Here is a 56,673-nt window from a genome sequence, read left to right as displayed (position 1 = left end):
GATCGGCCGGCGGGGCGACGACGACGTGCGTGCCCGCCTCGGGCTCCGGCGCGGACCGCACCAGCGAGCGCAGCCAGCCGCGCAGCTCCTCGAAGTCGGGGCGGTCGGTGGGGTCCTGGCGCAGCAGCGACTCGACGACCGGTCGCAGCGGTCCGCACTCCTCGGCGAAGGCGGGCGGCTCGGCGCACACCATCTGCACCAGCTCGGCCGTCGACTCCTCCGGGTAGGGCGCGTGGCCCTGGACGGCCCTGAACAGCAGCGCACCGAGCGCCCACAGATCGGTCGCGGGGCCGATCGGCGCGGCCAGCTGCCAGTTCTCGTGCACCGGTCCGGCCTGTTCGGGCGCCCACCGCTCGGTGACCGGCCCGACGACGGCCATGCGCGCCTGCCGGGCCCGCTCGGCCGCCAGCGCGGTGGCGGGGCCGCGCCCGACGCCCGCGCCGGACGCCGCGGCCGGCTGCCCGTCCCAGCGGGCTCCGGTCCGTGTCTCGCCTGCCGGGCCCCCCTGCGTGGTCTGCGGACCCTGTCCGGCGGGAGGCGCGAGCGAAGCGTGCGCCGACGGAGGAGCGCCGTACCGCGCGGGACCGGTTACGGGCGCGCCCTGGACGCCGTAGGGGTCGGCGATCTGTCCGGGAGGGTTGGCGCCCAGGGCTTCGGGATCGCCGTCGGCCGGGGTGCGGGCGCCGGGCAGCGCCGCGCGGCCGTTCTGCTGCGCCTCCTGGGCCTCCTGCACGCGGGCCGCGGCCCGTGCTCCGGCGCGGTACGCGGCGATCGCCCCGGCCCGCGCGGCACGGACGTCCGCGCCGGTCTCCACGGGGGCCCTGCGCGCCACCGCGCCGGAGGTCCCGCCCGCGCCGGACGGCTCCCCGGCCGGCACCGGCCGTGCACCGGACGCCCGCGCCTCTATGGCGGCCCGCCGGGCGGCCTCGGCGTCCACCGCCCCGGCCCGCGGCGCACCGGCGCCCCTGCCTATGCCCGCGCCGCCGCCTGGTCCGGCGCCCACACCGTGCGGCGGGCGGCCGCCGGACCCCGGACGGCCGCCCGTCCCCGCGGGCCCGACCGCCGCCGCACCGCCGGGGGCCTGATCGCTCGCCCGGTCGGCCCGGTCCGTCCCGCTCGCCGTCGTGTTCTCGGCCGGCACCGGGTCGTATCCGCAGAGCGCCTCCTCCGCCGCGCCGACCGCGAGCCCGGTCAGCATGACCCGTCCGTCGTCGCAGACGAGCACCGTGCGGGAGGTGATGTTCCGGTGCACCCACCCGTGTGCGTGCAGCACCCGCAGCGCCATGAGCACGTCGGAGGCGACCTCGGCCGCCCGGTACGGCGTCAGCGCCTGCTCGGCGAGCAGCGCCGACAGCGGCCGCGCCGCGACGAGTTCGCTCACTATCCACAGCGAGCCGCCCTGGGCGAACACGTCGAAGACCTGGTCGAGCCGCGGATGGTCGGGGATGCCCGCCGCGGCCTGCGCCGCCTCCATCGCGCGCCGTACGACGGGATCGGCGGGCCGGCGTGTCCCGGAGGCCTCGCCGGCGGCACGCGTCCCCGGCCGCCGTGCCCCGCGCTCACGGGCGGTGAAGCCCTCGGGCAGTCCCTCAGCGTCGAGCACCTCCGCCTCGACGACCTCGGGCAGCGGCACCTGGCGGACCAGGACTTCCTGGCCGCTGTAAGTGTCGAAGGCCCGGCTCTCGTGCTCGTACTCGTCCGAAAGCGGCAGCGGCAGGCGGTAGCGGTCGGCGAGTACCCGACCCGCGTAATCGTCCACGTTGCCTCCCCCGGCCGCCCGGTCGGTCAATTCCGTTCGCCTTGCGTGCCGTTGCAGCCGAATCCAGCCGCATTGCTGGATGCGTACGGTCCGCAACCACTCACGATACGTGCCGGAGGCAACCCGCAAAGAGAGGATGCCGGATCTCGCGTTCCGAACCCGGCCGCCCGGCGGCCGCTACTTCTTCGGCATGAAGGTGTCCGTCAGCGTCGCCCAGGTGGTGGCGCGCAGGTCGGTGCCCCAGGCGGCGGCCTTCGCCGTGTACATCAACGCGTACCCGAGACCGTCGTCGACGACGAACCCGCGGTCGACGGTGCGGTAGGCCGTCCCGCCCTCCTTGTAGGTGAACTCCCAGTCGGCCGTGTTCCAGCCGCGGTAGTTCACCTGCGCTATACGGACCTTCTTGTACTGGGAGCGCACCATGTAGCGCTCCTGGTTCTTCCAGTCCGCCACGGGGCTGCCCTTGGGCGTGTTCGTCCAGGCGACGAGCAGCTTCTGCCCGCCCGGCCCGGTGAAACGGTCTCCCGCGGCCACCGTGGTCCGGTACTTCCACCCCGCGGGCAGCCCGATCGTGTACCCCTGCGCGCCCTTGTACGTCGTCACCGCCCCGCCGTCCTCGGTGGCGCCGGCCCCGGCGCCGCCGGCCGCGGTGGTGTTGCTCGGCGTGGAGCCCGACGTCCCGGACTGCGACTGGTCCTTCGAACCCGGCCCGTCCTTACGCGTCGCGTCGCCGGTGTCCTCCTTGGTGTCGGAGCCGGCGCTCGCGCTCCCGGCCGCCGCCGTGGAGGCGCCGCCCTTCGCGCCGGCCGCCGAGTCGCCGCCACCGCCGCCGAGCGTGAGGGCGAGTACCGTGCCGAGCACCGCGAGCGCCACGACCACGGCGATGATCACCAGCGTCCGCTTCGGCACCACGTCGGTCAGCGGAGCCCTCGGCACGGACCGCGGGGGCAGGTCCGGAGGCGTCATGACGGGCCATCCCGACCTCCGCCCGCCGCTCTCGCCGTTCCCCCCGGCAGCACTGCCCGAAGCGGACGCGGCGCCCACGGCGGAACCCGAACCGGAACGCGCCGCCGGCACGGACGCGGACGCCGCTGCCGCCCCGGACCCTGCCCGGCTCGCCGATCCCGCACCTGCCGCCGCACCCGAACCCGCGGCCTGGGCCGAGCGCGTCGCGGAGTTGCCGGACGCCTGGACAGCGGGCGCGGCGGCCGACGGCGGAGGCGGCACCGTGGGCGTCGCGGCGGGGGAAGCGCCACCGGACTGGTACGACGCCCCGCCCCCCTTCGGCGCCTCGCCCGCGCCCACGGATCCGGAACCACTCGTCCCGTTGGACGACTTGGCGCGGGCCGCGACCGCCGAGGTCGCCGCTCCCGCCGCCACCGCGACCTTCCGCACGGACCGCAGCGCGCCGCGCAGCTTCTCGCCGGGTTCGGCGCCCGCCGAACTCCCCCTGCCGATGGGGCCGTCCGGCGGCACCGGCAGCGGCACGACCTTCGTCGCGTCCGCCGGCTCGGCGTACCGCGGCTCGGGCGCGTGCAGCACCGCGTCGAGCATCGCCCGCGCACCGGCGTCGTCGAGCCGCCGCGCGGGATCCTTGGTGAGCAGGCCGTAGATGACGTCCCGCAGCGGACCCGCGTTCTTCGGCTCCTCCAGCTGTTCCGTCATCACCGCCGTGAGCGTCGCGATGGCGGAGCCCTTGTCGTAGGGGGGCGATCCCTCGACCGACGCGTACAGCAGACCGCCCAGCGACCACAGGTCGGCCGCCGGCCCCGGCTTGTGCCCGCGGGCCCGCTCCGGGGAGATGTAGGAGGGCGCGCCGACGAGCATGCCGGTGGAGGTGATGGACGGATCGCCCTCGACCTGCGCGATGCCGAAGTCCGTGAGCACGACCCGGCCGTCCTCGGCGATCAGCACGTTGGACGGTTTCACGTCCCGGTGCAGGATGCCCTCGCGGTGCGCGGAGCGCAGCACGTCGAGGATGGCCAGCCCGACCTCCGCAGCGCGCTTCGGGTCCAGCACGCCGTCCTCACGGATGACCTCGGCGAGCGACTTGCCCTCGACGAGCTCCATGACGATCCACGGCCGGTCGTCCTCCTCGACCACGTCGAAGACCGTCACCGCGCTGTTGTTGCGGATCCGCGCGATGGCCTTGGCCTCGCGCAACGTCCGCGTGATCAGGCGGCGTTTCTCGTCCTCGTCGATGTTTCCCGGGAACCGCAGCTCCTTGACGGCGACCGTGCGTCCGAGGGTCTCGTCCTCGGCGCGCCACACCGTCCCCATGCCGCCGCGGCCGAGTACGTCTCCCAGCCGGTACCGCCCGGCGAGGAGACGTGCGCTCTTGTCCTGACGGGATGCTCCCACCCGCTCCGCCTCCGACATGCGTCCCCTCATGCAACCCGCCCTGACAGAGCCTCCATTGTCCCTCACCCGACAAGTGCCCGACGCCCAGGGTGCCCCTCACCGCATCCCGACCGCACCCCAGGAGGGGAGTATTCCGGCCAGAAGGTGCAGCACGCTCCGGCCAATGCGCCGCTCGAGCGCCGGTCAGGGGTCGCGGACCAGGTGGGAAGCGTGCGCCCCCACCCTGGATGATGGGTGCGACGAGCAGGTGGAAAAAGAGTCGGGGCCGAGGAGGGAGGGGGACCCATGATGCCGTCGCGTCGGAGCCTTGCCGCCCTCCCGGTGGCCCTGGCGCTCCTCTGCCTGTGCACGACGAGTTCGCAGGCCACCTCCACTGCGCCCACGGATCTGCTGCTCCCGCTGCTGCTCACCCGGGGCGGCGCGCCCGCCGCGGCCCTGCTGACCCGGGAGGAGAGCGGTGCCCGCTACGCCGAGGCGGGCCCGGGCATCTCCCGGTCCGACCGCTTCCGGGCCGGCAGCGTCACGAAGAGCTTCCTCGCGACCGTGGTGCTCCAACTGGCCGAGGAGCACCGGCTCGCACTGTCCGACACCGTGGAATCGCATCTGCCGGGACTGGTGCGCGGGGCCGGCAACGACGGGCGCGCGCTGACCCTTCGTTCCCTGCTCACCCACACCAGTGGCCTGTACGACTACACCCGGGACACCGCAGGCGCCGTACCTCTCGCTCCGCTTCAAGCCGTCCGTACCGCTGTCACCCACTCTCCGGCCGACCTCGGCCGCTTCGCCTACTCCAACACGAACTACGTTCTGCTCGGCCTGGTCGTCGAGCAGGTCACCGGCCGCTCGTACGCCTCGGAGGCCGAGCAGCGGATCATCGCTCCCCTGCGTCTGACGGGCACCTCCTTCCCGGGATCCCGCGTCTCCCTGCCCTCCCCGCACGGCCGCGCCTACGGCCCGGACGGAACCGACGTCACCGAACTCGACCCGCGGGTGGCCGGGGCCGCGGGCGAGCTGGTGTCGACGCTCGCCGATCTGGACCGCTTCTACGCGGCACTGCTCGGCGGCGAACTTCTGCCCCCGCGCCGGCTGCGCGAGATGCTCGACACCCGTACCGCACACGGCTCGTACGGCATGGGCCTGTTCCCCGCGAAGCTCCCGTGCGGCGTCACGGTGTGGGGGCACAACGGCCGGATCCCGGGCAGTTACGTGCGCACCGCAGCCACCGTCGACGGCCGGCGTGTCCTCACCTTCCGGGTGAACACGACGGCGATCGCAGATCCCGACCTCGAACCGGCCCTGCTCGCCGCCGAGTTCTGTCCTCGCAATCCGTAGAACGAGCCGGACCCGAACGGAGATCCCGCATCGCAGCACCCGTTCGAGTGAAACGCGGTCAGGGCCCAGAACACAGGGGCCGACCGCCCCTGTGCCGGTGCGATAGACCGAGAGCCCGGCCCCGCAGCAGGCCCGAGGCCGGCCGGAGCCACCGGGTCCCGCAGCAGGCACGGGCCCGCACCGAACCGCCGGGTCCCGCCACAGGCCCGAGCCCCGCACCGAACCGCCGGGTCCCGAAGGGCACCGGCCCGTTCCCGGCAGGGACCGGAGCCGCCGGGTCCCGGAAGGGCCCGGCCCGCCGTCTCCCGAGACGGCCCGGGCCGCCGTCCTTCCGATCCGGGCGGGCCCGAGAAGTCGTCGATCCGGGCGTCGCCCGAGGAGCCGCCGATCCGGGCGGGCCCGAGAAGTCGTCGATCCGGGCGTCGCCCGAGGAGCCGCCGATCCGGGCGTCGCCCGAGGAGCCGTCAGAGGGGAACGATGTCCGGCGCACCCAGTCGTGCAGCGTCCGCCGTCAGGTCGTCGGGCTGGCGCTGCGACTCCCGCTCGGCCTCCACCCGCTTCTGGTAGTGCTCGACCTCTCGCTCGATGTGGTCCTTGTCCCAGCCGAGGACCGGGGCCATGAGCTCGGCGGCCTCCAGGGCACTGCGGGTACCGCGGTCGAAGGTCTCGATGGAGATGCGCGTGCGGCGCGTCAGCGCATCGTCCAGATGCCGTGCTCCCTCGTGGGAGGCGGCGTACACGATCTCCGCGCGCAGGTAGTCATCGGCGAACTGGAGCGGCTCGCCCAGCGACGGATCGGCGACGACGAGGTCCAGGATCTCTTCCGCCATCGCCCCGAAGCGGTTGAGCAGATGCTCCACCCGCACCACGTGCAGGCCGGTCCGCGCCGCGATCCGCGCCCGCGCGTTCCACAGCGCCCGGTAGCCCTCCGCGCCCAACAGCGACACGTCCTCCGTGACGCACTCGGCGACCCGCTGGTCGAGGCCGCGCACCGCCTCGTCGACCGCGTCCTTGGCCATCACCCGGTACGTCGTGTACTTGCCGCCCGCGACGACCACGAGCCCCGGCACCGGATGGGCGACGGTGTGCTCCCGGGACAGCTTGCTGGTGGCGTCGGACTCGCCCGCCAGCAACGGCCGCAGCCCCGCGTACACGCCCTCCACGTCGTCCCTGGTCAGCGGCACCGCGAGAACCGAGTTCACATGCTCGAGGAGGTAGTCGATGTCGGCGCTCGAGGCGGCCGGGTGGGTCTTGTCGAGGTCCCAGTCGGTGTCGGTGGTGCCGATGATCCAGTGCCGGCCCCAGGGGATGACGAACAGCACCGACTTCTCGGTGCGCAGGATCAGCCCGGAGGAGGAGCTGATGCGGTCCCTCGGCACGACGAGGTGGATGCCCTTGGACGCGCGGACATGGAACTGTCCCCGCTCGCCCACCATCGCCTGGGTGTCGTCGGTCCACACACCCGTGGCATTGACGATCTGCCGGGCGCGGATCTCGTACTCCCCACCCGCCTCGACGTCCTCCACCCGCGCGCCCACGACCCGTTCGCCCTCACGCAGGAATCCGGTGACGCGCGCGCAGTTGGCCGCCTTCGCCCCGTAGGACGCCGCGGTGCGCACCAGCGTCGCGACGAATCGGGCGTCGTCCATCTGGGCGTCGTAGTACTGCAACGCGCCGACCAGGGCGTCCTTCTTCAAGGCGGGTGCCACGCGCAGCGCACGGCGTCGGCTCAGATGACGGTGGGTCGGCAGCCCGCGTCCGTGCCCGCGGGCCATGGACATCGCGTCATAGAGGGCGACGCCCGAGCCCGCGTACAGCCGCTCCCAGCCCTTGTGCTGGAGCGGATACAGGAAGGGCACCGGCTTCACGAGGTGCGGGGCGAGCCGTTCGAGCAGCAGTCCGCGCTCCTTGAGCGCCTCACGCACCAGCGCGAAGTCGAGCATCTCGAGATAGCGCAGTCCGCCGTGGATCAGCTTGCTGGACCTGCTCGACGTGCCCGAGGCCCAGTCGCGCGCTTCGACCAGGCCGGTGGACAGGCCACGTGTCACGGCGTCCAGCGCGACGCCGGCACCGACCACACCGGCTCCCACCACCAGCACGTCCAGTTCACGCTCGGCCATCGCCGCCAGTGACTCGGCTCGTTGCGCCGGCCCCAGTGTCGCTGTCCTCACCGCTGCCTCCCGCTGTCGGTCGTGCCGGCCGCGCTCGTCGGAGCGAGACCCCGTCCGTATCCCCCATGCCCAGATTCTGACCGCGCTGCGCCACTTCAGCCACCACGAGCCCCAGCCTGTGGACAACTCTCACGGAACCTGACCGCCGCCGTCGGGGACACCGGGACGCCGGGGGACATCGGGCAGCGCCGGGGAACACGGCCGGTCAACACAGTCGATCAATCCCGCATAACGGTCATATTTACTCCTAGTCTGACATTGCGCTCGCCCATCCTGTCCACCGGGCTTGCGCACCTGTCCCACCTCGGTTACTGGGAAGGACGGCATACGCCATGCCCGCAGATCTCGCCGTCATCGGACTCGGCCCGCTCGGTCTCCCCCTGGCCCAGGCCGCCGTGGCCGCCGGCATCCCCACCGTCGGCTACCGCACCGGCCCCGAGGCCGGCTCGCTGAGTCCCGCCGAACTGCGCCGGATGCTCTCGGGGGGCTTCCGGACCGCCACCAACCCCGCCGACCTGGGCCGGGTGCGCACCGCCGTCATCTGCGCCCCGACCCCGCGCGACGCCGACGGCCGTCTCGACCTGAGCCAGGTGGAGGCGGCCGCCCGCACCCTCGCCGGGCACCTGCGCCCGCACACCACCGTGATCCTGGAGTCAGCCGTGTACCCCGGGGCCACGGAGGAATTCCTGCTGCCGCTGCTGGAGGAGACATCCGGCCTCCGCGCGGGCCGCGACTTCCACCTCGCCCACTCCCCCAGCCGGGTCGACCCCGGCAGCCGCGCCTTCACCCCGGCCAACACCCCGAAGGTCATCGGGGGCCTCACCCCCGCCTGCACCGAGTCCGCCGCCGCCTTCTACGGCCGGCTCACCGACAAGGTGGTACGCGCGCGTGGCCTGCGGGAAGCCGAGACCGTGCAACTCCTGGAAACCAACTTCCGGCACGTCAACATCGCCCTCGTCAACGAGATGGCCGTCCTCTGCCACGACCTGGGCGTCGACCTGTGGGACGTCGTGCGCTGCGCGGAGACCAAGCCCTTCGGCTTCGAGGCCTTCCGCCCCGGACCCGGCGTCGGCGGCCACTCCGTCCCCCTGGACCACGCCGGCCGGCCGGGCAGCACGCTGCGCATGGTGGAACTCGCCCAACAGGTCAACAACCGCATGCCCCGCTACGTCGTCCAGCGCGCCGCCGCCCTCCTCAACGAGCACGGCAAGTCGGCGCGGGGCGCGCGCGTGCTGCTGCTCGGCGTCACCTACAAGGCCGACCTCGCCGACGAGCAGGGCGCCCCCGCCCGTGAGATCGCGATCCGCCTGATGGAGCTCGGCGCCGCCGTCAGCTACCACGACCCGCACGTCCCGTCCTGGAGCGTCCTGGACCGCCCGGTGCCGCGCGCCGACTCCCTCTACGAGGCCGCCGCCGACGCCGACCTGACGATCCTCCTCCAGCAGCACCGGACGTACGACCTCCAGGGCCTGTCGGTGAAGGCGCAGCTGCTGCTGGACACGCGGGGCGCCACGCCCACGGGGGCGGCGCACCGGTTGTGAGGCCGGCGCGCACACGGCCGCCGCGGGCTCCGCAAAAGGTCCGCCGTGACGGCCGACGGGTGCGCCCCCGTCCCGCGACATCCGCCCCTGCCCGCGCGGGCATGCGAAAGGGGCCGGTCATCTCACCCGGGTGAGATGACCGGCCCCTTTCCGCCGTCCGTGTCCGTGTGGGTGTCCGTGTGGGACTACCGCCGGTGCACCGAGTCCGCCACCGTGACCTCGACGCGCTGGAACTCCTTCAATTCGCTGTAGCCGGTCGTGGCCATGGCGCGGCGCAGGGCGCCGAAGAAGTTCATCGAGCCGTCGGGAGTGTGCGAGGGGCCCGTCAGGACCTCCTCGATCGTGCCGACCGTGCCGAGGTCGACCTTCTTGCCGCGCGGCAGCTCCTCGTTGACGGCCTCCATGCCCCAGTGGTTGCCGCGGCCCGGCGCGTCGGTCGCGCGCGCGAGCGGCGAGCCCATCATCACCGAGTCGGCGCCGCAGGCGATCGCCTTGGGGAGGTCGCCGGACCAGCCGACGCCGCCGTCCGCGATGACGTGCACGTACCGGCCGCCGGACTCGTCCATGTAGTCGCGGCGGGCGGCGGCCACGTCGGCGACCGCGGTCGCCATCGGGACCTGGATGCCCAGCACGTTGCGGGTGGTGTGCGCCGCGCCGCCGCCGAAGCCGACCAGGACGCCCGCCGCGCCCGTGCGCATCAGGTGCAGCGCCGCCGTGTAGGTGGCGCAGCCGCCGACGATCACGGGGACGTCGAGCTCGTAGATGAACTGCTTCAGGTTCAGCGGCTCGTGCGAACCGGAGACGTGCTCCGCCGACACCGTCGTGCCGCGGATGACGAAGATGTCCACGCCCGCGTCGACGACGGCCTTGGAGAACTGGGCCGTGCGCTGCGGGGAGAGCGCGGCGGCGGTGACCACGCCCGAGTCGCGCACCTCCTTGATGCGCTGCCCGATCAGCTCCTCCTTGATGGGAGCCGCGTAGATCTCCTGGAGGCGGCGGGTGGCGGTGTCCGCGTCCAGCTCGACGATCTCGTCGAGCAGCGGCTGCGGGTCCTCGTGCCGGGTCCACAGGCCCTCGAGGTTGAGGACGCCGAGACCGCCCAGCTCACCGATGCGGATGGCCGTGGCCGGGGAGACGACCGAGTCCATGGGGGCGGCCAGGAAGGGCAGTTCGAAGCGGTAGGCGTCGATCTGCCAGGCGATCGAGACCTCCTTCGGGTCCCGCGTACGGCGGCTGGGGACGACGGCGATGTCGTCGAAGGCGTACGCCCGGCGGCCGCGCTTGCCGCGCCCGATCTCGATCTCAGTCACGTGTGTGGCCTTTCCCTGATGCGTTGCAGCGTCTTCCAGTATCGCCGACGGCTACGGCAAGGGCGGCCCCGGATGTCCCGGGACCGCCCTTGTCGCGTCTCACGCGCGCGTGAGCGCCTGCTCGTCGCTCGCGCGCGTCTACTTGTTGCTGTAGTTCGGCGCTTCGACCGTCATCTGGATGTCGTGCGGGTGGCTCTCCTTGAGACCCGCGGAGGTGATCCGGACGAAGCGGCCCTTGGTCTCCATCTCCTCGATGGTGGCGGCGCCCACATAGCCCATGGTCTGGCGCAGACCGCCGACGAGCTGGTGCAGCACGTTGCCGAGCGGTCCGCGGTAGGGCACCTGGCCCTCGATGCCCTCGGGCACGAGCTTGTCGTCGGCCGCGACCTCCGCCTGGAAGTAGCGGTCCTTGGAGTACGACTTGGCCTGGCCGCGGGACTGCATGGCGCCCAGCGAGCCCATGCCGCGGTACGACTTGAACTGCTTGCCGTTGATGAACTGCAGCTCGCCGGGCGACTCCTCGCAGCCGGCGAGGAGGCTGCCCAGCATCACCGTGTCGGCGCCGGCGGCCAGCGCCTTGCCGATGTCGCCGGAGTACTGCAGGCCGCCGTCGCCGATCAGCGGGATGCCCGCCGGACGGGCCGCGAGGGACGCCTCGTAGATGGCCGTGACCTGCGGGACGCCGATGCCGGCGACCACCCGGGTGGTACAGATCGAGCCGGGTCCGACACCGACCTTGATGCCGTCCACGCCCGCGTCGATCAGGGCCTGGGCGCCGTCACGGGTGGCGACGTTGCCGCCGATCACGTCCACACGGACGCTCGACTTGATCTTCGACATCCAGCTGAGGGCGTTGCTGTTGTGCCCGTGGGACGTGTCGACGACCAGGAAGTCCACACCGGCCTCGGCGAGTGCCTGGGCGCGCTCCAGTGCCTCGGGGCTGGCGCCGACGGCCGCGCCGACGAGCAGCCGGCCCTCGCCGTCCTTGGCGGCCCGGGGGTACTTCTCGGCCTTGACGAAGTCCTTGACCGTGATGAGGCCCTTGAGGAGACCCGCCTCGTCGACCAGCGGAAGCTTCTCGATCTTGTGCTTGCGCAGCAGCTCCATCGCCTCGACGCCGGAGATGCCCACCTTGCCGGTGACCAGCGGCATCGGGGTCATGACCTCGCGCACCTGACGCGAGCGGTCGGACTCGAAGGCCATGTCGCGGTTGGTGACGATGCCGAGCAGCTTGCCGCCGCCGTCGGTGACCGGCACACCGCTGATGCGGAACTTGGCGCACAGCGCGTCGGCCTCGGCGAGCGTCGCGTCCGGGTGCACCGTGATCGGGTCGGTGACCATGCCGGACTCGGAACGCTTCACCAGGTCGACCTGGTTGACCTGGTCCTCGATGGACAGGTTGCGGTGCAGCACGCCGACGCCGCCCTGACGGGCCATCGCGATCGCCATGCGCGACTCGGTCACCTTGTCCATCGCCGCCGACAGCAGCGGGATGTTGACACGAACATTGCGAGAGATGCGGGACGAGGTGTCGACCGCGTTGGGGAGCACCTCGGATGCGCCCGGCAGCAGCAGCACGTCGTCGTAGGTGAGCCCGAGGGTCGCGAATTTGGCGGGCACTCCGTCGACGTTTGCAGTCATGACACCTTCCCCAAATGGCCTTGATCGGTGCGGATGTCCATGCTAACGGGAAGCGCACCGCCCGAATTCCACGGATGCGCGTGACTCCGGGCTTCGTATGTTCGTACGGAGAACGCGGCCCGCCCGTTCAGTGGAGGTCCGCCCGTCGGCGAAAGCGCTCTCTCCGGGGCGGCTTCGGCGTGCCCGGCGGAGCGGTCTACTGCTCCGCCAGCGCGCGCAACCGGCTCAGCGCCCGGTGCTGGGCCACCCGGACCGCCCCGGGTGACATTCCCAACATCTGGCCGGTCTCCTCCGCGGTGAGTCCCACCGCGATGCGCAGCAGAAGCAGTTCCCGCTGGTTCTCGGGCAGGTTGGCCATGAGCTTCTTCGCCCATTCGGCGTCGCTGCTGAGCAGGGCGCGCTCCTCGGGACCGAGGGAGTCGTCGGGACGTTCGGGCATCTCGTCGGAGGGGACCGCCGTCGAGCCCGGGTGGCGCATCGCCGCCCGCTGCAGGTCGGCGACCTTGTGCGCGGCGATGGCGAAGACGAAGGCCTCGAAGGGCCGACCGGTGTCCCGGTAGCGGGGCAGGGCGAGGAGGACCGCGACGCAGACCTCCTGGGCGAGGTCCTCCACGAAGTGGCGCGCGTCGCCGGGCAGCCGGGACAGCCGGGTGCGGCAGTAGCGCAGTGCCAGAGGGTGGACGTGGGCCAGCAGGTCGTGCGTGGCCTGCTCGTCGCCGTCGACGGCGCGATGGACGAGTCCCCCGATCGTCCCCACGGCAGCGACCGCCTCGTCATCGCGCATCGGTCCATGGTGCACTGCGGCCGGACCGGCCGCGGCACCGTGCCCGTCGTTGTGCACCGAAGCGTTATGAGCAGGTGCACCGGAAGTCATCCCCTGCGCCCTCCCCTTCCGCTCGACCGACTCGTCCCCGAGGAACTCCACACCTCAAGGATGCGGCATCCGCGGCGAAACGAGCAGCGGGCGTCCGCCGGGACCCCTCGCCGCGCCCGCCTGCGGCACGGCGGGAGGACGTCTCATCCGGCCTCCGGGCCACCCCTGACCAGGGAGGTTCGCTCATGAGCCACTCCCCTCAGTGAAATGACCGATGTCACCCGCGACCGGTCCGGACCGCCGACCGACGGCTGTGAAGCCGAGCGGTGAGCCGTCGGGCCGAAGGCCCTGAAGCCAAGCCGTGCAGCCGGACGACTCGAAGGCCGTGGAGCCGCCGGTCGAAACTGCGAGGCCGGTCCGGTCGAAGGTGCGAGCCGACCGATCCGGGGCCGGGAACCCGCCGACCCGACCACGGCCGTGGAGCCGCCGGTCCGGAGTCGCGAGACCGGCCGCGACCAGGGCCCGGGTCGCGACGGCCGGGGCCTGTCCTAGCGGACCAGGCCCCACCGGAAGCCGAGGGCCACCGCGTGTGCGCGGTCCGACGCGCCGAGCTTCTTGAACAGCCGTCGGGCGTGCGTCTTGACGGTGTCCTCGGAGAGGAACAGCTCACGGCCGATCTCCGCGTTGGAGCGGCCGTGGCTCATGCCTTCGAGGACCTGGATCTCACGCGCGGTGAGCGTGGGCGCCGCACCCATCTCGGCCGAGCGCAGCCGCCGCGGGGCGAGCCGCCAGGTGGGGTCGGCGAGGGCCTGGGTGACGGTCGCCCGCAGTTCCGCGCGCGAGGCGTCCTTGTGCAGATAGCCGCGGGCCCCGGCCGCGACCGCGAGGGCCACGCCGTCGAGGTCCTCCGCGACGGTCAGCATGATGATGCGGGCGCCCGGGTCGGCGGACAGCAGCCGCCGTACGGTCTCGACGCCGCCCAGTCCGGGCATGCGCACGTCCATCAGAATCAGGTCCGAGCGGTCGGCCCCCCAGCGGCGGAGGACTTCCTCGCCGTTGGCCGCCGTCGTCACGCGCTCGACGCCGGGCACGGTCGCGACCGCGCGGCGGAGCGCCTCTCGGGCAAGCGGGGAGTCGTCGCAGACGAGGACGGAAGTCATGGCCGCCCTCCGCAGCTGATGCGCGTCACCTTGTGCCTCCAGGCTGGTACGAAATCGTCACCTGTGCGGTCGACCGTCTCGGACGCCTGCCCGAGCGTTTGTCTTCTCCAACCGCCACCGCACACTCAACGATGGTCACTCGAAAGAGTTACGGGGCTGCGTGCATTCTTCGGCACTCTACGTGAGGGCGCGGACACAGAGCAGTCAGCCGCACGGACCCTCAAGCTTTCATCACAAGCGACGCCCGTTTGGCCCTATTTCTTCCCTTTTACTGGTGTCTGAGGCTAGATTCGCAATGAGTCATATTTTCATCTCCTTAGATCGTAGTTGTACGGTCGTGGGCACGGTATCCGCTCTGAACGGCTACAAGGGGTCACGCAATGGCAGATTTCTCCCGCCTTCCCGGACCGAACGCGGATCTGTGGGACTGGCAGCTCCTCGCTGCCTGCCGCGGAGTGGACAGCTCGCTCTTCTTCCATCCGGAGGGCGAGCGCGGGGCGGCTCGGAGCGCTCGAGAGAACTCGGCCAAGGAGGTCTGCATGAGGTGCCCGGTCCGCGCGCAGTGCGCGGCGCACGCGCTGGCGGTACGCGAGCCGTACGGCGTGTGGGGCGGGTTGACCGAGGACGAGCGCGAGGAGCTCATGGGGCGGGCGCGCAACCGCCTGGTCTCGGCGTCGTCGGGCGCGAGAGACACCGCTTCGAACACATGAAGGAACGTTTCTTCAGAAACGGCGGGCCCATGCGCGTGCCCGCCGTTTCCTTCATCGCCTTCTTTGACCGGCTTCCTTGGGATCGACTTCCTTGGGACCGGCTTCCTTGGGACCGGCTTCCTTAGGACCGGCTTCCTTAGGACCGGCTTCCTTGGATCGACGACGTCATGAGGGGGCCGCGGCGCGCCCCAGCTGCTCCAGGGTGGCCGTCACCGCCGGTACGTGGGCCAGGTCGGGCAGGGTGAGAGCGACGATCTCCCGCCGCACCGCCGGTTCCAGCGTCAGCGCCCGGACGCCGCGGGGGCGCACGGAGTCGATCGCGAGCTGGGGCAGGACGGCGACGCCCAGACCGGCTCCGACCAGGCCGACCACCGCCGGATAGTCGTCGGTCGCGAAGTCGATGCGGGGCGTGAAGCCCGCGCTCTCGCACACCTGCACCAGCTGTCCGCGGCAGCGGGGGCAGCCGGCGATCCACGGCTCGGCGGCGAGGTCGCCGATGGCCACGGTGTCCGAGGATCCGGTGCGAGCGAGACGGTGCCGCTCGGGAACGAGGGCCACCAGACGGTCCTTCAGCAGCGGCCGTACGACCAGGTCGGCCCATTCGTCGTCGCCGGAGTCCCCGGGACCGAGGCCGCCCGGACGGACCTGGCCGGAGCCGACCCTGTCGAAGCCGAGCGGGCCGGAGCCTCGCCTGTGCGCGCCGCCGGGGGCGGCGCGTTCGTAGCGGAAGGCGAGGGCGATGTCGCAGTCGCCCTCGCGCAGCAGTCGCACCGACTGCGGCGGCTCCGCCTCCTCGAGGGAGACGCGGGTGCCGGGGTGGGCGGCGCGCAGGGCGGCGAGGGCGGTCGGAACGAGGGTGGAGCTGCCGCTGGGGAAGGACACCAGGCGGACCCGGCCGGCGCGCAGGCCGGCGATGGCCGCGACCTCCTCCTCCGCCGCGGTGAGGCCCGACAGGATCCCGGCCGCATGCCGGACGAGGGCCTCGCCCGCCTGGGTCAGCCGCATCTCACGGCCGCTGCGGATCAGCAGCGGGGTGCCGACGGACGCCTCCAGGGCCTTCATCTGCTGACTGACGGCCGGCTGGGTGCAGCCCAGTTCCCGCCCGGCCGCAGAGAAGGAGCCGGTGGCGGCGACGGCGCGCAGGACGCGGAGATGACGTGCCTCGATCATAAGCTGAGCATAAGGGAGCCTTGGGTTTCCGGACGAATAATGCGTCGACACTTTGATGTCTGCTCGCCTATCGTGCAGCCATGAGGCTTCTGTCCGTCAATCTGGGCCGCCCGACGGCCGTGCCCTACACCGACCAGCCCGAGGGCCTGACCGGCATCGACAAGCGGCCGGTCGACGGTCCCGTGCGGGTGTCCGCGCCCGGGCCGAAGGGCGTCGGCGCGAGCGGCCTGGCCGGGGACACGGTGTGCGACCTGCGTCATCACGGCGGCGACGACCAGGCGGTGTACGCCTTCGCGCGCGAGGACCTCGACGCATGGGAGCGTGAACTGGGGCGCACGCTGGCCGCCGGCGCGTTCGGCGAGAACCTCACCACGACGGGGCTCGACGTGTCCGGCGCGCGGATCGGCGAGCGCTGGCTGATCGGCTCCGAGGTGGTGCTGGAGGTGAGCGCAGGGCGCATACCGTGCCTCACCTTCCAGGGGCACCTGGGTGAGCGGCGCTGGGTCCGGCGATTCACGGAGAGGGCGGCCACGGGCGCGTACCTGCGGGTGATCGTGCCGGGTGAGATCCGCGCGGGGGACGCGGTGGAGATCGTCCACCTGCCGGATCACGAGGTGACGGCCCGCATGCAGTTCCAGGCCGTCACCACCCACCGGGAGCTGCTGCCCAGGATGCTCGCGGCGGGCGAGGCCCTGCATCCGGAGACGCTGGCCGCGGCCCGGAAGTATTTGGCGCGGCACGGAGAGTGAGACCTTCCGGGTGGGCGGCGCTCACGCGGCCTTCACCTTCGGGAGGCGGCGTGCAGAGAGCGGACGGACCCGCTCCGGGTCACTAACCTTCTGTCATGACAACGGCTCTCATCACGGGTTCGACCGCGGGCATCGGTGCCGCGTTCGCCCGCAGACTGGCGGCGGACGGGCATGATCTCGTCCTCGTCGCACGGGACACCAAGCGGCTGCGCGAGCAGGCGACCGAGTTGCACGACCGGCACGGCATCGAGGCGGAGGTGCTGACGGCCGACCTGTCGACGGACGAGGGCATCGAAGCGGTGGCCGTCCGGCTCGGCGACCGCAAGAAGCCCGTCGACCTGCTGGTCAACAACGCCGGCTTCGGCAACAAGGGCCGTTATCTCGACGTCTCCATGGCGGACGAGCTGACCATGCTCAAGGTGCACTGCGAGGCGGTGCTGCGGCTGACGTCCGCGGCGGCGGCCACGATGCGGGAGCGTGGGCGCGGCGGCGTCGTCAACGTGGCCTCGGTGGCGGCGTTCGTACCGCGCGGGACGTACGGGGCGTCCAAGGCGTGGGTCGTGCAGTTCACGCAGGGCGCGGCGAAGGACCTGGCCGGGACCGGCGTGCGGCTGATGGCCCTGTGCCCGGGCTTCGTGCGCACGGAGTTCCACGAGCGGGCCGGGATGGGCACGGACAACATCCCCGGCTGGATGTGGCTGGACGCGGACAAACTGGTCGCGGCGGCGCTGCAGGACCTGGCGCGCGGGAAGTCGGTGTCGATCCCCGACCCGCGCTACAAGGCGCTGATGGGGCTGGTGAAGGTGACCCCGCGGTCGCTGCTGGGCGGCGTCAGCTCGCGGACGGGGCGCAAGTACGGGCCGCAGTAACGGGCCCGCGGGCGGGTGGCGTCGGCGCTCCGGTGGGAAGATGGGCGTGTCCGAACACCGGATCCAGGGGGGCCGGAGGCGACGTCATGACGTTCGTACAGCTCATCGACTGCAGGACCAGCCGGTTCGACGAGATGGACCGGCTGATGGACACATGGGTCGAGCAGACCAAGGGGAAGCGGACCGCCACGCACGCGGTGGTCGGCAAGGACCGCTCCGACGCCTCGCACTTCATCGAGATCGTGGAGTTCCCCTCGTTCGAGGAGGCCATGCGGAACTCGAACCTTCCGGAGACCGGCAAGGTCTTCCAGGAACTGGTGGCCCTGTGCGACGAGATGCCCACCTTCACCGATCTCGACGTGGTGCGGGACGAGCGGCTGTGCGCGGCGACGGCGCGGCGGCTCTTCGAGACGGTGGCCGCCCCGGGCGAGCTGGCACCGCTCGACGGCCTGCTGGCGCAGGACTACCACGACCATGATCCGGCCAACGTGCAGGACACGATCGGCATGGACGCGATGCGGCGCGAGGTCGAGATGTGGCGCGGCGGCTTCGACGTCACCTTCACCGTCGAGGACCAGATCTCCGAGGACGACCGCGTGTGCACCCGCTGGACGTTCGAGGGGACGCACCACGGTGAGTTCATGGGCCTCGCGCCCACCGGCCGGGAGGTCACCATGACCGGGACGACCGTCTTCCGGTTCGACGACGACGGCCGGATCGCCGAGGGCTGGTGGCAGTACGACCGCCTCGGCCTGATGGCCCAACTGGGAGCGCTGGACGCGCTGGAGAACTGACGGACGGCAGGCCCTGTGCCGCCGGTTCCCCAACTCCCCTGCCTCCGCGCGGATTCCGGCACTTCCCGTCGCCGCCCGCGAGCCACGGCGCGCAGGACCTGCCAAATCCCGGCGGCTGCCGGTGCGGGCAGGGCCCCGGCGGCTGCCGGTGCGGGCAGGGCCGGGATCCGCCGAGGGGTGGGTCGACGGGGGGTGGGTGGACGGAGGTGGGCGGCGCCGACAAGCGAGGGGTGCCCGCATCGCCTATCGTGGAATGCGGTGAGCCGACCGGGACTCACCCACTCGGGGCGATCTCGTTCGCAGTCCCGACAACACATCTCATCCCGTGGGGCCGTGAGTACGCCGGCCGCCATGTCCCACATCCGCAGCGCATCCGCCGCGCATCCGCCGGTCAGCGCTGTTCCGACCGACTCCGACCACCACCACGGCCGCCGTACCCGATCGTGCCGTCCGACGGATCACCCCGATCCGCTCGCGGCACCGGCGGCTTCCGCGGACTGGTGGGCCCGGGAACGGCCCACGGATCCCGGTTCGCAGGCGAATCGAGGAACGGAGACACCATGGCAATGCTCCGCCTGACCATGAAAGCCGCGTTGTGCGCGTTCGTCGCGTTGATGATGGCCGCGGTCTGGGCCCAACCGGCACACGCCTGGACCTGGGCCACCAGGGTGACCGTGTACAACAACGCCGGCCTGTGCGTCCAGGGAACCGCGGGCATCGATCACAGACGACCCGGCACGTTGTCCGGCAATCTCGCTTACGCGGACACCTACGCACTGAACCAAGGAGGGTGCTGGACCGGCCAGGCCAAGCCCGACGGCTGGGCCGCCGCGCGGGCAACCGTCTACCGGTGGAACGGCTCCGCCTGGGCGGTGTGCCGCAGCAGCCCCTGGAAGTACGGCGCCACGGGACAGGCGGGCGGCGAGTTCCCCGGACCGTACGGCCCTGAGCAGGTGTACGACTGGGGCGGTTGGCAGTCCTGCGGGACGGGCTACTACGGGACGATCGCCTCGGCCTACGTCTGGGACGGCTTCGCCTGGCGCGGCGGTGACGTCTGGTCCGGCTACGAGTTCGCCTCACCGACCTCGCTCCGGGACAACCGGCCGTCCGCGCCCGACACCGCTCCCAACCCGCCCTCCTCCCACCCGCCGGTGGAGGCGGGAGCCCGGTAGAAGCGGGAGCACATCGCACACTCCGGCCGTGTCCGGCGGATCCACGAGACCCGCCGGACACGGCCCTGCGCCACGGCGAGGGGGTGCGCGCGCCGGACCGCCTCGCTCACGAGCTCCGGGTGACGCGCGCCTCGCCGGAAACGGTCACACTGCTCCGGGGCAGTGCCGCGATGACCCCTTCGTTCGCCTCCGACTCCTTCTTGAGCCGGGCGTATTCGTCATCGCGGAGAAGTTGGACGAAGCCGTAGCGGATGGATCCAGTTTCCGCGTGGCGCAGATCCACGTCGATCTGCTCCGGCACGTTCTTCGCGAACAGCTCTCCCTTGAGGTAGAAACCGGTTTTCGCCTGCATCCCGGGGTTCATGATGTTGTCGATGCGCACCATGTAGTACAGGTGCTCCCCCGCCTTCGTCTCACAGTTCACGCGCGCCGACAGCTCTCCCGTGTCCCGCACCTGTAGTTCCGAGGGCGTCAGTGCCACTCCGCCCTCGCCGACCGCACGGCAGTCGGGCAGCGGAGCCGATTCGTCCTCACCCGACAGGGCAGCCGGGGCGGGTGTCGGGGAGGGGGGAGCCGAGGTCCGCGACGGCCTGACCGGTGCGAGGCTGGGCGGACCGGTGGACGGACCCGCGCTCGGGGTCCGGCGGGGTTCGGCTCTCGCGGTCGTCGGGGAGACCGGGGCCGCGTCGTCCCGGTGATCCGCATCGCTGTTTCCCGACAGCCAGAGCATGGTGAGGCCGCCTGCGATCACGACCAGCAGCGTCACGCCGAAGAGGATGTCCCGAGCAGGGGACGCGAAGTTGAAGTGCGCGTTGTCGCCCCTGTTGTAAACGGCGTCGCGTCCGCCCGCCGTCCCCTTTCCCGCGCGCACCCGGGGGCCGCGGTTCTTCCCCCCGAAGCCGCCGTTCTTTCCGCTCACGTCACCTCGATCTCGTCGCCCTTGACGACGATGACGCGCCCACCGGCCGCCACTCCCCTGCCGCGGGCGTGGATCGGTCCACCCGCGGACGTACCACCGCGCCCGATCCTGACCTTGTTCCTCGCGCCGGAGACGGTGGTAGCGCTCCGTCCGGCCGCCACGCCGTCGTCGCTGGCCACGACACTCTGAGCCTGCGTCGGCAGGAACTGCCACACCGACACCACAAGGGCGGCGACGGAGGCCACCGCTCCCACGACGCTCGCCATCTGGTCCGCCTCGTCCAGGTTCCCGCCGACGGCACGAGCCGTCAGAAACACGACAGCCACCAGGGCGGCCACCGCGACAACGAGAAGGAAAACCTTCTTGTAGACCGTCATATCGTATTTATACATCACGTGAACTCCGCCCTGTAGATGGCGATTTGAACTCCAGCAGGAGGAGGCGCGGCATCCGGTCGACGGGCGGCCAAGGAGCGATTCATCTCCTGTCCCAGGGCTCACTGGAGTCCGACAGCTCACTGCCCGTAGGACCCCCGGCTCGTACCGCTCCTCGCCTGGGCTTCCGCTTCCTCGTTCGGCACGGTGGCTGACGGAGGGCCACGACACAGGGCCGTGCACGCGCCGAGGCCCGGCGCCCCGGTGGAACGGGGGCCGGGCCTCGGTGTGTTGCGGGGGCTGACCTGGGTCAGTGGGAGTGGCCGTGGCCGTGACCGCCGGCGGCCGGCTCCTCCTCTTCCTTCTTCTCGACGACGAGGGTCTCGGTCGTCAGGAGGAGGGAGGCGATGGAGGCGGCGTTCTCCAGGGCGGAGCGGGTGACCTTGACCGGGTCGATGACGCCGGCCTTGACCAGGTCGCCGTACTCGCCGGTCGCGGCGTTGAAGCCCTGGCCCTTGTCGAGCTCGGCGACCTTGGAGGTGATGACGTAGCCCTCGAGGCCCGCGTTCTCGGCGATCCAGCGCAGCGGCTCGACGGCGGCCTTGCGGACGACCGCGACACCGGTGGCCTCGTCGCCGGTCTTGTCGAGGTTGCCCTCGAGGACCTTGACGGCGTGGACCAGCGCGGAGCCACCACCGGAGACGATGCCCTCCTCGACCGCGGCGCGGGTCGCGGAGATGGCGTCCTCCAGACGGTGCTTCTTCTCCTTCAGCTCCACCTCGGTGGCGGCGCCGACCTTGATCACGCACACGCCGCCGGCCAGCTTCGCGAGGCGCTCCTGGAGCTTCTCGCGGTCCCAGTCGGAGTCCGTGTTCTCGATCTCGGCCTTGATCTGGCCGATGCGGCCCACGACGTCCTCGGAGCTGCCGCCGCCGTCGACGATGGTGGTGTCGTCCTTGGTGACGGTGACGCGGCGGGCCGAGCCCAGCACGTCGATGCCGACCTGGTCGAGCTTGAGGCCGACCTCCTCGGAGATGACGGTGGCGCCGGTGAGGACGGCCATGTCCTGCAGCATCGCCTTGCGGCGGTCACCGAAGCCCGGGGCCTTGACGGCGACCGCGTTGAAGGTGCCGCGGATCTTGTTGACGACGAGGGTGGAGAGCGCCTCGCCCTCGAGGTCCTCGGCGATGATCAGCAGCGGCTTGGAGGAGTTGGTCTGGATGACCTTCTCGAGCAGCGGCAGCAGGTCGGCGATCGAGGAGATCTTGCCCTGGTTGATGAGGATGTAGGGGTCCTCGAGGACGGCCTCCATGCGCTCCTGGTCCGTCACGAAGTACGGCGACAGGTAGCCCTTGTCGAAGGCCATGCCCTCGGTGAAGTCCAGCTCCAGACCGAAGGTGTTGGACTCCTCGACGGTGATGACGCCGTCCTTGCCGACCTTGTCCATCGCCTCGGCGATGAGCTCGCCGACCTGCGTGTCCTGCGCGGACAGCGCGGCGACGGCGGCGATGTCCGCCTTGTCGTCGATCGGGCGGGCGGTCGCGAGGAGCTCCTCGGACACGGCCTTGACGGCGGCGTCGATGCCCTTCTTCAGGGCGGCCGGGGACGCGCCCGCGGCGACGTTCTTCAGGCCCTCGCGCACCAGCGCCTGGGCGAGCACGGTGGCGGTGGTCGTACCGTCGCCCGCGATGTCGTTGGTCTTGGTCGCCACCTCCTTCACCAGCTGCGCGCCGAGGTTCTCGTACGGGTCCTCGAGCTCGACCTCGCGGGCGATCGTGACACCGTCGTTGGTGATGGTGGGGGCGCCGAACTTCTTGTCGATGACGACGTTGCGGCCCTTGGGGCCGATCGTCACCTTGACCGTGTCGGCAAGCTTGTTGACGCCGCGCTCGAGGGCGCGACGGGCGTCCTCGTCGAACTTCAGGATCTTCGCCATGGGAGCGGTTCAGCCCTCTCGGAAAAAGTGGGAGAAACGAACTGCGCCCCCGGCACCCGGCTTCACAAACACGCGGGGCCAGGAGCGCAGTTCACTGCAAAACTGGGTGAATTACTTCTCGATGATCGCGAGCACGTCGCGAGCCGAGAGGACGAGGAACTCCTCGCCGTTGTACTTCACCTCGGTGCCGCCGTACTTGCTGTACAGGACGACGTCGCCGACCTTGACGTCGAGCGGCAGGCGCTCGCCGTTCTCGAAGCGACCCGGGCCCACCGCGAGGACAGCGCCCTCCTGGGGCTTCTCCTTCGCGGTGTCCGGGATGACCAGGCCAGAGGCGGTGGTCTGCTCGGCGTCGAGCGGCTGGACCACAATGCGGTCCTCGAGCGGCTTGATGGCAACCTTGGAGCTGGTGGTCGTCACGATCCGACCTCCCCCTTCGGAGATCTCACGGGGCTAACTGTCTGAGGTGGCGACCAGGTGGATCCGTCGTCGCGGGTGCCGGACCTGCCCGTCGCGTTTGGCACTCTCCGGTGGGGAGTGCCAGACCCGAGACTATGACCGCGATTAGCACTCGGTCAAGCGGAGTGCCAATGCCCGCGGCGCGTCGGCCCACTTTTCGCTCACGTGAGCGTCCTCGTTGCCCGGTGTTCGTGTGGGCCCGCACCGGGGGCCGCTGCCCCCGGGCCCCCGCTTCGGCCCTGGACAGGCCTCGTCCTCAATCGCCGGACGGGCTGATTTTCCCGACCCCTCGTACTCGCCGACGCATGCCTGCCCGACTCGGGTCGCCCCCGGCGCTGTGCAGGAGGCCTAGACGTAGTCCTCCAGGCGGGCCACCGTCAGGTGCTCCTGCTGGATCTGGCGCAGGAGCCGCGTCGTCCGGTCCCGCAGGTCCGGGGCCGTCGTCTCGTCCGGGGCCACGGCGATGACGTCGCCGGGGTGGAGGCGGTGGGGGCCGTGGGCGTAGGTGAGGGCGGTGGGGCCCATCGAGGCGCGCCAGAGGACGACGGCCGCGATACCGCAGTCGGCGGCGGCGCGCCGGGTGGTGGCGTCGTAGGCGCCGTAGGGCGGGCGGAGGAGGCGGGGGCGCAGGCCGAAACGGGCGCGCAGCTTGTCCTGCTGGCCGCAGATCTCGGCGCGCTGGCCGGCATAGGGCAGGCCGCGCAGGGCCGGGTGGTCCAGGGTGTGGTTCTGGATGCCGGCCCCGACCGACTGCAGCCGGGCCAGCCGGCCGTAGCCGGGACCGATCACGCTGTCGGTGAGGAACATGCTGACCGGCAGACGCAGTTCGCGGACCATGTCGACGAATCGGGGATCGCGTTCGGCGCCGTCGTCGTAGGTGAGGAAGACGACCCTGTCGGCGGTCGGGACATGGTCCACGACCGGCGGGAGGGCCGTTCCGGGGCTGCCGGCCAGGGAGCGGGCCGGGTGGGCCGGGGCGGGGGCCAGGGGGGCCGTCAGACCCCAGCGGCGGTAGGCGGGCTGTCCGGCGGCCGGGCCGGCCGGGTGGACCCGGGCCGCGGCCTTCCTGCCCAGCCGTTCGATCGGGTCGACGGACTGGGCGCAGCCGCTCAGGGTCGTCAGGACGAGCGCGGCCAGCGCGGCGAGGAGGACGGCCGGGACGGCCGCCGGTCCCGCGCCCTTTCGTCGCGCCTTCACAGGTAGTCCTCCAGACGGGCCACCGCGTAGCCCTTCGCGGTGACCTTGTCCAGGAACCGGCGGACCAGGTCGGGCATCGTGCCCTTCCACTCGCCCCGGCCCCGGAAGTGGCTCAGGACGATGTCGCCGGGGTGCAGGTCCCGGTCCCCCTCGCGGTACTCCCAGTGGTCGACGAAGACCTCCTCGTCCCAGAGCGGGGCGTAGCGCACGCCGCAGCTCTTCGCGGCGCGCAGGGTGTCCTGGTCGTAGTTGCCGAAGGGCGGCCGGAAGAGGGCGGGGCGGGTGCCGTATCGCTTGCGGATCACCTCCTGCATCCCGCAGATCTCGTGTTTCTGACGGGCGTAGGAGAGGGCCGGGAGGTAGGGGTGGTGGAGCGTGTGGTTGTTCAGGGCCGCCCCCCGGTCCTGCATCTCCTTGAAGTACCCGTAGTCGTCCTTGATCAGGTAGTCGCTGAGGAAGGCGGTGTACGGGATCTTCAGCTCGCTCATCATGCGCAGGAACGCCGGGTCCTTCTCGGCGCCGTCGTCGATCGTGAGGAAGACGACCCTGTCCTCGGTGGGGACCCTGGTGAAGACCGGCGGGAGACCGAGCTCCTCGTGGTCGTCGACCTCGAAGCCCTTGCGGGTGGTGATCTCCGGTTTGCGCGCGGGCGGCGCCGGGGGCGTCAGCGGGACCTTCCTCAGACCCCAGTGTCCGGCCGCGGCGACCCGGGCCTGGTGGGCGGCGCGGAGCCGGGCGGCGTAGCCGTACAGGGCGCGGGCGGGCGCGGCCACCGGCGGCGGCACCTTCTTCGGCTGCTGCCCGGGCGCGGGACGGGTCGTACGGCCGTCGCCCCCTCCCGCGCAGCCCGACGCGACGGCGGCCAGGGCGAGCACGGCGACGAGGCCTCTGAATCTCCCGGCGCGGGTCCCGACGCTGCCGATTCCGGCGCTGAGGATCCCGGCACTGCGGGTTCCGGCGCTGCGGGTTCCGGCGCTGCGGGTTCCCTGGCGGCTGCGGATCCCCGCCCGGGGCTGGGCTCCCGTAAGGCGCCGGGACTCCGCACGGGGTCGGGTTCGCATGCCGGGGCGGGCTCCCGTACGGCGGCGAACTTCCGCGCCGGGGTGGGATTCCGCGCCGGGGTGGGATTCCGTGCGGGGGCGGCGGGCCGGCCCGTCGAGGCCGTTCATGTCATTTTGTACGACAGGTCCCATGGCGCCGGATCTTCGCAGTCGCCCTCGGCGAACCCGGTCCGACACCGCCGCCCGAGGCGCGCTGTCCACCGACTGGCCCACAATGACCCGGTGAACGACCTCGCCCCCCTGCGCACTCCCGAGGGCCGCGCCCTCCTCGACGCGGTGCGCGGCACCGCGCCCGCCGACGAACTCGCCGTCGCCACCCGGCTCCGCCGTGAACATCCCGCCGACCTGGTCTCCGCGGCCCTCGGGCAGGCCCGGCTGCGGCAGCGGGCGGCGGTGAAGTTCGGGGCGCGGGACGCGGAGCGGATGTTCTTCACGCCGAACGGGGTGGAGCAGTCGACGCGGGCGAGCGTCGCCGGCCACCGGGCCGAGCGGATGAAGGCGCTCGGCGTGACCTCCGTCGCCGACCTGTGCTGCGGGATCGGCGGAGACGCGATCGCCCTCGCCCGCGCCGGCATCCGGGTGCTGGCGGTGGACCGGGACCCGGCGGCGGCCGAGGCGGCGCGGGCGAACGCCGAGGCGCTCGGGCTGAGCGAGCTGATCGAGGTACGGGAGGCGGACGTCACCGAGGTGGACACCGGCGGCTACGACGCCGTCTTCGTGGATCCGGCGCGCCGGGGCGGACGCGGCCGCATCTTCGATCCCGAGGCGTACTCGCCTCCCCTGTCGTGGGCGGTCGCGGCCGCCCTCGCCGCCCCGCGCGCCGCTCTCAAGATCGCGCCCGGGGTGCCGCACGAGGCGATCCCGGCCGAGGCCGAGGCCGAGTGGATCTCGGACGGCGGGGACGTGAAGGAGGCCGTGCTGTGGTTCGGGACCGCCGAGCCGGGAGCCGTCCGGGCGACTCTGCTGCCGGGGCCGCGCACCCTGCTCGGGGCCGGCCTGCCCGACCCGGACGTGCGGCCGGTCGGGCGGTATCTGTACGAACCCGACGGCGCCGTCATCCGGGCCCATCTGGTCGCCGACGTGGCCCGGGAGCTCGACGGCGGGCTCGTCGACGAGACGATCGCCTACGTCACGGCCGACGAACTGCGCCCCACGCCGTACGCCACCGCCTACGAGATCACCGATCAACTCCCCTTCGGCGTCAAGAAGTTGAAGGCGTTGCTGCGGGAGCGGGAGGTGGGCGTGCTGACCGTGAAGAAGCGGGGGTCTGCGGTGGAGCCGGAGGAGCTGCGCAAGAAGGTGCTTCCCAAGCCGCAGGGCTCCGCGGCGGTGACGGTGTTCCTCACACGGGTGGCGGGCGCTCCGACCATGCTGATCGGGAGGCCCGCCACCGCCTGACAACGGTCGGGCCGCCCGTCGGGACGTCCGCCGAACCGCCCGTCGGGACGTCTGTCGTCGGGGCGGCCCGCGCGGCCGTCAGTCCGGGGCCGCCGCCCTGTGCAGCAGGAGGCGGCGTTCGCGCTCGCTGGCCGTCAGCGCAGCGGCCCGTTCGAACTCGGCGCGGGCCTCCGCGGTGCGGCCGAGGCGGGACAGGAGGTCGGCGCGGACGCTCGGCAGCAAGTGGTACTCCCGCAGGGCGGGTTCGGCCGTCAGGGCGTCGACGATGGCCAGGGCGGCCGCCGGGCCCTCGGTCATCGAGACGGCGACCGCGCGGTTCAACTCGACCACCGGGGAGGGGAACCGGGCCGCCAGCAGCCCGTACAGGGTGGCGATGGCCGCCCAGTCGGTGTCGTCGTACGTGTACGCGTGCGCGTGGCAGGCCGCGATGGCGGCCTGGAGGGCGTACGTGCCCGGGGCCGCCCCCGCCGCCAGGCTCCGGGCCCGGTCGAGGGCGGTGATGCCGCGCGCGATCAGCATGCGGTTCCAGCGCCGGCGGTCCTGGTCCTTCAGCAGGACGGGCGTGCCGTCGGGGGCGGTGCGGGCGGCCGTCCGGGACGCCTGGAACTCCAGCAGCGAGACGAGGCCGTGGACCTCGGGCTCCTTCGGCATCAGCGCCGCCAGCTGCCGGCCCAGCCGCAGGGCGTCCTCGCACAGCGCCGGGCGCAGCCAGTCGTCGCCGGCGGTGGCCGCGTACCCCTCGTTGAAGATCAGGTAGATGACGTCGAGGACGGAACCGAGCCGGGCCTCGCGGTCGGGGCCGTACGGCACCTCGAAGGGGACGTTCCTGGTCGCCAGGGTCTTCTTGGCGCGCACGATCCGCTGGGCGACCGTCGGCTCGGGGAGCAGGAAGGCGCGGGCGATCTCGGATGTGCTCAGGCCGCCCAGCAGACGCAGGGTGAGGGCGACGCGGGCCTCGGCGGAGAGCACCGGATGGCAGGCGGTGAAGACGAGCCGGAGCAGGTCGTCGTCGATGTCGTCGGGGTCGGCGGGCTCGTCGGGCGGGGCGGTCGTGGTCTCCAGGTCGCGGCCGATCTCCTGGAGCTTGCGGGAGTGGGTCTCGCGCCGGCGGATCAGGTCGACGGCACGGCGGCGGGCGGTGGTGGTCAGCCACGCGCCGGGACGGTCCGGCACTCCGTCGCGCGGCCACTGCTCCAGCGCGGCGACCAGGGCGTCCTGCGCCAGTTCCTCGGCGACGCCGACGTCCCGCACGAGTCGGGCGACGGCGGCGATGACCCGGGGCGACTCCAGACGGAAGACGGTCTCGATGGCCGTACGCGCATCCGGAGCGGTACGCGCATCCGGGGCGGTACGGGGATCCGGATGGGCCGTACGGGTGTCCGAGGCGCCGTGCGAAGGCGAGGCGCCGCCGGAATCCGGGGCGTCGCCGGGGGCCGGGGGCGGGCCGGGGCGCGAGGGCGGGCCGGGGTCCGGGGCGGGCTGTCGTTCCACAACTCACCATCGAACACCCGGCGCCCGTTCAGGCCAAAACGCTCAGCCCGAACGCTCAGCCCGCACGCTCAGCCTTCCGCGATCTCCCGCACCTCGCAGGTCACCGTCCAGTGCTCCTCGTGCACCTTCAGGAACCGCTTCGTCCATTCGACGGCCTCGGCCATGTCCTTGCACTGCATGATCGCGTACCCGCCGACGACCTCCTTGGCCTCGGTGAAGGGCCCGTCGGTGAGGGTGATCTTCCCGCCCTCCCAGTGCGCGCGGACGCCCTGCGCGGACGGGGTCAGCCCGGCGGTCTCCAGCATGACGCCGGCCTTGGTGACCTCCTCGATCAGCTCGCCCATCCGCTGCATCAGCTCCGGGCTGGGGCCCTCGGCGGGGGCGGTGGCCTCGTCGATCTTCACGAGCGACAGGTAGCGGGGCATGGTGACTCCTCGGGTGCGGTGAGCCGGGTCCTTCCCGGCCTCTCCCCCCTGCGTCGAACGGCGACGGGCCGGATCGACACCTCACCGGAATTTATTTCAGCGATTTCCACAGCGCGCTCGCCGCCGGCTCCAGCGCGACCACCCGGTTGGGGTCGGAGGGGGCCGGCACGACGGGCATGGTGACCGTCCGGACGTTCCCCGCGGACAGCCCCTTCAGGCTCCGGCCGAGTTCCGTCAGCTCGGCGAGCGAGTCCAGACCGGTGTCGGTGGTGAGGCTGCCGGTGACCGCGTCGGCGACCTCGTACAGCCTGGCGGGGCTGGTGAGGAGGTCGGTGGAGGCGATCTGCTCCAGCAGGGCCTTCACCAGTTTCTGCTGGAGGCCTATGCGGCCGAGGTCGCTGCCGTCGCCGATGCCGTGCCGGGTGCGGGCCAGGGCGAGGGCCCGGGCGCCGTCCAGACGGTGGGTGCCGGCCGCGAGGTGCAGATGGCTGTCGTCGTCGTCGATGTCCTCGTCGGTGGTGACGGTGACCCCGCCGAGCGCGTCCACGAGCTTGGCGAAGCCGGAGAAGTCGACCTCGACGTAGTGGTCCATCCGGACCCCGGTGATCGACTCGACCGTCTTGACGGCGCACACCGGGCCGCCGGCCGCGTAGGCGGTGTTGAACATCGCTCCGTAGGCCGTCGCCGTCGAACCGCCGTCGGGCAGCGGGCAGGAGGGCCGGGTGACGAGGGTGTCGCGCGGGATGCTGACGATCGTGGCCGTCGTGCGGCCGGCGTCGATGTGCACGACCATCGCCGTGTCGGAGCGGGCGCCGGTGCTGTCGCCGCCGCCGAGCGCCTGGTTCGCCGCGCCGCTGCGCGAGTCCGAGCCCAGCACGAGGAGGTTCACGGCCTCGGTGGGCGGCGGGGCGGCGGACGCCGAGGCCGACGGGGTGGTGACCGTCTTCGCCGGGCGGTCGTCGCCCAGCGCGTTGTCGATGTCGACGCTCTTGATGTTGCCGTTGAGGTGCCAGTAGGCCCAGCCCGCCGTCCCGACGCCCACCACCAGGACGGCGGCCAGGGTGAGACCGGCGGCCTTCAGTGCTCTCGACCGCCGGCCCGCTCCGCTGCCGGTTTCGCCGTGCTCCTCGAGTCCCGTCACAGGAGAGAACGTACGTCCGAATTATGAGGATGGTGTGAGGAACGGTTCACGGACGCGCCTTCCGCGGGAGATCTCGCGGTACCGTCCCCGTCACCCCAGCGTCACCGTGGGCGCCGGGTTGCTCCCGCTCCAGTTCGCGTTGAACCCGAAACTCACCGAACCGCCGTCCGGGACTGTCCCGTTGTACGAGGCGTTCGCGCACGACACGGCCGCCCCCGACTGGGTGCACACGGCGTTCCAGGACTGGGTGATCTGCTGGCCCGCGCCGTAGGACCAGGTCACCTTCCAGGACGACAGCGAGGCGCCCGAACAGGAGATCGTCACGTTCCCGGTGAACCCGGTGTTCCACTGGCTGCCCACGCTGTAGGCAGCCGTGCACTTGCCGGTCGGCGTCGGCGTGGTCGTGCCGCCGAGCGCCTCGGAGATGCCGTAGTACGCCGGTTTGGGCGCGTAGTTCGCGTCGTACGGGGTCGCCGCGCCCTGCCCCGGGAAGGTGCTCTCCACCCAGGAGTCGGAGTCGGTGAAGCCCCAGACGGTGAGGTTGACACAGCGCGTGACGGCGGCACAGGCGGCGGTGACGGCCTTGTAGTCGGCCTTCTGCTGCGCGAGCTTGGCGCTGTCGGAGGGCAGGTTCATCCGGATGTCCAGCTCGGTGATCGCCACGTCCACGCCGAGGTCGGCGAATCGCTGGATGTTCTGCTGGAACGTGGACGGCACCTGACCGACGATCAGGTGCGCCTGCAGCCCGACGCCGTCGATCGGGACGCCCCGCTCCTTCAGCGACTTGACCAGGTTGTACAGGGCGGTCGACTTCGCGTTGACGCCCTCGACGTTGTAGTCGTTGACGTAGAGCTTGGCGGCCGGGTCGGCGGCCCGCGCCCGGGTCAGGGCGGTGGCGATGTAGTCGGCGCCGAGGCCGTTGTACCAGAGGGTCGGGCGGTAGGTGCCGTCCTCGTCGAAGGGCTCGTTGACGACGTCCCAGGCGGCGATCCTCCCCTTGTAGCGGCCTACCTCGGTGTCTATGTGGTTCTGCAGCAGGGCGCCGAGCTGCGCGGACGTCCAGCTCCCGTTGGTCAGCCAGTTCGGGTTCTGGCTGTGCCAGACGAGGGTGTGGCCGCGCACCTGCTGGTCGTGGGCCTGGGCGAACGCCACGATCTGGTCCGCCTCGGCCCAGTTGAACACGCCCTGCGTCGGCTCCACCGAACCCCACTTCATGGCGTTGCCCGGGGTCAGCGAGGAGAACTGCGCCCCGGCGATGTCGCCGTAGACACCGGTGAGCTTGGAGCCGGTGACGGCGGTGCCGACGACCTTGCCCTTGGCGGCACCGAGGTCGCGCAGCGGGGTGTCGGCCGCGTGGGAGAGGGGAGCGGCGACGAGCAGGGCCGCCGCGGCGGCGGCGCCGGTGACCAGGGTGGCAAGCCGGGTCCGCAGCGGAAACGGCCCGGGGGAAATTCGGGGAGAAGTCCCGGGAGAAGTCCGGGGGGAAGCCGGGGGAGACGTTCTGGAGGAGCTCATTGCGGGTGCCTCCGAAAGTTTCGGCTGTTCAACCGATTGACTTCGGTGGAGTGTGGAGGCGTCCGGTACACCCGTCAATAGGTCAACTTCCGGCCACGGGCGGCGCACCCGTGCTCGTGCGCACCACGAGGCTGGTGGCGAGCTCCACCCGCGTCGACGTCGGCGCCTCGCGCGAGGGCGACCGGCCCAGTTCGAGGACCAGCCGGGCCGCCGCCTCGGCCATCTCGGTCAGCGGCTGGCGCACCGTCGTCAGCGGCGGGCCGACCCAGCGGGCGACCGGCAGGTCGTCGAAACCGACCACGCTCACGTCCTCGGGGATGCGCAGGCCCAGTTCGCGGGCGGCCTCGTAGAAGCCGAGCGCCTGGAGGTCGTTGCCGGCGAACACGGCGGTGGGCCGGTCCGGGCGGTCGAGCAGCTCACGGCCCAGCCGGTAACCGGTCTCGTGGTGGAAGTCGCCGGTCTTGATCAGCCCCGGCTCGACCGGCAGCCCGGCGGTCTCCAGCGCGGCCCGGTAGCCGTCGATCCGGGCCCGGCTGCACATCATCTGCGGCGGCCCGCTGATCGCCCCGATGCGGCGGTGCCCCAGCTCCACCAGGTGCCGGGTGGCGGCGAGGCCGCCCTGCCAGTTGGTCGCCCCGATGGAGGGCACATCGGCGCCCGGGTCGCCGGCCGGGTCCATCACCACGAACGGGATGGAGCGGCTGGTCAGCAACGCCCGCTGGGACTCGTCGAGCCCGGACAGCACCAGCACCACGCCGTGCGGGCGACGGGCGGCGACCTGGTCGGCCCAGGTCCGCCCGGGGGTGAGCCGTCCGGCGCTCTCGCTGAGGACCACGCTCAGCCCCGCGTCGCGGGCCACGTTCTCCACGCCCCGGATGACCTCCATCGCCCAGGCGCTCTCCAGCTCGTGGAAGACCAGGTCGATGAGGGGGGAACGGGTCGCCTCCGCGCGGCGGCGCCGGTAGCCGTGGGTGCGCAGCAGCTCCTCGACGCGGGTGCGGGTGGCGGGGGCGACGTCGGCACGGCCGTTGAGGACCTTCGAAACAGTCGGTGCCGACACGCCGGCCTCGCGGGCGATCTCCGCGAGCGTCGCGGTCTGCGTCGGCCGCGCTTCTGTCCGCGTTTCTGTGGGCTCCGAGGGTGTCATGGCGGCGATCGTATCGTCACGCGACCTCTTGACGAACCCATGCCGACGCCATAGGTTCCCGGAACATTCGGAATACAGCTCGAAACATTCGACAGGACGCCCGCCCTGCCGGACGCTCCACAGGATTCCAGGATGCACCGCCCCCTGGTGGCTCACCGACCTCTGACAGGAGTTTCATGACCACCGCCCCCTGGCGTGACCCCGCCCTGCCCGCCGCCGCCCGCGTCGACGACCTCCTCGGCCGGATGACGCTCGAGGAGAAGATCGCCCAGTTGTACGGCGTGTGGGTCGGCGCCGCGACGGACGGCGGGGGCGTCGCCCCGCACCAGCACGACATGACCGCCGACTACGACTACGACGAGCTGATCACCCGGGGGCTCGGCCAGCTGACCCGCTCCTTCGGCACCGCACCCGTGGACCCGGCGCTCGGCGCCCGTGCCCTGGCCGGCGCCCAGCGGCAGATCGTCGCCGCCGGCCGCTTCGGCATCCCGGCGGTCGCCCACGAGGAGTGCCTGGCCGGATTCACCGCCTGGCGGGCCACCGCCTACCCGGTCCCCCTGGCCTGGGGCGCGGCCTTCGACCCGCCGCTGGTCGAGGAGGTGGGCCGGGCGATCGGCCGGGACCTGCGCGCGATGGGCGTGCACCAGGGCCTCGCCCCGGTCCTGGACGTCGTCCGCGATCCGCGCTGGGGGCGCGTCGAGGAGACGATCGGCGAGGACCCGTATCTGGTCGGCACGGTCGGCACGGCCTACGTGCGCGGACTGGAGTCCGCCGGGGTCGTCGCCACCCTCAAGCACTTCGCCGGCTACGCCTCCTCGGCGGGCGCGCGCAACCTGGCCCCGGTGCGGGCGGGCACCCGCGAGTTCGCGGACGTCACGCTGCCCCCGTTCGAGATGGCGTTGCGTGAGGGCGGCGCCCGCTCGGTGATGGCGGCCTACACCGAACGCGACGGCGTCCCGGCCTCCGCCGACCCCGAGCTGCTGACCGGCCTGCTCCGGGAGGAGTGGGGCTTCACCGGCACGGTCGTCGCCGACTACTTCGGCATCGGCTTCCTGCAGACCCTGCACCGGGTGGCCGGCACCCCCGCGCAGGCGGCCCGGCTGGCGCTGGACGCCGGCATCGACGTCGAGCTGCCCACCGTGAAGTACTACGGCGAGACGCTGGCCGCCGCCGTGCGGGCGGGCGAGGTGCCGGCGGAGCTGATCGACCGGGCCGCGCGCCGCGTCCTGCTGCAGAAGTGCGATCTGGGCCTGCTCGACGAGGACTGGCAACCGCACGTTCCCGAGTCGGTGGACCTCGACCCGCCCGCGAACCGCGCGCTGGCCCGCCGGCTGGCCGAGGAGTCGGTGGTCCTGCTGGACAACCCCGACGGCCTGCTCCCCCTCTCCCCCGACGCACGGGTGGCCGTGGTCGGGCCGCGGGCGGCGGACGCGCTGGCCATGCTCGGCTGCTACTCCTTCCCGTCCCATGTCCTGCCCCACCACCCCGGGGTGGAGACCGGCATCGACATCCCGACGCTGCTGGAGTCCCTGCGCGCCGAACTCCCCGACGCGAAGGTGACCTTCACGGAGGGCTGCGGGGTCTCGGACCCGGATCCGTCCGGCTTCACGGAGGCCATCACGCGCGCCTCGGAGGCGGACGTCTGCGTGGCCGTCCTCGGCGACCGGGCGGGGCTGTTCGGCCGGGGCACGTCCGGCGAGGGCTGCGACGTCGCCGATCTGAGCCTGCCCGGCGTCCAGGGCGCGCTGCTGGACGCGCTGGTCGCGACGGGCGTCCCGGTCGTCCTCGTGCTGCTCACCGGGCGCCCGTACGCGCTGGGCCGCTGGCACGGGCGGCTGGGAGCCGCCGTCCAGGCGTTCTTCCCCGGCGAGGAGGGCGGTCCGGCGGTGGCCGGAGTGCTGTCGGGCCGGGTGAACCCCTCGGGGCGGCTCCCGGTGAGCGTGCCGCGCGTGCCGGGCGGCCAGCCGTGGACCTACCTCCAGCCGCCGCTCGGCCTGGCGGGCCAGGTCAGCAACCTCGACCCCACCCCGCTGTACCCCTTCGGACACGGACGCTCGTACACGGCGTTCACCTGGGAGGACTTCTCCGGCCCGGACGCGGAGATCGGCACGGACGGCTCGTACGACGTCTCCGTCACCGTCCGCAACACCGGCGACCGGGCGGGCGCGGAGGTCGTCCAGCTGTATCTGCACGACCCGGTGGCCGGGGTGACCCGCCCCGACGTGCGGCTGATCGGCTACCAGCGGCTGGAGCTGGCCGCCGCCGAAACGGCCCGCGTGACCTTCCGCTTCCACACCGACCTCTCCGCCTTCACCGACCGCTCGGGACGGCGGGTGGTCGAACCCGGCGACCTGGAACTGCGGTTGGGTACCTCCAGCGCCGACGTGCGGGCCACGGCACGGCTGCGGCTGACCGGGCCGGTGCGCGAGACGGGGGCGGGACGGCGACTGCGGTGCGAGGCGGAGGTCTCACGCGGCTGAGATGCGCAGCGGGGACGGCGGCGGGTCGGATTCCGCCGGCCCCGCGGCCGCACCCCCGGTGCGCCACGGCTCATCGCCCCGGCGTCCGTGCGGGCGGTGTCCGCTCCGCCGGCCGTGGAACCCGCGTGCGGGGAGATGCTGTGCGCAGGATGTGAATAGGATCTGAAGCCCGGCCCGAGAGGTGCTTCAGGTTGAGTGAACCGCAGCGTGGCGTCTGTCCGTTGTGCGGTGCGCCCCGGGCCGCGGACGGCGCCCCCGCGTGCGTGTGCGCCCGGCTCGCGTCCGACGCCCACCGCAGTGCGCGCACTGCGGAGGCGGCCGCCGCCGAGGACTTCGACCCGGTGCGCATCCGGCCGTTCGTCGTGATCGACGCCGGCCGGGACCCGCAGGACGACACCGGCCGGGACCCGCAGGTCGACGCCCGGCCCGAGGGCGCTGCCACCACCGGCCCCGCACCCGCGCGCGAGCACGGCGAGCCGCCCTCCGCGGAGGAGGCCGACGGGGCACAAGAAGCCGACGAGGCGGACGGGTTCGCGTGGGGCGAGCCCGGTTCAGGCGAGCCCGAGTCAGGGGGGCCCAGGTCAGGCGGGCGCGCGTCGGACGCGCGGGCGTCCGGCGAACCCGAGTCGGGCGGACGGGCGTCAGGCGAAGCCGAGTCGAGCGAGTACACGTCGGGCGGGCGGGTGTCGGCCGGGTACGAGGGGGCCGGCGACTTGGCGGCGGGCCCGGGCGGCGGCGCATCGCGCCCGGGCCGTCGCCGGAGCCCTGTGCGCCTGCTGGTGCTCGCCGCCCTCCTCGCGACCGCCGTGACCGCGGCGGTGCTCGCCGGATTCCTCCTGTACGACGGTCCCACGCGCGACGGCGCGCTCCCCGAGGACGTACGGGCGCCGGTGCCCGACGTGACGTCCGGCGGCGTCACCACGGCCGGAAGAGGGAGCCCGCGTGCCTCGCGGACCCCACCGTCGCCGACCGCCTCCGACTCCCCGGGAACGCCCTCCCCCACTCCGGCACGGCCCACCCGGTCCGCCGCGCCACCCCCGGCTCCGGCTCCGGCTCCGTCCAGGGGGGCCACCGGCACCCCGTCCCCCGGGCCGCGCCCGAGCGCCTCGGCGCCGCCCGTGCTGCGGCTCGGGGACACCGGTCCCGAGGTGGCCGAACTCCAGGCGCGGCTGCGTCGGATCGGCTACCAGGCAGGTCGGGCCGAGGGCGTGTACGACATCGAGGTCGAGAACGCGGTCCGCTCCTACCAGCTCACCCGAGCGGTGGTGCAGGACGAGTCCGGGGTGTACGGCGTCGCGACCCGCACCGCGCTGGAAGCGGAGACGGGCGGTCCCTGACCTTCCCTCAGAGCCGGTCCGGCACCGCCTCGAACCGCCAGCGGTGCACCGCCCTGGCCACCAACTCCCCGGCCGGCTCCGGAAGTTCGGGCAGGTCTGGGTCGTCGTACCCGGCGTCCCACCAGGTGATGACGAGCACCCGGTCCTGCGGAGCCCGGAAGGTCTCGCTGCGCAGGGGCCGCCGCGCGAGCCGCCCCGCCTGTTCCTGCGCCCAGCGCAGCAGTTCCTCGCCCCGGCCGGCCGCCGCCCGGGCCTCCCACATCAGCGCGACGGTCATGAGTACAGGTTGTCCTTGGCGACCTCGTGCACATGGTCGTGGCCGTGACCGTGCCGGTGCCCGGGGTGCCGGCCGGGCACGTGCGGGTCGGTCACCGGCAGCGACGAGTCCGCCGACAGGTCCCAGCCGGACGCGGCCCGGCCCCGGGCGACCATCTCCGCGCCCAGCGCCGCCACCATCGCGCCGTTGTCCGTGCACAGCTTGGGACGCGGCACGCGCAGCCGGACGCCGGCCGCCTCGCAGCGCTCCTGGGCCAGGGCCCGCAGCCGGGAGTTGGCGGCCACACCGCCGCCGATCATCAGGTGGTCGACGCCCTCGTCCTTGCACGCCCGGACGGCCTTGCGGGTCAGCACGTCCACGACCGCCTCCTGGAAGGAGGCCGCGACGTCGCGCACCGGGACCTCCTCGCCCGCCGCCCGCCTGGCCTCGATCCAGCGGGCGACCGACGTCTTCAGACCGGAGAACGAGAAGTCGTACGCCGGGTCGCGCGGGCCGGTCAGTCCACGCGGGAACGCGATCGCCGTCGGGTCGCCCTCACGGGCGTAGCGGTCGATGACCGGGCCGCCGGGGAAGCCCAGGTTCAGCACCCGGGCGATCTTGTCGAAGGCCTCGCCCGCCGCGTCGTCGATGGTCGCGCCCAGCGGACGGACGTCGGAGGTGATGTCGGTGGACAGCAGCAGGGAGGAGTGTCCCCCGGACACCAGCAGCGCCATCGTCGGCTCGGGCAGCGCGCCGTGCTCGAGCTGGTCCACGCAGATGTGCGAGGCGAGGTGGTTGACGCCGTAGAGAGGCTTGCCGAGGGCGTAGGCGTAGGCCTTCGCCGCCGAGACGCCGACCAGCAGCGCGCCGGCGAGCCCCGGACCGGCGGTGACCGCGATGCCGTCGAGGTCCTTCGCGCTCACCCCCGCGTCCTTCAGCGCCCGCTCGATGGTCGGGACCATCGCCTCCAGGTGGGCGCGGGACGCCACCTCGGGCACCACCCCGCCGAAGCGGGCGTGCTCGTCGACGCTGGAGGCGATCGCGTCCGCCAGCAGGGTCGTGCCGCGCACGACGCCGACGCCGGTCTCGTCGCAGGAGGTCTCGATCCCCAGAACGAGGGGTTCGTCAGCCATTGGTCTCGTTTCCCTGTGTTCCCGCTACGGATGTCGATGGGTCGGTGAGGCGCATCACCAGGGCGTCCACGTTGCCCGGCTGGTAGTAGCCGCGCCGGAACCCGATGGCCTCGAACCCGAAGCGCTCGTAGAGCTTCTGGGCGCGGACGTTGTCGATGCGGCACTCGAGCAGGACCTCGGCGCACTCGAAGGCGGTCGCCGCGCTCAGCAGCTCCGTCAGCAGCCGGCCGCCGAGGCCGGTGCCCCAGTGGTCGCGGGCGACGGCGATGGTCTGGACGTCGGCGACGTCCCCGGCGGCGGCCAGACCCGCGTACCCGACGATCCGGTCGTCCGCGGCCGGGTCGACGGCGACGAGGTAGCGCCGGGTCGCCTCCGGGCCGCGGGCGTGGGCCAGGTCGGACCAGAACATGCCCCGGGACCAGGCGTCCTCGGGGAAGAGGTCCTTCTCGAGTTCGAGCACGCGCTCGATGTCCCACCAGCGCATCTCGCGCAGCACGAGGTCGACGGATTCGGTCACTTGGGGGTGACCACCTTGTAGTTCTTGGGGACCTGGGCGTCCGGCCGGCGCAGGTACAGGGGCCGTGGCGCGGGCAGTTCCCCGCCCGCCGCCAGCCGCTCCGCCGCGAGACTCGCGAGCGCCGCCGCGGAGACGTGCTCGGGTTCGTGCGCGCGGGGGAAGGCGTCCGGGTAGAGCAGCGCGCCCGCGCCGACGGCGGGCAGCCCGGCCACCTCGTCGGCGATGTCGGCGGGTCGGTCCACGGCGGGGCCGGACACCCGGGTGCGGGAGTCGGCGTAGCGCGCCCAGTAGACCTCCTTGCGGCGGGCGTCGGTCGCCACCACGAAGGGGCCTTCGAGGTCGGAGGCGTAGGCGAGGCCGTCGAGGGTGCACAGGCCGTGCACGGGGACGCCGAGCGCGAGCCCGAAGGTCTCGGCGGTCATCAGACCGACTCTCAGCCCCGTGTAGGGGCCGGGTCCGACGCCGACGACGATGCCGGTGACGGCGTCGAGCCCGAGCCCGGCGTCGGCGAGCAGCCGGTCGACGGCCGGGAGCAGCAGCTCGCCGTGCCGGCGCGCGTCCACCTGACTCGAGGAGGCGACGACGTCGGTGCCGTCGTGCAGGGCGACGGTGACGGCGGGGGTGGCGGTATCCAGAGCGAGCAAGAGCACGCAAACAGCCTACGGCTCCCGTGCCCCCGCCACCGCCGCCCCGGTCGCGGCCGTGACGGCTGCTAACGTCGCCGCGAAACATGACGTACATCACGTACGGGACAGAACGCCGAAGACGCCCGGAACGGGCGCAGGACGGACGAGGTGGTCACCGGTGCCCAGCAGCAGCTCGACTTTCGTGGCCGGGCTCACCGCGGCCGCCCTGGCGACGGTCGGGTTCCTCGCGTTCCAGGCGTCGGCGAACGTGCCCGACGATCTGGCCGAGCCGCGACGCGGCGCGCCCGCGACGCCGGCGGAGGCCCCCGGGAGCGTGGCCTCGACGGCGCTGCCGGAGAGCTCCGGCGCGGGCGAGCGGGTGGTGTACGCGCTGATCGCCGACCGGGTGTGGCTGGTCGGCGCGGACGGTCGCGTCAACCGCACGTTCAAGGTCGCCCCCGGCAGTGTGGACCCGCTGCCGGGCAGCTACTCGGTCGGTTCCCGTTCGGGCGCGATCACCGGCACCGACGGCACCCCGATCGAGCACGTCGTGCGGTTCGCCGAGGTGGACGGCGTGGCGATCGGCTTCAGCGCGGCCCTGGACGGCTCGCTGACGAAGCCCGACCCGAGGGTGCGGACGGGCGGCATCCGGGAGACCGTCGCGGACGGCGACGCGATGTGGGCGTTCGCGACGATCGGCCGACGGGTCGACGTGGTCCGGTAGTCCTCGCGTCCGGATCGGCCCGCGTTGCGCCGTCCGTGACGCGTCAGGCCGCCCGGGGGCGTCGGGCCGGCTTCTTCGCCAGTGCGGCGTCGGGCAGCCGCGGAGGCGTCGAGACGGCTTCGGCGGCCGCGCACGAGGCCAGCAGGTCGCGCATGGACACGGCGGCGGGCGCGAGGGGACGCGGCGGCCGGGGAGGGGGCTCGGTGGCCGGCATGGACGCCTCCTGAGGTTCGGGGGCGGGCGTAGTTAGGTAGACCTAACTACGAACTTGATACCATGTGACCACGCCCCGGACACGGAACGCAACATTTTGCCGACACGTTGTCGGAACCTTCACGGGGTCAGGTGAGCAGGTCGACGGCACCGCGGACCGGCAGCACCCCGCCCCGGACCGGCAGCACCCCAGCCCGGAAGCCCGTCAGGCACGCCAGCCACGCGAGCCGCGCCGGTCACGTCAGTCACGTCCCGTACGTCAGGCCGACAGCACGCCGAGGTCCGCCGAGGCCCAACGCCGACCGAGCGCCGACACGGTCACGTGCCGCACCTCGTCGTCGGTGTCGCCGACCGCCCGGTGAATGCGGATCTGAAGCCGGTCGTCGGTCAGCTCCTCGACCTTGCCCTCGCCCCACTCCACGACGATCACCGACTCGGGCAGCGACACGTCGAGGTCGAGGTCCTCCATCTCGTCGAGCCCGCCGCCCAGGCGGTACGCGTCGACGTGGACCAGCGGCGGACCGTCCCCGAGGGCGGGGTGCACCCGGGCGATCACGAACGTCGGGGAGGTGACCGCGCCCCGGACCCCGAGCCCCTCGCCGAGCCCGCGGGTGAGCGTCGTCTTGCCCGCCCCGAGCTCCCCGCTCAGCATCACGAGATCGCCGGCGCGCAGCACCTTGGCCAGCCGACGGCCGAAGTCCCGCATCTGCTCGGGGGAGTTGACGGTGATCCGAAGGTCAGCCGGGTGGTGCGGCGCTGCTGGTGTCTCCATAACCTCCCACGGTAGCCCCTGCCGGCACGGCGCCCGCGCGCGTGAGCAGGTCGGCGAGGCGGTCGGTGACCGCTTCCGGGTGCTCCAGCATCACGAGGTGCCCGGCGTCGGGGACGAGGACCAGTTCGGCGTCCGGCAGCATGTCGGCGATCGCCTCGCTGTGCTCGCTCGGCGTCACCAGGTCCCCGATGCCGGCCAGCACCAGCACCGGCATGTCCGTGAAGCAGGCGAGCGCCTCGGTCTTGTCGTGGTCGGTGAACGCCGGGTAGAACTCGGCGACCACGTCGATCGGTGTGCTCTCGATCATCCGCTCGGCGAACCGCGCCACCGCCGGGTCCACGTCCCGGGACGCGAACGAGTACCGCTTGATGATCCCGGCGAACAGGTCGGCGGTCGCCCGCCGCCCCTTCTCCACCAGGGCCGCCTGCTGCCCGAGCGCCTTCAGTATTCCCGGCAGCACCCGCCGGACCGCGTTCACACCGGCGACCGGCAGCCCGAAGTTGACCTCGCCGAGCCGCCCGGACGACGTCCCGACGAACGCGGTGGCGACCACCCGCTCGCGGATCAGCTCGGGGTACAGGGCGGCCAGGGCCATCACCGTCATCCCGCCCATGGAGTGCCCGACCAGCACGATCGGCCCCTCCGGCACGGCCGCGTCGACGACGGCCCGCAGGTCGCGTCCGAGCTGGTCGATGGTGACCGGCACGCCGTCCCCGGTCTGGGCGTTGCCGCGTCCGGACCTGCCGTGGCTGCGCTGGTCCCAGTGCACGGTCCGCACGACGCCCCGCAGGGCCGCCCGCTGGAAGTGCCAGGAGTCCTGGTTGAGGCAGTAGCCGTGACTGAACACGACGGTGACCGGCAGCGGCGCCTTGCGCCCGAAGAGCCTGCGCCGCCGGCCGGCCGGTCCGCCCTGCGGTTCGACGTCGTCGACCTCGTAGTACAGCTCGGTGCCGTCGTCGGCGTACGCCTTGCCGGGGGTGCCGCGCAGCCCGCCGTACGGTCCCGCCGAGTCGAGCGCCAGCCGGGCCTTGGCCCGCATGCCCCGCCCCACGGTCATCCGCTCCAGGGCGACGCCGGCCGCGGCGCCCGCGGCGATCACGCCTATCGCGGCGCCCGCGATGCCGGTCGTCCGGCGCCATCCTCCGGCCGCCCCCGTCGCGGACGCGGCGAGGACCGCCGTGGCGGCGCTCGCCACCGCCTCCGCGCTGCTCTCGCTCACGTGCCGCTCCTCCTGGGCCGATGTCCGTGCACTGACTGCGGGTTACCCGGTCTGGTCACTCATTCACATAGACGCGGGGAACGCGCGATCCGATGCGCGTGACGATCTCGTACCCGATGGTTCCGGCCGCCTGCGCCCAGTCCTGCGCCGTGGGCTCGCCGCGGTCGCCCGGCCCGAAGAGGACCGCCTCCGCGCCGGGGCCCGGCTCGTCGCCGCCGAGGTCGACGACGAACTGGTCCATCGCGATGCGCCCGGCGGCCGTCCGCCACTTGCCGCCGACCAGCACCGGGCCGGTCCCGGAAGCGTGCCGCGGCACGCCGTCGGCGTACCCGAGGGGCACCAGCCCGAGCGTCGTCGCACCCGGAGTGACGTAGTGATGGCCGTAGCTCACGCCATGCCCGCCGGGGACGTGCTTCACCAGGGCCAGCGAGGCCGCGAGAGTCATCACCGGCCGCAGTCCGAGGTCGGCGGCGGAACCCAGCTCGGGGCTGGGCGAGAGGCCGTACATCGCGATCCCGGGGCGGACCAGGTCGAAGTGGGTCTCGGGGAGGGTGAGCGCGGCCGGGGAGTTGGCGATGTGCCGCACCTCTGGCCGGACGCCCTGCCGCTCGGCGTATGCCGCCATCTCGCGGAACCGGTCGAGCTGGGCGGCGACGGACGGGTGCCCCGGTTCGTCGGCGCAGGCGAAGTGCGACCACAGGCCGGTGACCCGCACCAGTCCCTCGCGCTCGGCGCGCAGCGCCTCCCCGACTAGCTCGGGCCAGTCGGCGGGCTGGCATCCGTTGCGTCCGAGCCCGGTGTCGGCCTTGAGCTGCACCCGGGCGGCCCGCCCGGCGGTCCGTGCGCCCTCGACGGCCTCCCGCAGCGCCCAGAGCCCGCTCAGCGACACGTCGAGGCCGGCCTCGACGGCCTCCCGCCAGGGCCCGCCCGGTGTCCAAAGCCAGCACATGATCCGGACGTCCGCGGGCAGTCCGGCGTGCGCGCGCAGCGCGAGGGCCTCCTCGGGCGTGGCGGTGCCCACCCACTCCGCGCCGGCCTCGACGGCGGCGCGGGCGCAGGGGGCCGCCCCGTGCCCGTATCCGTCCGCCTTGACCACGGCCATGAACGCCGCGCCCGGCGCCTTGGCGCGCAGGGTACGCACGTTGGCGCGCAGCGCGGCCAGATCGATCTCGGCGCGGGCGCGGGACGGGGCGGCGGGCGGCTTGGCAGTCTCACTCATCGCGCCCAGTGTCGCAGAGCGGCCTGGCGGCGCTCCCGGCACCGGGCCGCCACCTCCGCACGGCGACCCGGGAGGCGGCGCGCGCCGGGGCCGCTCTTACCCGGGGCTGGTACAAGAAGGCATCAGCACCGCCCGCCGGCACACCCGTGCGGCCCGGGTCGAGCACAGGAGGCGACATACGTGACGGACGGGAGCTCGACGAACGAGAACGTAGCCGACGGGTCCATGAAAGGCCGGGACGCGACGGGCGCCGACGCGAAGGGCACCGACGGGAAGGGCCGCGGCGGGAGGGTCGACCTGAGGCGCGCGGGGGTCGACGCCCTGCTGTTCGCGCTCGCCGTCCTCGCCTCCCTCGCTCTGACGCACCTCGTGATGTCCCCGGGCACCGCACGTGACATGTGCTTCGTGCTGCTGGTCCCGGTCATCGCCTTCGGCGTCCGCGCGGCGAAGGAGGCCGTGCCGCAGCGCCGGACCGGCTGAGTCCGGCCCTCCCTTCTCCTGGTCACGCCAGCCACGCCAGCCACGCCAGCACCGTTCAGTCCCCTCAGTCGCACACGTCCCGCCAGGCCCGCGGGATCGCCTCGGCCACGTCGTGCGCCCCGACCGGCGCCCCGTCCGCCGCGTACCGACCCGCCAGGCCGTGCAGGTACGCCCCGACGCTGCCCGCGTCCAGCGCCCCCAGCCCGGCCGCCAGCAACGAGCCCGCGAGTCCCGACAGCACGTCCCCGCTGCCGGCCGTGGCGAGCCACGCCGTCCCGGTGGCGTTGACCCGCACGGGGCCCTCGCCGCCCGCGTCGGCGACCAGCGTCGTCGACCCCTTCAACAGCACCGTCGCCCGGTACCGCGCCGCCAGCTCCCGCACCGAGGCCAGCCGGGCCCCCTCCACCTGCTCGCGCGCCACGCCCAGCAGCGCGGCCGCCTCCCCGGCGTGCGGCGTCATCAGCGTCGGCGCGGCACGCCCCCGCACCGCGTCGGCGTCCGCCAGCCGCAGCCCGTCGGCGTCGATCAGCACGGGCACGTCGGCGGCCAGCACCTCCGCGACCGTCGCCGCGTCGTCCCCGGCGCCCGGACCGACGACCCAGGCCTGCACCCGTCCGGCGTGTGCGGGCCCTCGCTCCGACACGAGCGTCTCGGGGAACCGCGCGAGGACCGCGTCCCCGGCCGGACCGACGTAGCGCACCGCCCCCGCCCCGCCGCGCAGCGCTCCCGCGACGGCGAGGACGGCGGCCCCCGGATACCGGGCCGACCCGGCGGCGATCCCGACGACGCCCCGCCGGTACTTGTCGCTCTCCCCGCCCGGTGCCGGCAGCAGGGCGGCCACGTCCGCGTGCTGCAGCGCCTCCAGCCCGGGTACGGCGGGCAGGTGGCCGCCGAGCCCGATGTCGACGAGCCGCACCGAACCGGCGTACTCGCGCGCGGGATCGACCAGCAACGCCGGCTTGTGCGTGCCGAAGGTGACGGTGAGGTCGGCGCGCAGCGCGCTCCCGTGCACCTCTCCGGTGTCGGCGTCGACGCCGCTGGGCAGGTCGACGGCGACGACGAGGGCCCGGGCCCGCTCGACCAGCGCGGCCACGTCCGCCGCCTCCGGCCGCAGACCGCCCTTGCCGCCGATCCCGACGACGCCGTCGAGCACCAGGTCGGCGCGGCGGACGAGGTCGCCGGCCGCGTCGGGGGCCACGGTCGCGCCGCCGGCCCGGCGCAGCGCCGTCAGCCCTCCGGGGTGGGTCCGCCCGGACGCGAGCAGCACGGCGGTCACCCCGGCCCCGCGCCGGGCGAGCCGCGCCCCGGCGTACAGGGCGTCACCCCCGTTGTCCCCGCTGCCGACCAGCAGCACGATCCGGCGTCCGTACACCCGGCCCAGCAGGTCGGCGCAGGCGGCGGCGAGCCCGGCGGCGGCCCGTTGCATGAGGGCCCCTTCCGGGACCCGGGCCATCAGCTCCCGCTCGGCACGACGGACGGTCTCCACGCAGTAGGCAGTACGCATACGGTCGAGTCTGCCCCGGCCTCCCCCGCCACCGCACCCGCACGCCTCACCCCTCGGCCACCACCACCGCCGAGGCCACGCCCGCGTCGTGACTCAGCGACACATGCCATCCCCGTACGCCCAGTTCGGCCGCCCGGGCGGCGACGCTCCCCCGCACCCGCAACCGGGGCCGCCCGCTCTCCTCGACGTACACCTCGGCGTCGGTCCACAGCAGCCCGGGCGGGGCCCCGAGCGCCTTGGCGAGGGCCTCCTTCGCCGCGAACCGGGCCGCCAGCGACGCCATGCCCCTGCGCTCGCCGCTGGGCAGCAGCAACTCGCTCCGCAGGAACAGCCGCTCGGCGAGCCCGGGAGTGCGTTCCATGGACGCCGCGAAGCGCTCGATCTCGGCCACGTCGATACCGACCCCGATGATGCTCATGCCGAGCACCCTAGGGCCTCGATGTCACCGCCTGGTGCTAGCCTGCGGCGACTTGATCACGTCAAGTCGGAAGCAGACTTGCACAGCGGACTCTCACCGCCGCGCGCCCTGGGGGGCCAGCCCGCGCGCCGCGGACGGCGACGCCAGGGGGCGGGGGAATGACCAGCACGACCAGCGGCATGACCGGCGGCGGACCCATGGGCTCTTCGGGGCCGACGTTCGACCCGTACGACAACACACCCGAGCTGATCCCGCTGCGCACCGCCGCGCAGGCCGGGGACTGGCCGGCCGTCCGGGCCTGCTTCGCGGGTCTCGGCTCCGTCGACAGGATCTCCTCGGCCTCCAGCCTCCTCGCCGACATCGCCGGCGTCGAGGGCTTCCTGGAGCGGGCGGCGGCCGAATCGCCCGCGGACCCGCTGCCCCGCACGCTGCTCGCCGAGCGGTACGTGTACATCGGCTGGGACATCCGCAGCGGCGCCCGCGCCAAGGACGTCTCGCAGGATCAGTTCAGCCAGTTCCACGACTGGCTGCGGCGGGCCGAGCGGCTGCTGATCGAGGTCTGCGCCGAGCAGCCCTCGTACGCCCCCGCCTGGACCACCCGGCTGACGACCGCCCGCGGTCTGCAGCTGGGGCAGGCCGAGGCCCGCCGCCGCTACGACCGGCTGTCCGCGCACCACCCGCACCACTACCGCGCGCAGACGCAGCTGCTGCAGCAGGTGTGCCCGAAGTGGGGCGGCTCCTGGGAGGCGGCGCACGGCTTCGCCCGGGAGTGCGCGACCGGGGCCCCCGACGGGTCGAACTCCGCCGCCGTGGTGGCCCTCGCCCACATCGAGCACTGGCTGGACCTGCCGAGCGGCGAGGACGCCGCGTACCTGCGGGGCGTGCCGGTCCGCGACGACCTGCGCTTCGCCGCGCAGGTCTCCGTGCTGCACCCCGACCACCGGCCCGACTGGAACTCGGTCGGCGCGCACAGCGCGTTCGCGTTCGCCTTCTCGCTGGGCGGCCACCACGCGGACGCGGCCCCGCACTTCGCCTTCCTCGGCGACCGCGCCACGGAATACCCGTGGCAGTACCTGCCCGACCAGAGGTCGGCGTTTCTCGGCTTCCGCAAGGCCGCGCTGGAATCCCGTGGAGGCGGCGCCCGATGACCACGAACCTGAACAAGCACGACGACGTCGACGCCCCGGACGGCCTCGCCGCTCTCGAGGGCCTCGTCTCGCACACCACCACGAACGGCGTGCCCACCCTCTACGCCCCCGCCTCCGGCAAGGAGATCACCGCCGGTCTCTTCTTCCGGGTGGGCCGCGCCGACGAGACGCTGGCCACGGCCGGCGTCACCCACCTCGTCGAGCACCTCGCCCTGCACCGCCTGGGCCTGTCCGACCTGCACTACAACGGCGCGACGGCGAACGCGTACACCCTCTTCCACGTGCAGGGCAGCGAGGAGGGGGTGGTCGAGTACCTGAACAGCGTGTGCGCCGGCCTGCGGGACCTGCCGATGGAGCGGCTGGAGACCGAACGGGAGATCCTCCGCACGGAGGCGGCCGGCCGCGGCGGCGGACCCCAGCACCAGATGCCGCTGTGGCGGTACGGCGCCCAGGGCTACGGACTGTCCAGCTACAACGAACTGGGCACCTGGAGCCTCACCCCCGAGCAGGTCCGCCACTGGGCGGAGACCCGCTTCACCAGGGACAACGCGGTGCTGTGGATCACCAGCGACCACGTCCCCGACGGCCTGGACCTGACCCTCCCCCCGGGGTCCCGCTTCCCCGCCCCGGCCGCGACCAGCGCCCTGCCCGTCACGCCCGCGTACATCAGCGGCGACGACGGCCATGTCGTCCTCACCTCGGTGCTGCGCCGCTCCACCGCGGCGAGCGTCTTCGCGGACGTCCTCGGCCGGGCCCTCTTCCAGGACCTGCGCCAGGAGGGCGGCTACTCCTATTCCGCGGAGGCCGACTACAGCCCGCGCGACGCCGAGTTCGCCACCCTCACCGCCTACGCCGACGCCCTCCCGCAGAAGCAGGACGCGGTCGTCGGCGGCTTCGTCGACACCCTCGCCCGGCTGCGCGCGGGCCGCATCGAGCAGGCCGAGCTGGACTCCGTCCGCGGCAAGCTCCTCAAGGTGTACGACGCCCCCGACCTCGGCGCCGCGGTGCTCCCCTCGTACGCGCTGAGCCTGCTGCTCGGGCACCGCATCCTCACCCCCGACCAGCACCGCGCCGAACTGAACGCGGTGACGACGCAGGACCTGCACGAGGTCGCCCGCCAGGCGTGGGACGCCGCGCTGCTGCAGGTGCCGGGCCGGGGCGTCGACTGGGCGGGCCTCACCCTCGCCCCGCAGTTCTCCACGGCCGCCGTGACCGGCACCCGCCACCAGTCCCTGGAGAACGAGGACGTCACCCTGGTCATCGGCGCGGAGGGGGTCAGCCTGCTCACCCCGAGGGGCCCGGTCACCGTCCGCCACGACGCCTGTGCGGCGATGACCGCGCGCCCCGACGGCGCCCGTACCCTCACCGGCCTCGACGGTTTCTCGGTGACCGTGGAGCCGACCCTGTACAAAGGCGTCATGCCGGACCGCATCGCGGCGCTGGACGCGGCCGTGCCCGGCGAGGCGATCGTACGGATGCCGGCCCGCGAACCCGACCACATCCCGCAGCCGCGCAAGCGGCCCCCGACGGCCCGGGCGGCCGGGTCCGGCGGCTCGGCGCGGGGCTGGACCGCCGCCCTGTGGCTGGTGGGCCTGCTCGCGGCGGCCTGGGGCCTGCTGTGCGGGATCATCACGGCCGACGAGTCCGCGATGGCGGACCCGGAGTGGGACGCGGTCACCGGCGTCTGGATCATGGAACTGCCGCTGCTCTTCGCGGCCTGGAAACTGTTCGCCGCGCGCAGACGCCGCACCCGGAGCTGACCCACCGCGTGGGGGTGGACACACGACACGCCCCCCACCCCCACGCGCGAGCTCCCCACCCCTCCCCGCGCGCGAGAATCCCTGCTCCCGGCGGCCGCTCTCCCCTCCCCGGCGGCCTCTACTCCACGGTGACCGACTTCGCGAGGTTGCGCGGCTGATCCACCTCGTTGCCCCGCGCGGTCGCCAGCTCGCACGCGAACACCTGCAACGGCACCGTCGCCACCAGCGGCTGGAGCAGCACCGGCGTGGCGGGGATCCGCACGAGATGGTCCGCGTACGGCACGACCGCCTCGTCCCCCTCCTCCGCGATCACGATGGTCCGCGCCCCCCGCGCCCGGATCTCCTGGATGTTGGAGACGATCTTGTCGTGCAGGACGGACCGGCCGCGCGGCGAGGGCACGACCACCACCACGGGCAGGTCCTCCTCGATGAGGGCGATCGGCCCGTGCTTCAGCTCCCCCGCCGCGAACCCCTCCGCGTGCATGTAGGCGAGCTCCTTCAGCTTGAGCGCGCCCTCCAGCGCGACGGGATAGCCCACGTGCCGCCCGAGGAACAGCACGGTGTCCTTGTCGGCCAGCGACCGGGCCAGCTCCCGCACCGGCTCCATGGTCTCCAGCACCCGCTCCACCTCGCCGGAGATCCGCGCCAGGTCCCGGACGACGGCCCGGATCTCGTCCCCCCACTTGGTGCCGCGTACCTGCCCGAGATACAGGGCGACCAGATAGCACGCCACCAGCTGGGTCAGGAACGCCTTGGTCGACGCGACGGCCACCTCCGGCCCCGCGTGCGTGTAGAGCACGGCGTCCGACTCACGGGGGATGGTCGACCCGTTGGTGTTGCAGATGGCGAGCACCTTCGACCCCTGGTCCCGCGCGTGCCGCAGCGCCATCAGCGTGTCCATCGTCTCGCCGGACTGGGAGATGGCGATGACCAGGGAGCGCGGGTCCAGGATCGGATCGCGGTAGCGGAACTCGCTGGCCAGCTCGACCTCGCAGGGGATGCGCGTCCAGTGCTCGATGGCGTACTTGGCGATCAGCCCCGCGTGGAAGGCCGTTCCGCAGGCGACGACGACGATCTTGTCGATCTCCCGCAGCTCCCGCGCGGGGATGCGCACCTCGTCGAGGGTCAGCGAGCCGCCGGCGTCGATCCTTCCCAGCAGGGTGTCCGCGACGGCCTTGGGCTGCTCGGCGATCTCCTTGAGCATGAAGTAGTCGTAGCCCCCCTTCTCCGCCGCCGAAGCGTCCCAGTCGACGTGGTAGGACCGCACCTGGGCCGGCCGGCCGTCGAACCCGGTGACCGTCACCCCGTCCCGGCGCAGCTCCACCACCTGGTCCTGGCCCAGCTCGATCGCCGACCGGGTGTGCGCGATGAACGCGGCGACGTCCGAGGCGAGAAAGGCCTCGCCCTCGCCGACGCCCACCACCAGCGGCGAGTTGCGGCGCGCCCCGACCACCACGTCCGGCTCGTCCGCGTGCACCGCGACCAGCGTGAACGCGCCCTCCAGCCGCCGGCACACCAGCCGCATCGCCTCCGCCAGGTCGGAGGTCACGGAGTACTCCTCGGCGAGCAGATGGGCGACGGCCTCGGTGTCGGTCTCGGACAGCAGTTCGTGTCCCCGCTCGGCCAGTTCGGCCCGCAGCGCGGCGAAGTTCTCGATGATCCCGTTGTGCACGACGGCGACACGCCCCGCGTTGTCGAGATGCGGATGGGCGTTGGCGTCGGTGGGCCCGCCGTGCGTGGCCCACCGGGTGTGCCCGATGCCCGTCGTCCCGGCCGGCAACGGCCGCTCCGTCAGCTCCTTCTCCAGATTGACGAGCTTGCCCGCCTTCTTCGCCGCGGCGAGCCCTCCGTCGGCCGGCACGGCGACACCCGCCGAGTCGTACCCCCGGTACTCCAGCCGCTTCAGTCCGGCCATCACGACGTCGAGCGCCGACTGAGACCCCACGTATCCCACGATTCCGCACATGCGCGGCAGCCTACGACCGATCCCCGCCCCGAAAGAGTCCCCACGTGCCCGATTCCGGAAATTCCCGCCGCCGCAGGAGCACCCCGTCCGCGTCCCGATCGCCGACCGGGGCCACTGCCCCCGCCGGCCGGCGTGACGGACCCCACCCGCCATCCCGTTCAAACTCCGTTAACAATGGACTGTGATCTCTCCGGTCCCCCCGATGCCCCGGAGCGCCCACCGGCACAGGCCGGAGGCGACTCCCTACGTCGACCTCACCCGATCCGAGTGGAGCGCGCTGCGGGAGAAGACCCCGCTGCCGCTGACCGCCGAGGAGCTCGAGAAGCTGCGCGGTCTGGGCGACGTCATCGACCTCGACGAGGTGCGGGACATCTACCTCCCGCTCTCCCGCCTCCTCAACCTCTACGTGGGCGCCACCGACGGCCTGCGCGGCGCCCTGAACACCTTCCTGGGCGAGAAGGGCTCGCAGTCCGGCACTCCCTTCGTCATAGGGGTCGCCGGCTCCGTCGCCGTCGGCAAGTCGACGGTCGCCCGTCTGCTGCAGGCGCTGCTCTCCCGCTGGCCGGAGCACCCGCGCGTGGAGCTGGTCACCACGGACGGCTTCCTGCTGCCCACCCACGAACTCGAAGCCCGCGGCCTGATGTCCCGCAAGGGTTTCCCCGAGTCCTACGACCGCCGCGCGCTGACCCGCTTCGTCGCCGACATCAAGGCGGGCAAGGGCGAGGTCACCGCGCCGGTCTACTCCCACCTGATCTACGACATCGTCCCCGACCGGCGGCTCACCGTCCGCCGCCCCGACATCCTCATCGTCGAGGGCCTGAACGTCCTGCAGCCCGCCCTGCCCGGCAGCGACGGCCGCACCCGCGTCGGCCTCGCCGACTACTTCGACTTCAGCGTGTACGTCGACGCGAGCACCGAGGACATCGAGCGCTGGTACCTCAGCCGGTTCCGGAAACTGCGTCAGACCGCCTTCCAGAACCCGGACTCGTACTTCCGCAAGTACACCCAGGTCTCCGAGGAGGAGGCCCTCGACTACGCCCGCACGCTCTGGCGCACCATCAACAAGCCCAACCTGGTGGAGAACATCGCCCCCACCCGCGGCCGGGCCGGCCTCGTGGTCCGCAAGGGACCCGACCACAAGGTCCAGCGGCTGCGCCTGCGCAAACTCTGACGGCTACCCTGCCCCCATGCTGCACCTGCGCCTGATCACCCCGGCGGAGCGGACCGACGACGTGGTCCGCCTGATCGAGCGGACCGTCGGGGCCACCCACCTCGTGGTCCTGCCCCGGGCCGCCCGCAACCCGGCCGGCGACGTCGTCCTGTGCGACGTGGCCCGCGAGGCGGGCGACGAACTCCTTTCCGACCTCCAGGAGTTGGGCCTGGAGGAGACCGGCTCGATCGCCGTGGAGAACATCGACCTGTCGCTCTCCCTGCGTGCGGACAAGGCCGAGGCGGAAGCTCCCGGCGAAGGCGCGGACGCGGTCCTGTGGGAGCACCTGACCGACGCCACCCACGAGGACTCGACGCTCTCCGTCACCTACCTCGCCTTCATCACGCTGGCCACGATGATCGCGGCCTGCGGCGTGGTGCTCGACAACGCGGTCCTCATCGTCGGCGCGATGGCGGTCGGCCCGGAGTTCGGCCCGCTCGCCGGCATCTCCACCTCGATCGTGCAGCGCGCCCCCCGCCTGGCCCTGCGCTCACTGATCGCACTCCTGGTGGGCTTCGCCGTGGCCATGGCGGTGACCGTGGGCTTCAGCCTCTTCATGGACGCGCTGGACCTGTTCAGCAAGGACCGACTGGAGGGGGACCGCCCGCAGACCGGCTTCGTCTACGCCCCGGACGCCTTCTCCTTCGTCGTCGCCGTGCTCGCCGGAGTCGCCGGCACCCTCTCCCTGACCTCGGCGAAATCGGGCGCCCTGGTGGGCGTGGCGATCTCGGTGACGACGGTCCCGGCGGCGGCGAACGCGGCGGTCGCCCTCAGCTATGGCGACATGAACCAGACGTGGGGCTCGGCACAACAGCTCCTGCTGAACCTCCTGGGCATCATCCTGGCCGGCACCCTGACCCTGCTGATCCAGAAATGGGCCTGGTCAAAGCAACGCCCCCCAGCCAAAGCAACCTGACGACCCCGCCCACCCCAACCCCCAGGGGCGCGGGAAACCCCGCGACCCACCCCACCCCACCCGCACCCATCACCACCGGCCAGGCCGGACCCACCCAGGGGCGCGGGGAACCGCGCGACAAGCCACAACGCACCCGCACCCGCACCCCGCGACGCGCAGAACCCCAAACCCGATCCGCCCCGGCCCGGCCCGCCCCCGGCTAACCCAGCGCGGACTTCACGACATCCGCCAGCCGCCCGGCAACAGCACGAGCCTGATCGATGTCCGCCGCCTCGACCATCACCCGAACCAGCGGCTCGGTCCCGGAAGGCCGCAGCAACACCCGCCCGGTGGACCCGAGTTCCCGCTCCGCCTCGCCGACGGCAGTCGCCAGCTCGACCGAGTCCCCCACCCGGGACCTGTCGACGTCGGGCACATTGATCAGCACCTGCGGCAGCCGCTCCATCACGGAGGCCAGCTCACGCAACGACCGCCCGGTCTCCGCGACGCGAGCCGCCAGCATCAGCCCGGTCAGTGTGCCGTCGCCGGTCGTCGCATGGTCGAGGATGATCACGTGCCCGGACTGCTCGCCGCCGAGCGCGTACCCGTGCTCCTTCATCTCCTCGAGCACATAGCGGTCGCCGACCGCGGCCTGCACGAGGTGGATCCCCTCGCGCTCCATGGCCAGCTTGAACCCGAGGTTGGACATGACCGTCGCGACAACGGTGTCCGAGCGCAGCACGCCCCGCTCCCGCATGGACAGCGCCAGCACGGCGAGGATCTGGTCGCCGTCGATCTCCTCACCGGTGTGGTCCACGGCGAGGCAGCGGTCCGCGTCGCCGTCGTGCGCGATGCCGAGGGCGGCGCCGTGCTCGATGACCGCGGCCTTCAGCTTGTCGAGGTGGGTCGACCCGCAGCCGTCGTTGATGTTGAGCCCGTCCGGCTCCGCCCCGATGGTCACGATCTCCGCGCCGGCCCGGGCGAACGCCTCCGGCGACACCCACGCGGCAGCGCCGTGCGCCTCGTCGAGGACGATCCGCAGCCCGTCGAGACGGTTGGGCAGGACGGCGATGAGGTGGGCGACGTACCGGTCGAACCCCTCGTCGTACGAACGCACGCGACCGACGCCGCCGCCGGTCGGCCGGTCCCAGGGAGCGCCGGTGCGGTGCTCCTCGTACACGGTCTCGATGGCGTCCTCGAGCTCGTCGGCGAGCTTGTGACCGCCGCGGGCGAAGAACTTGACCCCGTTGTCGGGCATGGCGTTGTGGCTGGCCGAGAGCATCACGCCGAGGTCCGCGCCGAGCACGCCGGTGAGGTACGCGACCGCCGGCGTCGGCAGCACGCCGACCTTCAGCACGTCCACGCCCGCACTGGCCAGACCCGCCACCACGGCCGCTTCCAGGAACTCCCCGGACGCGCGCGGGTCCCGTCCGACGACGGCCACCGGTCGGTGACCCTCGAAGGTGCCCGCCTCGGCCAGCACGTGCGCCGCCGCGACGGACAGGCCGAGGGCCATCTCCGCCGTCAGATCCGCGTTGGCGACACCGCGCACGCCGTCCGTGCCGAAGAGTCGTCCCACTTGTCCTCCTGAGGAAGCGTCAGTTTCACAGGCCGTGCGGGCCGGGTCGCCGGTCGGTCGGCCTGCGGCCGCTCCCGCATCCCATCCCGCATCCAGGCATTTGATGCCCCGGACATCCCATCGCACAACCCTTTGAGCACCTTGTGCCGTTATACGCCCACGGCTGCGATAAAACGAACGCCCCGACGACACTGTGGCGTGCCGCCGGGGCGTTCGGAGTACGTACGGGCGAGGCGATGAGACCCGCTCCGGGATACGTACGAGCAGGCAGCGAAGCTTAGCGCTTGCTGTACTGCGGGGCCTTGCGGGCCTTCTTCAGACCGGCCTTCTTGCGCTCGACCGCGCGGTCGTCACGCGTGAGGAAGCCGGCCTTCTTGAGGGTGCCGCGGTTGTTGTCGACGTCGGCCTCGTTCAGCGCACGAGCGACACCGAGACGGAGCGCACCGGCCTGACCGGAGACACCGCCACCCGAGATACGGGCGATGACGTCGTAGCGGTTGTCGAGCTCGAGCACCTTGAAGGGCTCGTTGACTTCCTGCTGGTGCACCTTGTTCGGGAAGTAGTCCTCGAGCGTGCGCCCGTTGATCTTCCACTTGCCGGAGCCCGGAACGATCCGGACGCGGGCGATGGCGTTCTTGCGACGGCCCAGGCCGGCCGCCGGCTGGGCCTCGCCGAAGCGGGAGGCCAGGGACTCCGAGGTGTACTCACCCTCGACGGGGACCTCGGACTCGGTGGTGTAGCTCTCGATGTCGACGAGCTCGGTCTCTTCGAGCGGCTGCTCGGCAGTGGTCTCGGCCACGGTTCTCCTCAGTTCTTTTCAGCTAGGGGTGTGGCCGGAATTACTGCGCGACCTGGGTGATCTCGAACGGCACGGGCTGCTGCGCCGCGTGCGGGTGCACGTCACCCTTGTAGACCTTCAGCTTCGACAGCATCTGACGGCCCAGCGTGTTCTTGGGGAGCATGCCCTTGACGGCCTTCTCGACGGCCTTCTCGGGGTTGTTCGCGAGGAGGTCGTCGTAGCGCACGGAGCGCAGACCGCCCGGGTACCCGGAGTGGCGGTACGCCATCTTCTGGGTCCGCTTGTTGCCGGAGAGGTGCACCTTGTCGGCGTTGATGATGATGACGAAGTCACCGGTGTCGACGTGGGGCGCGTAGATCGGCTTGTGCTTGCCCCGGAGGAGGGACGCGGCAGTGGTGGCGAGACGGCCCAGGACGATGTCCTGAGCGTCGATGACATGCCACTGGCGCGTCACATCGCCGGGCTTGGGGCTGTACGTACGCACGGTTCGTAGCCTTCGCTTCTTCAGTGAATTGGTCCTGACAAGGTCACCGAAGACGATCACGACAGCCGAGACCGCACTGCGGTGACGCATACCGCGTGCCGGTCGCTGGTCATCGGCCCGGTGGACCGGTGTAAGGGCCCGTCCCGTGAGAAGAGCGCGCCAATACACAACGAAGATGCAGGATACCCGCGTCTCCATGGCGGGGTCAAAACGAGCCCGATCGGCGCGGGAAACGCCCCTCCGAAGTGGCCCGCGCCACATGTCCGGGGACGGCCTGGGAGAACGCCGTACCAAGCACCCGGAGATGTCGTGTTTGCCCGCCCCCCGCCCCCGAATCCACGGGTCTCCGCTACCCGTCGGCACGGAACAGCACACCCCGCACCCCGTCTAAGATGCGCCCCATGAGCTATGGGCAGGGGGGACCTCAGTCCCAGTGGGATCCGTGGAAACCGAACTCCCAGCAGCCGTGGGGCACCGGCGATGACGGCAGCACCCCGGACTGGGCCGCGCTCGCCGAGGCGTCCGAGACCCGCAACAAACGCCGCCGGCTGCTGTTCATAGGCGGCGGCGCGCTCGCCACACTCGGCATCGGCACCGCCGTGGCCATGGGCGTGGTGTCGGCGAACGGCGACGACAAGGCCAACCGGCCCACGTCCTCGCTGCCCGCGACCGCCGACCTGCCGAGCGCGTCCAGCACCCCGACCTTCGCGCCGACCAGCGCCCCGCCCCCGCTGGACCCGAAGGAGTTCGTCTCCAGCAAGGCCAAGGACACCGCCCCCAACGGGCCGGAGCTGCTCTTCCCCGGCCGGCAGCTGACCATGGGCACGGCCGTGTACAAGAAGGGCGCGAAGGCCGACAGCACCTCGTGCGCCACGGGCGCCGCGGGCACCCTGGGCAAGATCCTCGCCGCCAACGGCTGCACCCGCATCATGCGCGTCACCTACGCCAGGGACGGCATCGCGGTCACGGTCGGCGTGGCCGTCTTCGACACCGAGGCGCAGGCCCTCAAGGTCAAGAGCCAGTCCGACGGCAAGAGCATCGTCAAGGCCCTCGCCGGCGGGAGCGTCAAGGCCTTCTGCAACGGCGCGATCTGCCGCTCCACGACCAACTCCTACGGCCGGTACGCCTACTTCACGATCACCGGCTTCGCGAACGGCAAGGACGTCACCACCAAGGACACCGCCGTCTTCACCACCGGCGACGACCTGGCCGAGTTCGCGTTCCAGCAGCTCCGCCGCCGCGGCGAGGCCCAGGCGTCGGCGGCCGCCAACAGCTGACCGGCCGGCCCGGGCCCACCGGGCACGGGCGCCGGCGTCAG

The 56,673-nt window shown here is 72.6% G+C and carries 51 protein-coding genes (2 of these 51 running past the window's edge); 17 read left to right on the top strand and 34 right to left on the bottom strand.

What is annotated here, in order from left to right; all coding sequences use genetic code 11:
* A protein-coding gene (locus tag QF032_RS24070; RefSeq protein ID WP_307057444.1) for a protein kinase crosses the window boundary here: on the bottom strand, positions 1-1,759 show its 5' portion. Its footprint begins 845 nt before the window's first position; only the first 1,759 of its 2,604 coding nucleotides appear in the window; the start codon lies at positions 1,757-1,759; the stop codon falls past the left edge of the window.
* 177 nt (positions 1,760-1,936) lie between these two features.
* Positions 1,937-4,138: a serine/threonine-protein kinase gene (locus tag QF032_RS24065; RefSeq protein ID WP_307060352.1), complete on the bottom strand. Its 2,202-nt coding sequence runs from the start codon at positions 4,136-4,138 to the stop codon at positions 1,937-1,939.
* A 270-nt stretch (positions 4,139-4,408) separates the two neighbouring features.
* On the opposite strand from QF032_RS24065, the gene QF032_RS24060 reads away from it, so the two are divergent.
* Complete coding sequence (locus QF032_RS24060) at positions 4,409-5,452, top strand: serine hydrolase domain-containing protein (RefSeq protein WP_307060351.1); 1,044 nt, start codon at positions 4,409-4,411, stop codon at positions 5,450-5,452.
* A gap of 464 nt (positions 5,453-5,916) precedes the next feature.
* On the opposite strand, the gene QF032_RS24055 is transcribed toward QF032_RS24060, so the two are convergent.
* Entirely contained in the window at positions 5,917-7,623 is a 1,707-nt protein-coding gene (locus QF032_RS24055; protein ID WP_307057443.1) for a glycerol-3-phosphate dehydrogenase/oxidase, read from the bottom strand.
* Positions 7,624-7,955: 332 nt separating this feature from the next.
* On the opposite strand from QF032_RS24055, the gene QF032_RS24050 reads away from it, so the two are divergent.
* Positions 7,956-9,164 (top strand): nucleotide sugar dehydrogenase, encoded by a 1,209-nt coding sequence (locus tag QF032_RS24050; protein ID WP_307057441.1) that lies wholly within the window; start codon positions 7,956-7,958, stop codon positions 9,162-9,164.
* 185 nt (positions 9,165-9,349) lie between these two features.
* On the opposite strand, the gene QF032_RS24045 is transcribed toward QF032_RS24050, so the two are convergent.
* From QF032_RS24045 to QF032_RS24030, 4 genes are all read right to left on the bottom strand, one after another.
* Positions 9,350-10,474 (bottom strand): GuaB3 family IMP dehydrogenase-related protein, encoded by a 1,125-nt coding sequence (locus tag QF032_RS24045; RefSeq protein WP_107442347.1) that lies wholly within the window; start codon positions 10,472-10,474, stop codon positions 9,350-9,352.
* Positions 10,475-10,612: 138 nt separating this feature from the next.
* Positions 10,613-12,115, bottom strand: a complete 1,503-nt coding sequence (gene guaB, locus QF032_RS24040) for an IMP dehydrogenase (RefSeq protein ID WP_307045331.1) — start codon at positions 12,113-12,115, stop codon at positions 10,613-10,615.
* Between the two features lie 196 nt (positions 12,116-12,311).
* Complete coding sequence (locus tag QF032_RS24035) at positions 12,312-12,899, bottom strand: sigma-70 family RNA polymerase sigma factor (RefSeq protein ID WP_306949727.1); 588 nt, start codon at positions 12,897-12,899, stop codon at positions 12,312-12,314.
* A 578-nt stretch (positions 12,900-13,477) separates the two neighbouring features.
* Complete coding sequence (locus tag QF032_RS24030; protein ID WP_003948568.1) at positions 13,478-14,089, bottom strand: response regulator transcription factor; 612 nt, start codon at positions 14,087-14,089, stop codon at positions 13,478-13,480.
* A 380-nt stretch (positions 14,090-14,469) separates the two neighbouring features.
* Between QF032_RS24030 and QF032_RS24025 the strand changes: the two genes are divergently transcribed.
* Complete coding sequence (locus QF032_RS24025; RefSeq protein ID WP_057584636.1) at positions 14,470-14,799, top strand: WhiB family transcriptional regulator; 330 nt, start codon at positions 14,470-14,472, stop codon at positions 14,797-14,799.
* A 165-nt stretch (positions 14,800-14,964) separates the two neighbouring features.
* On the opposite strand, the gene QF032_RS24020 is transcribed toward QF032_RS24025, so the two are convergent.
* Complete coding sequence (locus QF032_RS24020) at positions 14,965-15,969, bottom strand: LysR family transcriptional regulator (protein ID WP_307057439.1); 1,005 nt, start codon at positions 15,967-15,969, stop codon at positions 14,965-14,967.
* 80 nt (positions 15,970-16,049) lie between these two features.
* Here QF032_RS24020 and QF032_RS24015 point away from each other — a divergent pair, with 80 nt between their 5' ends.
* The 4 genes from QF032_RS24015 to QF032_RS24000 all read left to right on the top strand — a co-directional run bounded on the left by QF032_RS24015 (position 16,050) and on the right by QF032_RS24000 (position 19,553).
* The gene (locus QF032_RS24015; protein WP_307045330.1) at positions 16,050-16,718 is read left to right on the top strand and encodes an MOSC domain-containing protein; all 669 of its coding nucleotides are present in this window, start codon (positions 16,050-16,052) and stop codon (positions 16,716-16,718) included.
* 95 nt (positions 16,719-16,813) lie between these two features.
* Entirely contained in the window at positions 16,814-17,587 is a 774-nt protein-coding gene (locus QF032_RS24010) for an SDR family NAD(P)-dependent oxidoreductase (protein ID WP_057584638.1), read from the top strand.
* Between the two features lie 86 nt (positions 17,588-17,673).
* Positions 17,674-18,381, top strand: a complete 708-nt coding sequence (locus QF032_RS24005) for an ester cyclase (protein WP_307045329.1) — start codon at positions 17,674-17,676, stop codon at positions 18,379-18,381.
* Positions 18,382-18,941: 560 nt separating this feature from the next.
* Positions 18,942-19,553, top strand: coding sequence for a hypothetical protein (locus QF032_RS24000; protein ID WP_307057438.1), 612 nt, complete (start codon positions 18,942-18,944; stop codon positions 19,551-19,553).
* Positions 19,554-19,659: 106 nt separating this feature from the next.
* Here the strand turns inward: QF032_RS24000 and QF032_RS23995 are convergent, their stop codons facing one another.
* From QF032_RS23995 to QF032_RS23970, 6 genes are all read right to left on the bottom strand, one after another.
* On the bottom strand, positions 19,660-20,472 hold the full coding sequence (locus tag QF032_RS23995) for a hypothetical protein (RefSeq protein ID WP_307045328.1): 813 nt from the start codon (positions 20,470-20,472) through the stop codon (positions 19,660-19,662).
* The gene (locus QF032_RS23990; protein ID WP_307045327.1) at positions 20,469-20,849 is read right to left on the bottom strand and encodes a hypothetical protein; all 381 of its coding nucleotides are present in this window, start codon (positions 20,847-20,849) and stop codon (positions 20,469-20,471) included. The genes QF032_RS23995 and QF032_RS23990 overlap by 4 nt, the downstream gene beginning before the upstream one ends.
* Positions 20,850-21,156: 307 nt before the next feature.
* Positions 21,157-22,782 (bottom strand): chaperonin GroEL, encoded by a 1,626-nt coding sequence (groL, locus tag QF032_RS23985; protein WP_307045326.1) that lies wholly within the window; start codon positions 22,780-22,782, stop codon positions 21,157-21,159.
* Between the two features lie 111 nt (positions 22,783-22,893).
* Positions 22,894-23,202, bottom strand: coding sequence for a co-chaperone GroES (groES, locus tag QF032_RS23980; RefSeq protein ID WP_057584642.1), 309 nt, complete (start codon positions 23,200-23,202; stop codon positions 22,894-22,896).
* Between the two features lie 387 nt (positions 23,203-23,589).
* Positions 23,590-24,438, bottom strand: coding sequence for a polysaccharide deacetylase family protein (locus QF032_RS23975; RefSeq protein WP_373430375.1), 849 nt, complete (start codon positions 24,436-24,438; stop codon positions 23,590-23,592).
* Positions 24,435-25,499, bottom strand: a complete 1,065-nt coding sequence (locus tag QF032_RS23970; RefSeq protein ID WP_307057435.1) for a polysaccharide deacetylase family protein — start codon at positions 25,497-25,499, stop codon at positions 24,435-24,437. Before QF032_RS23970 ends, QF032_RS23975 begins: the two co-directional genes overlap by 4 nt.
* Positions 25,500-25,721: 222 nt before the next feature.
* Between QF032_RS23970 and QF032_RS23965 the strand changes: the two genes are divergently transcribed.
* Complete coding sequence (locus QF032_RS23965; RefSeq protein WP_307045325.1) at positions 25,722-26,897, top strand: class I SAM-dependent methyltransferase; 1,176 nt, start codon at positions 25,722-25,724, stop codon at positions 26,895-26,897.
* A gap of 78 nt (positions 26,898-26,975) precedes the next feature.
* Here QF032_RS23965 and QF032_RS23960 read toward each other — a convergent pair whose 3' ends face one another.
* From QF032_RS23960 to QF032_RS23940, 5 genes are all read right to left on the bottom strand, one after another.
* The gene (locus QF032_RS23960) at positions 26,976-28,205 is read right to left on the bottom strand and encodes an RNA polymerase sigma factor (protein ID WP_307060349.1); all 1,230 of its coding nucleotides are present in this window, start codon (positions 28,203-28,205) and stop codon (positions 26,976-26,978) included.
* A 251-nt stretch (positions 28,206-28,456) separates the two neighbouring features.
* Complete coding sequence (locus QF032_RS23955; RefSeq protein ID WP_057584644.1) at positions 28,457-28,813, bottom strand: YciI family protein; 357 nt, start codon at positions 28,811-28,813, stop codon at positions 28,457-28,459.
* A 91-nt stretch (positions 28,814-28,904) separates the two neighbouring features.
* Positions 28,905-29,954 carry an LCP family protein gene (locus tag QF032_RS23950; RefSeq protein WP_307057433.1) on the bottom strand — a complete coding sequence of 350 codons (1,050 nt, stop codon included), beginning with the start codon at positions 29,952-29,954 and terminating at the stop codon, positions 28,905-28,907.
* A 90-nt stretch (positions 29,955-30,044) separates the two neighbouring features.
* Positions 30,045-31,469, bottom strand: a complete 1,425-nt coding sequence (locus tag QF032_RS23945; protein ID WP_307057431.1) for an endo-1,4-beta-xylanase — start codon at positions 31,467-31,469, stop codon at positions 30,045-30,047.
* A gap of 82 nt (positions 31,470-31,551) precedes the next feature.
* The gene (locus QF032_RS23940) at positions 31,552-32,616 is read right to left on the bottom strand and encodes a LacI family DNA-binding transcriptional regulator (RefSeq protein ID WP_306949738.1); all 1,065 of its coding nucleotides are present in this window, start codon (positions 32,614-32,616) and stop codon (positions 31,552-31,554) included.
* 176 nt (positions 32,617-32,792) lie between these two features.
* Here QF032_RS23940 and QF032_RS23935 point away from each other — a divergent pair, with 176 nt between their 5' ends.
* Together QF032_RS23935 and QF032_RS23930 are read left to right on the top strand one after the other, a co-directional pair.
* Complete coding sequence (locus tag QF032_RS23935) at positions 32,793-35,096, top strand: beta-xylosidase/alpha-l-arabinosidase (RefSeq protein ID WP_307057429.1); 2,304 nt, start codon at positions 32,793-32,795, stop codon at positions 35,094-35,096.
* Positions 35,097-35,287: 191 nt separating this feature from the next.
* Positions 35,288-36,433 carry a peptidoglycan-binding protein gene (locus QF032_RS23930; protein WP_307057427.1) on the top strand — a complete coding sequence of 382 codons (1,146 nt, stop codon included), beginning with the start codon at positions 35,288-35,290 and terminating at the stop codon, positions 36,431-36,433.
* Positions 36,434-36,440: 7 nt separating this feature from the next.
* Here QF032_RS23930 and QF032_RS23925 read toward each other — a convergent pair whose 3' ends face one another.
* Genes QF032_RS23925 through tsaB form a run of 4 tightly spaced genes read right to left on the bottom strand, consistent with a single transcriptional unit; the run spans position 36,441 to position 38,989 of the window.
* Positions 36,441-36,710 (bottom strand): hypothetical protein, encoded by a 270-nt coding sequence (locus tag QF032_RS23925; protein ID WP_307057425.1) that lies wholly within the window; start codon positions 36,708-36,710, stop codon positions 36,441-36,443.
* On the bottom strand, positions 36,707-37,822 hold the full coding sequence (tsaD, locus tag QF032_RS23920) for a tRNA (adenosine(37)-N6)-threonylcarbamoyltransferase complex transferase subunit TsaD (protein WP_306949742.1): 1,116 nt from the start codon (positions 37,820-37,822) through the stop codon (positions 36,707-36,709). The genes QF032_RS23925 and tsaD overlap by 4 nt, the downstream gene beginning before the upstream one ends.
* Positions 37,815-38,339 (bottom strand): ribosomal protein S18-alanine N-acetyltransferase, encoded by a 525-nt coding sequence (rimI, locus tag QF032_RS23915; protein ID WP_307045318.1) that lies wholly within the window; start codon positions 38,337-38,339, stop codon positions 37,815-37,817. The genes tsaD and rimI overlap by 8 nt, the downstream gene beginning before the upstream one ends.
* Entirely contained in the window at positions 38,336-38,989 is a 654-nt protein-coding gene (tsaB, locus tag QF032_RS23910) for a tRNA (adenosine(37)-N6)-threonylcarbamoyltransferase complex dimerization subunit type 1 TsaB (protein WP_307045317.1), read from the bottom strand. The genes rimI and tsaB overlap by 4 nt, the downstream gene beginning before the upstream one ends.
* Before the next feature lie 154 nt (positions 38,990-39,143).
* Between tsaB and QF032_RS23905 the strand changes: the two genes are divergently transcribed.
* Positions 39,144-39,689: a hypothetical protein gene (locus QF032_RS23905; protein WP_307057423.1), complete on the top strand. Its 546-nt coding sequence runs from the start codon at positions 39,144-39,146 to the stop codon at positions 39,687-39,689.
* Between the two features lie 43 nt (positions 39,690-39,732).
* On the opposite strand, the gene QF032_RS23900 is transcribed toward QF032_RS23905, so the two are convergent.
* The 4 genes from QF032_RS23900 to alr form a co-directional block, all read right to left on the bottom strand.
* Positions 39,733-39,903, bottom strand: a complete 171-nt coding sequence (locus tag QF032_RS23900) for a hypothetical protein (protein WP_306949745.1) — start codon at positions 39,901-39,903, stop codon at positions 39,733-39,735.
* Between the two features lie 258 nt (positions 39,904-40,161).
* Positions 40,162-40,674, bottom strand: coding sequence for a tRNA (adenosine(37)-N6)-threonylcarbamoyltransferase complex ATPase subunit type 1 TsaE (tsaE, locus tag QF032_RS23895; protein ID WP_057584656.1), 513 nt, complete (start codon positions 40,672-40,674; stop codon positions 40,162-40,164).
* On the bottom strand, positions 40,640-41,893 hold the full coding sequence (locus QF032_RS23890; protein WP_307045315.1) for an alpha/beta fold hydrolase: 1,254 nt from the start codon (positions 41,891-41,893) through the stop codon (positions 40,640-40,642). Before QF032_RS23890 ends, tsaE begins: the two co-directional genes overlap by 35 nt.
* A 55-nt stretch (positions 41,894-41,948) precedes the next feature.
* Positions 41,949-43,112, bottom strand: coding sequence for an alanine racemase (gene alr, locus QF032_RS23885; protein WP_307045314.1), 1,164 nt, complete (start codon positions 43,110-43,112; stop codon positions 41,949-41,951).
* Between the two features lie 180 nt (positions 43,113-43,292).
* Here alr and QF032_RS23880 point away from each other — a divergent pair, with 180 nt between their 5' ends.
* The gene (locus tag QF032_RS23880; RefSeq protein ID WP_307045313.1) at positions 43,293-43,592 is read left to right on the top strand and encodes a hypothetical protein; all 300 of its coding nucleotides are present in this window, start codon (positions 43,293-43,295) and stop codon (positions 43,590-43,592) included.
* Between the two features lie 64 nt (positions 43,593-43,656).
* Here the strand turns inward: QF032_RS23880 and QF032_RS23875 are convergent, their stop codons facing one another.
* Together QF032_RS23875 and QF032_RS23870 are read right to left on the bottom strand one after the other, a co-directional pair.
* On the bottom strand, positions 43,657-45,096 hold the full coding sequence (locus tag QF032_RS23875; RefSeq protein WP_307057421.1) for an NAD(P)H-hydrate dehydratase: 1,440 nt from the start codon (positions 45,094-45,096) through the stop codon (positions 43,657-43,659).
* A gap of 46 nt (positions 45,097-45,142) precedes the next feature.
* Complete coding sequence (locus tag QF032_RS23870) at positions 45,143-45,514, bottom strand: holo-ACP synthase (RefSeq protein WP_306949750.1); 372 nt, start codon at positions 45,512-45,514, stop codon at positions 45,143-45,145.
* A 158-nt stretch (positions 45,515-45,672) separates the two neighbouring features.
* Here QF032_RS23870 and QF032_RS23865 point away from each other — a divergent pair, with 158 nt between their 5' ends.
* Complete coding sequence (locus tag QF032_RS23865; RefSeq protein WP_307045312.1) at positions 45,673-46,662, top strand: hypothetical protein; 990 nt, start codon at positions 45,673-45,675, stop codon at positions 46,660-46,662.
* A complete protein-coding gene (locus QF032_RS23860) occupies positions 46,659-48,422 on the top strand; it encodes a M16 family metallopeptidase (protein ID WP_307057419.1) in 1,764 nt (587 codons plus the stop codon). Before QF032_RS23865 ends, QF032_RS23860 begins: the two co-directional genes overlap by 4 nt.
* Before the next feature lie 118 nt (positions 48,423-48,540).
* On the opposite strand, the gene glmS is transcribed toward QF032_RS23860, so the two are convergent.
* Complete coding sequence (gene glmS / locus QF032_RS23855) at positions 48,541-50,388, bottom strand: glutamine--fructose-6-phosphate transaminase (isomerizing) (RefSeq protein ID WP_307045310.1); 1,848 nt, start codon at positions 50,386-50,388, stop codon at positions 48,541-48,543.
* 202 nt (positions 50,389-50,590) lie between these two features.
* Here glmS and coaA point away from each other — a divergent pair, with 202 nt between their 5' ends.
* Together coaA and QF032_RS23845 are read left to right on the top strand one after the other, a co-directional pair.
* On the top strand, positions 50,591-51,559 hold the full coding sequence (gene coaA / locus QF032_RS23850) for a type I pantothenate kinase (RefSeq protein WP_306949754.1): 969 nt from the start codon (positions 50,591-50,593) through the stop codon (positions 51,557-51,559).
* 16 nt (positions 51,560-51,575) lie between these two features.
* The gene (locus QF032_RS23845) at positions 51,576-52,514 is read left to right on the top strand and encodes a DUF389 domain-containing protein (RefSeq protein ID WP_307045309.1); all 939 of its coding nucleotides are present in this window, start codon (positions 51,576-51,578) and stop codon (positions 52,512-52,514) included.
* A gap of 199 nt (positions 52,515-52,713) precedes the next feature.
* Here the strand turns inward: QF032_RS23845 and glmM are convergent, their stop codons facing one another.
* From glmM to rplM, 3 genes are all read right to left on the bottom strand, one after another.
* Positions 52,714-54,072, bottom strand: coding sequence for a phosphoglucosamine mutase (gene glmM / locus QF032_RS23840; RefSeq protein ID WP_306949756.1), 1,359 nt, complete (start codon positions 54,070-54,072; stop codon positions 52,714-52,716).
* Between the two features lie 277 nt (positions 54,073-54,349).
* The gene (gene rpsI / locus QF032_RS23835) at positions 54,350-54,871 is read right to left on the bottom strand and encodes a 30S ribosomal protein S9 (RefSeq protein WP_307057417.1); all 522 of its coding nucleotides are present in this window, start codon (positions 54,869-54,871) and stop codon (positions 54,350-54,352) included.
* A 40-nt stretch (positions 54,872-54,911) separates the two neighbouring features.
* On the bottom strand, positions 54,912-55,355 hold the full coding sequence (gene rplM / locus QF032_RS23830; protein WP_020132189.1) for a 50S ribosomal protein L13: 444 nt from the start codon (positions 55,353-55,355) through the stop codon (positions 54,912-54,914).
* 401 nt (positions 55,356-55,756) lie between these two features.
* Here rplM and QF032_RS23825 point away from each other — a divergent pair, with 401 nt between their 5' ends.
* Entirely contained in the window at positions 55,757-56,632 is an 876-nt protein-coding gene (locus QF032_RS23825) for a hypothetical protein (RefSeq protein WP_307057416.1), read from the top strand.
* Between the two features lie 37 nt (positions 56,633-56,669).
* Here the strand turns inward: QF032_RS23825 and truA are convergent, their stop codons facing one another.
* Positions 56,670-56,673 carry the end of a tRNA pseudouridine(38-40) synthase TruA gene (gene truA, locus QF032_RS23820; protein ID WP_307045306.1) on the bottom strand. It continues 854 nt past the right edge of the window, so 4 of the gene's 858 nt are visible here — the last part of the coding sequence; the start codon falls outside the window, past its right edge; it ends in the stop codon at positions 56,670-56,672.

It is taken from the genome of Streptomyces achromogenes (genome assembly GCF_030816715.1).
Taxonomy (GTDB): Bacteria; Actinomycetota; Actinomycetes; order Streptomycetales; family Streptomycetaceae; genus Streptomyces; species Streptomyces achromogenes_A.
This window is presented reverse-complemented; position numbering and strand designations above follow the sequence as displayed.

Excerpts from the sequence above, each read along its gene's own strand:
- QF032_RS24065 (WP_307060352.1), bottom strand. The coding sequence starts at position 4,138 with ATGTCGGAGGCGGAGCGGGTGGGAGCATCCCGTCAGGACAAGAGCGCA.
- QF032_RS24060 (WP_307060351.1), top strand. The coding sequence starts at position 4,409 with ATGCCGTCGCGTCGGAGCCTTGCCGCCCTCCCGGTGGCCCTGGCGCTC.
- QF032_RS24050 (WP_307057441.1), top strand. The coding sequence starts at position 7,956 with ATGCCCGCAGATCTCGCCGTCATCGGACTCGGCCCGCTCGGTCTCCCC.
- guaB (WP_307045331.1), bottom strand. The coding sequence starts at position 12,115 with ATGACTGCAAACGTCGACGGAGTGCCCGCCAAATTCGCGACCCTCGGG.
- QF032_RS24035 (WP_306949727.1), bottom strand. The coding sequence starts at position 12,899 with ATGCGCGATGACGAGGCGGTCGCTGCCGTGGGGACGATCGGGGGACTC.
- QF032_RS24030 (WP_003948568.1), bottom strand. The coding sequence starts at position 14,089 with ATGACTTCCGTCCTCGTCTGCGACGACTCCCCGCTTGCCCGAGAGGCG.
- QF032_RS24025 (WP_057584636.1), top strand. The coding sequence starts at position 14,470 with ATGGCAGATTTCTCCCGCCTTCCCGGACCGAACGCGGATCTGTGGGAC.
- QF032_RS24020 (WP_307057439.1), bottom strand. The coding sequence starts at position 15,969 with ATGATCGAGGCACGTCATCTCCGCGTCCTGCGCGCCGTCGCCGCCACC.
- QF032_RS24015 (WP_307045330.1), top strand. The coding sequence starts at position 16,050 with ATGAGGCTTCTGTCCGTCAATCTGGGCCGCCCGACGGCCGTGCCCTAC.
- QF032_RS24010 (WP_057584638.1), top strand. The coding sequence starts at position 16,814 with ATGACAACGGCTCTCATCACGGGTTCGACCGCGGGCATCGGTGCCGCG.
- QF032_RS24005 (WP_307045329.1), top strand. The coding sequence starts at position 17,674 with ATGACGTTCGTACAGCTCATCGACTGCAGGACCAGCCGGTTCGACGAG.
- QF032_RS24000 (WP_307057438.1), top strand. The coding sequence starts at position 18,942 with ATGGCAATGCTCCGCCTGACCATGAAAGCCGCGTTGTGCGCGTTCGTC.
- QF032_RS23990 (WP_307045327.1), bottom strand. The coding sequence starts at position 20,849 with ATGACGGTCTACAAGAAGGTTTTCCTTCTCGTTGTCGCGGTGGCCGCC.
- groL (WP_307045326.1), bottom strand. The coding sequence starts at position 22,782 with ATGGCGAAGATCCTGAAGTTCGACGAGGACGCCCGTCGCGCCCTCGAG.
- QF032_RS23970 (WP_307057435.1), bottom strand. The coding sequence starts at position 25,499 with ATGCGAACCCGACCCCGTGCGGAGTCCCGGCGCCTTACGGGAGCCCAG.
- QF032_RS23955 (WP_057584644.1), bottom strand. The coding sequence starts at position 28,813 with ATGCCCCGCTACCTGTCGCTCGTGAAGATCGACGAGGCCACCGCCCCC.
- QF032_RS23945 (WP_307057431.1), bottom strand. The coding sequence starts at position 31,469 with ATGAGCTCCTCCAGAACGTCTCCCCCGGCTTCCCCCCGGACTTCTCCC.
- QF032_RS23940 (WP_306949738.1), bottom strand. The coding sequence starts at position 32,616 with ATGACACCCTCGGAGCCCACAGAAACGCGGACAGAAGCGCGGCCGACG.
- QF032_RS23935 (WP_307057429.1), top strand. The coding sequence starts at position 32,793 with ATGACCACCGCCCCCTGGCGTGACCCCGCCCTGCCCGCCGCCGCCCGC.
- QF032_RS23925 (WP_307057425.1), bottom strand. The coding sequence starts at position 36,710 with ATGACCGTCGCGCTGATGTGGGAGGCCCGGGCGGCGGCCGGCCGGGGC.
- tsaD (WP_306949742.1), bottom strand. The coding sequence starts at position 37,822 with ATGGCTGACGAACCCCTCGTTCTGGGGATCGAGACCTCCTGCGACGAG.
- QF032_RS23900 (WP_306949745.1), bottom strand. The coding sequence starts at position 39,903 with ATGCCGGCCACCGAGCCCCCTCCCCGGCCGCCGCGTCCCCTCGCGCCC.
- tsaE (WP_057584656.1), bottom strand. The coding sequence starts at position 40,674 with ATGGAGACACCAGCAGCGCCGCACCACCCGGCTGACCTTCGGATCACC.
- alr (WP_307045314.1), bottom strand. The coding sequence starts at position 43,112 with ATGAGTGAGACTGCCAAGCCGCCCGCCGCCCCGTCCCGCGCCCGCGCC.
- QF032_RS23875 (WP_307057421.1), bottom strand. The coding sequence starts at position 45,096 with ATGCGTACTGCCTACTGCGTGGAGACCGTCCGTCGTGCCGAGCGGGAG.
- QF032_RS23870 (WP_306949750.1), bottom strand. The coding sequence starts at position 45,514 with ATGAGCATCATCGGGGTCGGTATCGACGTGGCCGAGATCGAGCGCTTC.
- QF032_RS23865 (WP_307045312.1), top strand. The coding sequence starts at position 45,673 with ATGACCAGCACGACCAGCGGCATGACCGGCGGCGGACCCATGGGCTCT.
- QF032_RS23860 (WP_307057419.1), top strand. The coding sequence starts at position 46,659 with ATGACCACGAACCTGAACAAGCACGACGACGTCGACGCCCCGGACGGC.
- glmS (WP_307045310.1), bottom strand. The coding sequence starts at position 50,388 with ATGTGCGGAATCGTGGGATACGTGGGGTCTCAGTCGGCGCTCGACGTC.
- coaA (WP_306949754.1), top strand. The coding sequence starts at position 50,591 with ATGCCCCGGAGCGCCCACCGGCACAGGCCGGAGGCGACTCCCTACGTC.
- QF032_RS23845 (WP_307045309.1), top strand. The coding sequence starts at position 51,576 with ATGCTGCACCTGCGCCTGATCACCCCGGCGGAGCGGACCGACGACGTG.
- QF032_RS23825 (WP_307057416.1), top strand. The coding sequence starts at position 55,757 with ATGAGCTATGGGCAGGGGGGACCTCAGTCCCAGTGGGATCCGTGGAAA.